At 61.6% G+C, this 40909-nt stretch carries 37 protein-coding genes (1 of these 37 running past the window's edge); 26 read left to right on the top strand and 11 right to left on the bottom strand.

What is annotated here, in order from left to right; translation table 11 throughout:
- Positions 1-350: 350 nt before the first annotated feature.
- The 4 genes from ACFPWW_RS07400 (at position 351) to ACFPWW_RS07385 (ending at position 5842) form a co-directional block, all read left to right on the top strand.
- Positions 351-1298: an ornithine cyclodeaminase family protein gene (locus ACFPWW_RS07400; RefSeq protein ID WP_377311238.1), complete on the top strand. Its 948-nt coding sequence runs from the start codon at positions 351-353 to the stop codon at positions 1296-1298.
- 5 nt (positions 1299-1303) lie between these two features.
- Positions 1304-3760: an ATP-dependent helicase HrpB gene (gene hrpB / locus ACFPWW_RS07395; protein ID WP_377311237.1), complete on the top strand. Its 2457-nt coding sequence runs from the start codon at positions 1304-1306 to the stop codon at positions 3758-3760.
- 125 nt (positions 3761-3885) lie between these two features.
- Entirely contained in the window at positions 3886-5196 is a 1311-nt protein-coding gene (locus tag ACFPWW_RS07390; RefSeq protein WP_377311236.1) for an ActS/PrrB/RegB family redox-sensitive histidine kinase, read from the top strand.
- A gap of 67 nt (positions 5197-5263) precedes the next feature.
- Complete coding sequence (locus ACFPWW_RS07385) at positions 5264-5842, top strand: ActR/PrrA/RegA family redox response regulator transcription factor (protein ID WP_112562675.1); 579 nt, start codon at positions 5264-5266, stop codon at positions 5840-5842.
- On the opposite strand, the gene ACFPWW_RS07380 is transcribed toward ACFPWW_RS07385, so the two are convergent.
- Positions 5843-6337, bottom strand: a complete 495-nt coding sequence (locus ACFPWW_RS07380; protein ID WP_112562673.1) for an MmcB family DNA repair protein — start codon at positions 6335-6337, stop codon at positions 5843-5845.
- Between the two features lie 183 nt (positions 6338-6520).
- On the opposite strand from ACFPWW_RS07380, the gene ACFPWW_RS07375 reads away from it, so the two are divergent.
- Positions 6521-7204, top strand: a complete 684-nt coding sequence (locus ACFPWW_RS07375; protein WP_112562672.1) for a L,D-transpeptidase — start codon at positions 6521-6523, stop codon at positions 7202-7204.
- Positions 7205-7277: 73 nt separating this feature from the next.
- Here the strand turns inward: ACFPWW_RS07375 and ACFPWW_RS07370 are convergent, their stop codons facing one another.
- The 6 genes from ACFPWW_RS07370 to hslV all read right to left on the bottom strand — a co-directional run bounded on the left by ACFPWW_RS07370 (position 7278) and on the right by hslV (position 14463).
- Entirely contained in the window at positions 7278-9449 is a 2172-nt protein-coding gene (locus tag ACFPWW_RS07370; protein WP_377311235.1) for a malate synthase G, read from the bottom strand.
- An 89-nt stretch (positions 9450-9538) separates the two neighbouring features.
- Entirely contained in the window at positions 9539-10951 is a 1413-nt protein-coding gene (locus ACFPWW_RS07365; RefSeq protein ID WP_377311234.1) for a cytochrome P450, read from the bottom strand.
- Positions 10952-10999: 48 nt separating this feature from the next.
- Entirely contained in the window at positions 11000-11947 is a 948-nt protein-coding gene (locus tag ACFPWW_RS07360; RefSeq protein ID WP_112702792.1) for a DUF1402 family protein, read from the bottom strand.
- 187 nt (positions 11948-12134) lie between these two features.
- The gene (hslU, locus tag ACFPWW_RS07355) at positions 12135-13442 is read right to left on the bottom strand and encodes an ATP-dependent protease ATPase subunit HslU (RefSeq protein WP_112562665.1); all 1308 of its coding nucleotides are present in this window, start codon (positions 13440-13442) and stop codon (positions 12135-12137) included.
- Positions 13439-13942 carry a GNAT family N-acetyltransferase gene (locus tag ACFPWW_RS07350; RefSeq protein WP_112756169.1) on the bottom strand — a complete coding sequence of 168 codons (504 nt, stop codon included), beginning with the start codon at positions 13940-13942 and terminating at the stop codon, positions 13439-13441. Before ACFPWW_RS07350 ends, hslU begins: the two co-directional genes overlap by 4 nt.
- Complete coding sequence (gene hslV, locus ACFPWW_RS07345) at positions 13939-14463, bottom strand: ATP-dependent protease subunit HslV (protein WP_112562661.1); 525 nt, start codon at positions 14461-14463, stop codon at positions 13939-13941. The genes ACFPWW_RS07350 and hslV overlap by 4 nt, the downstream gene beginning before the upstream one ends.
- A 177-nt stretch (positions 14464-14640) precedes the next feature.
- On the opposite strand from hslV, the gene hisB reads away from it, so the two are divergent.
- The 9 genes from hisB to coaA all read left to right on the top strand — a co-directional run bounded on the left by hisB (position 14641) and on the right by coaA (position 20064).
- Positions 14641-15249 carry an imidazoleglycerol-phosphate dehydratase HisB gene (gene hisB / locus ACFPWW_RS07340; protein WP_113413149.1) on the top strand — a complete coding sequence of 203 codons (609 nt, stop codon included), beginning with the start codon at positions 14641-14643 and terminating at the stop codon, positions 15247-15249.
- Between the two features lie 20 nt (positions 15250-15269).
- Positions 15270-15740, top strand: a complete 471-nt coding sequence (locus ACFPWW_RS07335) for a DUF2628 domain-containing protein (protein ID WP_377311233.1) — start codon at positions 15270-15272, stop codon at positions 15738-15740.
- Positions 15740-16390: an imidazole glycerol phosphate synthase subunit HisH gene (gene hisH, locus ACFPWW_RS07330; RefSeq protein ID WP_377311232.1), complete on the top strand. Its 651-nt coding sequence runs from the start codon at positions 15740-15742 to the stop codon at positions 16388-16390. The genes ACFPWW_RS07335 and hisH overlap by 1 nt, the downstream gene beginning before the upstream one ends.
- Positions 16391-16455: 65 nt before the next feature.
- Positions 16456-16638, top strand: a complete 183-nt coding sequence (locus tag ACFPWW_RS07325) for a hypothetical protein (RefSeq protein ID WP_112702786.1) — start codon at positions 16456-16458, stop codon at positions 16636-16638.
- Positions 16638-17192, top strand: coding sequence for a hypothetical protein (locus ACFPWW_RS07320; RefSeq protein WP_377311231.1), 555 nt, complete (start codon positions 16638-16640; stop codon positions 17190-17192). The genes ACFPWW_RS07325 and ACFPWW_RS07320 overlap by 1 nt, the downstream gene beginning before the upstream one ends.
- A gap of 5 nt (positions 17193-17197) precedes the next feature.
- Entirely contained in the window at positions 17198-17947 is a 750-nt protein-coding gene (gene hisA / locus ACFPWW_RS07315) for a 1-(5-phosphoribosyl)-5-[(5-phosphoribosylamino)methylideneamino]imidazole-4-carboxamide isomerase (RefSeq protein WP_112562648.1), read from the top strand.
- Positions 17944-18732: an imidazole glycerol phosphate synthase subunit HisF gene (hisF, locus tag ACFPWW_RS07310; RefSeq protein WP_112702785.1), complete on the top strand. Its 789-nt coding sequence runs from the start codon at positions 17944-17946 to the stop codon at positions 18730-18732. The genes hisA and hisF overlap by 4 nt, the downstream gene beginning before the upstream one ends.
- Before the next feature lie 16 nt (positions 18733-18748).
- Positions 18749-19072 (top strand): phosphoribosyl-ATP diphosphatase, encoded by a 324-nt coding sequence (locus tag ACFPWW_RS07305; RefSeq protein ID WP_112562644.1) that lies wholly within the window; start codon positions 18749-18751, stop codon positions 19070-19072.
- A complete protein-coding gene (gene coaA / locus ACFPWW_RS07300; protein ID WP_112562642.1) occupies positions 19069-20064 on the top strand; it encodes a type I pantothenate kinase in 996 nt (331 codons plus the stop codon). The genes ACFPWW_RS07305 and coaA overlap by 4 nt, the downstream gene beginning before the upstream one ends.
- A 10-nt stretch (positions 20065-20074) precedes the next feature.
- On the opposite strand, the gene ACFPWW_RS07295 is transcribed toward coaA, so the two are convergent.
- From ACFPWW_RS07295 to ACFPWW_RS07285, 3 genes are all read right to left on the bottom strand, one after another.
- Positions 20075-20686, bottom strand: a complete 612-nt coding sequence (locus tag ACFPWW_RS07295) for an alpha-ketoglutarate-dependent dioxygenase AlkB family protein (protein WP_377311230.1) — start codon at positions 20684-20686, stop codon at positions 20075-20077.
- Between the two features lies 1 nt (position 20687).
- The gene (arfB, locus tag ACFPWW_RS07290; RefSeq protein ID WP_112562638.1) at positions 20688-21125 is read right to left on the bottom strand and encodes an alternative ribosome rescue aminoacyl-tRNA hydrolase ArfB; all 438 of its coding nucleotides are present in this window, start codon (positions 21123-21125) and stop codon (positions 20688-20690) included.
- Between the two features lie 122 nt (positions 21126-21247).
- Positions 21248-22858 carry a phosphoenolpyruvate carboxykinase gene (locus tag ACFPWW_RS07285; RefSeq protein WP_112562636.1) on the bottom strand — a complete coding sequence of 537 codons (1611 nt, stop codon included), beginning with the start codon at positions 22856-22858 and terminating at the stop codon, positions 21248-21250.
- Between the two features lie 337 nt (positions 22859-23195).
- Here ACFPWW_RS07285 and ACFPWW_RS07280 point away from each other — a divergent pair, with 337 nt between their 5' ends.
- The 12 genes from ACFPWW_RS07280 (at position 23196) to trxA (ending at position 40811) form a co-directional block, all read left to right on the top strand.
- Positions 23196-23933 (top strand): response regulator transcription factor, encoded by a 738-nt coding sequence (locus tag ACFPWW_RS07280; protein ID WP_377311245.1) that lies wholly within the window; start codon positions 23196-23198, stop codon positions 23931-23933.
- 76 nt (positions 23934-24009) lie between these two features.
- On the top strand, positions 24010-25800 hold the full coding sequence (locus ACFPWW_RS07275; RefSeq protein ID WP_112562632.1) for a stimulus-sensing domain-containing protein: 1791 nt from the start codon (positions 24010-24012) through the stop codon (positions 25798-25800).
- On the top strand, positions 25797-26237 hold the full coding sequence (locus ACFPWW_RS07270) for an HPr kinase/phosphorylase (protein WP_377311229.1): 441 nt from the start codon (positions 25797-25799) through the stop codon (positions 26235-26237). Before ACFPWW_RS07275 ends, ACFPWW_RS07270 begins: the two co-directional genes overlap by 4 nt.
- A gap of 153 nt (positions 26238-26390) precedes the next feature.
- Positions 26391-26792 carry a PTS sugar transporter subunit IIA gene (locus ACFPWW_RS07265; RefSeq protein ID WP_007813746.1) on the top strand — a complete coding sequence of 134 codons (402 nt, stop codon included), beginning with the start codon at positions 26391-26393 and terminating at the stop codon, positions 26790-26792.
- Between the two features lie 9 nt (positions 26793-26801).
- Positions 26802-27077, top strand: a complete 276-nt coding sequence (locus ACFPWW_RS07260; protein ID WP_112562628.1) for an HPr family phosphocarrier protein — start codon at positions 26802-26804, stop codon at positions 27075-27077.
- Between the two features lie 167 nt (positions 27078-27244).
- A complete protein-coding gene (ahcY, locus tag ACFPWW_RS07255) occupies positions 27245-28645 on the top strand; it encodes an adenosylhomocysteinase (protein ID WP_112702779.1) in 1401 nt (466 codons plus the stop codon).
- Positions 28646-28847: 202 nt separating this feature from the next.
- A complete protein-coding gene (locus tag ACFPWW_RS07250) occupies positions 28848-31433 on the top strand; it encodes a PAS domain-containing sensor histidine kinase (RefSeq protein ID WP_377311228.1) in 2586 nt (861 codons plus the stop codon).
- Positions 31430-32941 (top strand): tRNA (adenosine(37)-N6)-threonylcarbamoyltransferase complex ATPase subunit type 1 TsaE, encoded by a 1512-nt coding sequence (gene tsaE / locus ACFPWW_RS07245; protein WP_377311227.1) that lies wholly within the window; start codon positions 31430-31432, stop codon positions 32939-32941. Before ACFPWW_RS07250 ends, tsaE begins: the two co-directional genes overlap by 4 nt.
- A 12-nt stretch (positions 32942-32953) precedes the next feature.
- The gene (locus ACFPWW_RS07240) at positions 32954-33685 is read left to right on the top strand and encodes a nucleotidyltransferase family protein (protein WP_377311226.1); all 732 of its coding nucleotides are present in this window, start codon (positions 32954-32956) and stop codon (positions 33683-33685) included.
- 3 nt (positions 33686-33688) lie between these two features.
- The gene (gene addB / locus ACFPWW_RS07235) at positions 33689-36877 is read left to right on the top strand and encodes a double-strand break repair protein AddB (RefSeq protein WP_377311225.1); all 3189 of its coding nucleotides are present in this window, start codon (positions 33689-33691) and stop codon (positions 36875-36877) included.
- Positions 36870-40415, top strand: coding sequence for a double-strand break repair helicase AddA (gene addA, locus ACFPWW_RS07230; RefSeq protein ID WP_377311224.1), 3546 nt, complete (start codon positions 36870-36872; stop codon positions 40413-40415). The genes addB and addA overlap by 8 nt, the downstream gene beginning before the upstream one ends.
- Positions 40416-40490: 75 nt before the next feature.
- A complete protein-coding gene (trxA, locus tag ACFPWW_RS07225) occupies positions 40491-40811 on the top strand; it encodes a thioredoxin (RefSeq protein ID WP_112562614.1) in 321 nt (106 codons plus the stop codon).
- 47 nt (positions 40812-40858) lie between these two features.
- Here trxA and ACFPWW_RS07220 read toward each other — a convergent pair whose 3' ends face one another.
- Positions 40859-40909 carry the 3' portion of a bifunctional folylpolyglutamate synthase/dihydrofolate synthase gene (locus ACFPWW_RS07220; protein WP_112756187.1) on the bottom strand. 1302 nt of this gene lie beyond the right edge of the window, so the window shows 51 of its 1353 coding nt (coding positions 1303-1353); its start codon lies beyond the right edge, outside the window; the stop codon is at positions 40859-40861.

The following is a 40909-nucleotide window of genomic DNA, read 5'->3' as shown; positions in this document are numbered from 1 at the left end:
GATTTTCTGCAGAACGAGAAACTTCGTCGCCAGCAGCGCCGCCGCCCTCGTCAGTGAGTGGGCTTATAATCCCTCATCTTCCCGACAGTCAACACATCACTCCCAACTTTTTTGACATTTTTGTAACAGGTTGATTTTGCTTGCGGTTTTATAGCCTCCCGGCAAAAGGAGGAGTTCTTCGTTCAAAATCACCCCGTCTCGAACCGATTTAGATCGATTCCGGCCATGCGACGTCGGCTTCAGATGCTTTCTTTATATGGGCGGCCACGGGGCAATTTCCAGAGCGCTTGCCTCGACCGTCCCAATCGGTAGTTTGACACGCATATATCCATGCCTCTGGAGAGTTCGGAATGCTTGTCCTCGATGAAGATCAGACCCGGTCGGCGCTGCCTTGGGCGCAGCTTATCGATGCGATCGAGGCGATGTTTCGAAGCGGCTGCGTCATGCCTGTGCGCCACCATCACGATATGGAGGTTCCGGGAGAGGAGAATGCCACCCTGCTGCTGATGCCGGCCTGGCTTCCCGGGCGATATGCGGGCATCAAGACGGTTTCCGTGTTTCCGGGGAATGTCCGCCGCAGCCTGCCTGCGATCTTCGGGACCTATCTGCTTTCTTCTGCGGCGACCGGACAGATGCTGGCCGTCATCGAGGGCGGAGAATTGACGGCGCGGCGGACGGCGGCGACCTCGGCCCTTGCATCGCGCTACCTTTCCCGGCCGGACGCAGAGGAAATGCTGGTCTGCGGCACCGGGCGGCTTTCACTCAACCTTATGCAGGCGCACGGGATCGTCAGGCCGATCCGGCGCTACCGCATCTGGGGACGCAATAGCGAAGCGGCGGCGCGAGCGGCGGCGGAGGCCCGGGCACTCGGCCTGCCGGCCGAACCGGTGCGCGATATCGAAGCGGCGGCGAGAACTGCCGACATCATTTCCTGCGCGACGCTTTCCAGCGAGCCGCTTGTTCGCGGCGAATGGCTAAAGCCGGGCGCCCATCTCGACCTCGTCGGCGCCTTTAAGCCCGGCATGCGCGAGAGCGACGATGCGGCCGTGCTGCGCTGCGCCGTCTATGTCGATACGAGGGCCGGCGCGCTCAGCGAAGGCGGCGACATCGTTCAACCCTTGAAGAGCGGACTGCTGAAAGAGAGCGACATACGCGGCGAGTTGGCGGAACTGGTATCCGGTGCCTGCGACGGACGCAAAGATGCGCAAGAGATGACCCTCTTCAAGTCCGTCGGCGCAGCGCTCGAGGACCTGGCCGCTGCCATCCTTGCCTATGAAATGGTCACAGGCCGAAAGTGAAAACCATGCCTTCTTTGCCGGAGCTTCCGGTTTCGCATGTGCTGCCCGATATCGGCGCAGCGCTGGGCAAGCAAAAGCGCGCCGTGCTTTCGGCCCCTCCGGGTGCCGGCAAGACGACGCTCGTGCCGCTTCATCTGCTTGGCGAGGCCTGGCGCGGCGAGGGGAAGATCATCCTGCTGGAGCCCCGCCGGCTGGCGGCGCGCGCTGCGGCAAGCCGCATGGCGTCCCTGCTCGGGGAGCAGGTGGGCGAAACGGTCGGCTACCGCATGCGCCTGGACAACAGGATATCGGCCAAGACGCGGATCGAGGTCGTCACCGAGGGCGTCTTTGCCCGTATGATCCTTGATGATCCCGAACTCTCAGGTATCTCCACCGTGATCTTCGACGAATTCCACGAGCGGTCGCTGGATGCCGATTTCGGCCTTGCCCTGGCGCTCGACGTTCAATCGGCGCTTCGCGATGACCTGCGTATCCTTGTGATGTCGGCAACCCTCGATGTGGAGCGGGTCGCCGCGCTGCTTGACCACCCGCCTGTTATCGAAAGCATGGGACGCAGCTTTCCGATCGATATCCGCTATCAGGACCGGCCCGGTGGCGAGCGGATCGAAGATGCGATGGTGCGGGCCATCGTCGATTCACACGCCGGCGAATCCGGCTCGATCCTCGCCTTCCTTCCTGGTCAGGCGGAGATCACCCGGACGGCAGAGCGGCTGGAAGGGCGGTTCGGAACCGAGACGCTGATTGCGCCGCTCTACGGCAATCTCAGCCAGAAGGAGCAGGATGCGGCGATCCGCCCTGCGGCAGCCGGCACACGCAAAATCGTACTGGCGACCTCGATTGCCGAAACCTCGATCACCATCGACGGCGTGCGGATCGTGATCGACAGCGGGCTGCAGCGATTGCCGGTCTTCGAGGCATCGACGGGCATCACGCGGCTGGAAACCGTGCGCGTCTCGCGCGCTTCTGCCGACCAGCGAGCCGGCCGCGCGGGACGAACAGAGCCTGGCATCGCCATCCGTCTCTGGCATCCGGGGCAGACGGCGGCACTTCCGGCCTTCACGCCGCCACAGATTCTTTCGAGCGATCTTTCCGGCCTCGTGCTCGATCTTGCCCACTGGGGCGTTCAGGATGCGAAATCGCTCGCCTTTGTCGACCAGCCCCCGGAGACGACGATCAGGGAAGCACGCGCGCTACTGGCGCAACTCGGGGCGCTGGACAAGGACGGTGCGCTGACGGCGCGGGGAAAGCTGATGCGCGACCTCGCCCTGCCGCCGCGGCTCGCTGGGATGGTGGTTTCGGCCGGCGAATCGGGACATGCCAGGGATGCGGCACTGATATCCGTGCTGCTGACCGAGCAGGGGCTCGGCGGCACCAGTGTCGATCTGGAAGAGCGGCTGCGCCGGTTCAAAGGTGAAAGAGGCGAAAGGGCCGAGGCTTCAAGACGGCTGGCGGGAAGGCTCTCCGAAGGCCTCGACAGGGTTTCGAGTACCGAACCCGCGCTTGCAGGAAGGCTTCTGCTGCATGCGTTCCCGGATCGCATCGCCCTTCAGCGCGGCGCGCGCGGGCGGTATGTCATGGCGAACGGCCGGGGTGCCGAGCTTGCGGAAACCGAGCGGCTGGCCGGCAGCCAGATGCTCGTGATTGCCGATCTGACAGGTCGGGCCGCGCAGGGGAGAATTCTGGCGGCAGCGGAAATCTCCCGTGCCGACATCGAGGCCGAACTGCCGGGCGAAATCCGGACGGACGACCAGACCTTTTTCGACAGGCAGAGCCGGCAGGTGCGGGCACGCCGGGCGACAAGACTCGGTGCGATCGTTTTCGAGGAAGCGCCGCTTCCGCGCCCATCGGGCGAGGCGGCGGTGCGGGCGCTGGCGCAAGGATTGCAGGAACTGGGGCTCGATCCGCTTCCCTTTTCCAAGGAGGCTCTGCAGCTTCGCGAGCGAATCGGCTTCCTGCATCGGACGATCGGCGAGCCATGGCCCGATATGAGCGACGAAGCACTGCTCGGCCGCATGGAAGACTGGTTCATTCCGTTCCAGACGGATGCGCGAGGGCTTTCGGATATTTCCGCTTCCGGCCTTTCCAACGGGTTGATGGCACTCGTGCCGCACGATCTGCAGCGCGATCTCGCACGCCTTGCACCGACACATTTCGAGGCGCCGACGGGGCAGCGTCATGCGATCCAGTATGATGGCGAGGAGCCGACGCTGACGATCCGGGTACAAGAGCTCTTCGGCCTCAAGCAGCACCCGGCGGTCGCCGGCGGGCGATTGCCCCTGCTGCTGGAACTTACCTCGCCGGCCCACAGGCCGATCCAGACGACCCGCGACCTGCCGGGCTTCTGGGCAGGCTCGTGGAAGGATGTGCGGGCGGACATGCGGGGGCGCTATCCGAGACATCCCTGGCCGGAAAAACCCGACGAAGCGGCGCCGACGACACGGGCAAAGCCGCGTGGTACATGATCCACCGGCCCGGAGCGTGATGCGTCGATCCGGACGCACAGAGATGCCCGAACCCCTTTGAATCTGCGTATCAGCCTTGCCGAAAATCGATTCCGATTTTCGGGCCGATGCTGTAGGAGTATGGCGTGATCGAGAAGGTTGAAATTCAGACGCAGGAAGACAGGCTGAGCAGCCGCCGGCTGCGCTTGCAGACTTTAGTGCGCTTGCGATGGCTGGCCGTCATCGGCCAGGCGGTGACGGTCTTTATTGTCGCCTTTCTTTTGAAATTTCCCCTGCCGCTGGTTGCGAGCTGCTCGTTGATTGCGGCCCTTGCCTGGGTGAATTTCTATCTGACGATCCGCTATCCGCCGACCCACCGGCTTGAGCCGCCTGCCGCTTTCGCGCTCCTGGGTTTCGACCTTCTGCAGCTTTGTGCGCTGCTTTTCATTACCGGCGGTCTTGCCAATCCCTTTGCGGCACTGGTCTGCGTTCCCGTCATCATTTCCTTCGCATCACAGCCGATCCGCTACAGCACGGCACTGATCGGCTTTGCGATGGTCTGCATTACCGTGCTCGCCTTCTCGCCCTTTCCGCTTCCGTGGTTCGACGGGATGGAGATCAACGTGCACAATATCATGCAGTTCGGCGTCTGGTGTTCGATCGCTTCCACCATGGCCTTTGCCGCCTTCTATGCCTACCGGGTGTCGATGGAAGCGAGCCAGCTTGCCGACGCGCTGGCGGCGACGGAGCTGGTGCTGCAGCGGGAGAAACATCTTTCCCAGCTCGACGGGCTGGCGGCCGCTGCAGCCCATGAACTCGGCACGCCGCTTGCCACGATCAGCGTCGTTGCCAAGGAAATGGAGCGCGAACTCAAGGACGACGACCGGTTCCGCGAGGACGTCCAGCTTCTGCGCAGCCAGAGCGAGCGCTGCCGCGACATCCTTCGCCGGCTGACGACACTCTCCGCGGAGGGCGAGGCGCATATGCGACGGCTGCCTCTCTCCTCGATGATGGAGGAAATCGTCGCGCCGCATCGCGAATTCGGCATCAATCTGGAACTGGTGGAGAAGAGCCCGCGCAAGGGCGAGCCTGTTACCGACCGCAATGCCGGCATCATGTACGGGCTCGGCAATCTGATCGAGAACGCCATCGACTACGCGCGCGAGAAGGTGACGGTCACGGTCGAGCACGATCACGAAAAGGTGCTCATCGTCATCGAAGACGACGGCAATGGTTATGCACCCGACATTCTGACGCGGATCGGCGAACCCTATGTCACCAAACGGCAGAAGGAGGATACGGCCGGAGGCCTGGGATTGGGGCTTTTCATCGCCAAGACGCTGCTGGAACGCTCCGGCGCATCCTTGGTTTTCGAAAACCGCGATCCGGAAAACGCCGGCGCTCGCATTCGAATCGAATGGCCGCGCGTATTGATCGACGCAAATTCGACAAAATGACTTTGTGGGCATAAACAGGATAGAGCGGTTGACGCATTTCGGACATTCAACCGCCGGGACCGTAGCGATGACAGACCAGAACCACGAGATTTCCGCCGGCTCCAATGCGGAGCATATCGGGCCTGACCCGAGCCTGCTGATCGTCGATGACGACGGCCCCTTCCTGCGGCGCCTGGCACGCGCCATGGAGGCACGCGGCTTTCATGTGGAAACGGCCGAATCGGTGGCAGAGGGCGTGGCAAAGTCCAAGGGCCGGCCGCCGAAATATGCCGTGGTCGATCTGAGGCTCGGCGACGGCAACGGCCTCGACGTTATCGAGGCGATCCGCCAGCGGCGCGACGACACGCGAATCATCGTGCTGACCGGCTACGGAAATATCGCCACCGCCGTGACGGCGGTGAAGCTTGGGGCTGTGGACTACCTGGCGAAACCTGCCGATGCCGACGATGTGTTTGCCGCGCTGACGCAGCGGCCGGGGGAAAAGGCGGAACTGCCGGAAAACCCCATGTCGGCCGACCGCGTGCGCTGGGAACATATCCAGCGCGTTTACGAAATGTGCGAGCGCAACGTCTCGGAAACCGCGCGCCGGCTCAATATGCATCGCCGCACGCTGCAGCGCATCCTCGCCAAACGCGCACCGAAATAACTACACGTCGTCGACGTTGAATGGCTTTCCGTTTGCCCATTCGGCCATCATCAGCCGCTGCGCGGCCGTACGCGAGAAGTTGAGCGTCACCGCCTTGCGGGTCGCTGGTGGCAGGCGGTGTTCCGGCGCTTCACGCAGCATATGCGCCCCGTAACCATCCGATAGAAAAAGGCCGCATTCCTGCGGGAAGATATCGAGCGGCACATCCTTGTGCGTCGCGAAGAACAGCCGGTCGCAATGCAGGCGGTAGTCCGGCCATTTGCGATCGACCTTGAAGTCCTCGATCGACGTCTTGATCTCGATGATCCAGACCTCTCCCTTTTCAGAGATCGTAATCAGGTCGGCCCGGCGGCCGCTTGCCAGCGGCAGTTCCGGCAACACCGCGTGACGCATGTCGTGAAGCAGGATCTGCATGCCACGGCGCACCATCATGGCCCTGTCCGATTGCCGGCCATCGATTAACGGATTGTTATTATAAACGCTCAAAATCGTCATGGATAACCATCAAGTGGGGTTGGCCGTTGTTGCAAAAAAGCCATGCGCTTTTAATTTGCGGCGCAGATGGATTTTGTCGCACCGCAGCAGCCTTGCAAAGGCCAAGTTAATCGAAAATAAACCATAAGTAACGATGGTCGAAAGACTGTCCCTTCTTGCCCCAACACCCTTCACGAGTCATCCATGCGCATCCGCAATGCATTCCCTGTATTTGGCCTGCTGGCGACCCTGGCACTGGCCGGCTGCTCCACGACGTCCGAAACCGCGTCCGTCAACGACAAGGGCGCAGGTCCGACCGTTCAGACGGCACAAATCTTCAACGACGCCTATGGCGTAACCTCGGATGCCGGATACTCCCTGCCGGCAATCCCGATCGACCGCGTCAAGCCGGAGTTCCGCCGCCAGATCGTCAGCTACCAGAGCGACGAACGTCCCGGCACGATCATCGTCAACACGCGCGAGCGTCACCTTTATTACATCCTGCCCGGCGGCAAGGCCGTCCGTTACGGCATCGGCGTCGGCAAGCAGGGCTTCGCATGGTCCGGCACGGCCTATGTCGCCTGGAAGCAGGAATGGCCGAACTGGCATCCGCCGAAGGAAATGGCTGCCCGCCGTCCTGAGATCGCCAAGTATGTCGAAGACGGCATGGGTCCCGGCCTCACCAATCCGCTCGGCGCACGCGCCATGTATCTCTTCAACGAGCAGGGCCAGGACACGCTCTTCCGCCTGCATGGCACTCCGGAATGGGCCTCGATCGGCACCGCCGCTTCCTCCGGCTGCATCCGCCTGATGAACCAGGACGTCATCGATCTCTACAACCGCGTCCGCCCGGGCAAGACCACCTCCAAGGTCATCGTTATCCAGTAGGTACAGGCTGAATTCGGTATAAAAAAGGCCGCCGGACTTTCGGGTCCGGCGGCCTTTTTTGCATCCGGCAGGATCAGGCGCTCTGCTTTGCCTTGAGCTCGATGCGGCGGCGATGCAGGACCGGCTCGGTATAGCCGTTCGGCTGTTCCCTGCCCTTCAGGACCAGGTCGAGCGCTGCCTGGAAAGCGATCGAATCATCGAAATTTCCAGCCATCCGGACGTAGGCCGGATCGCCGGCGTTCTGCTGGTCGACGACAGCGGCCATGCGCTTCATCGTTTCGACGATCTGCTCCTTCGTGACGATCTTGTGGTGCAGCCAGTTCGCCATGTGCTGGGCGGAAATGCGCAGCGTCGCGCGGTCTTCCATGAGGCCGACATTGTTGATGTCGGGCACCTTGGAGCAGCCGATGCCCTGATCGACCCAGCGCACGACATAACCGAGAATGCCCTGAGCATTGTTGTCGAGTTCGCGCTGGATTTCTTCCGCCGTCCAGTTCGGACGCACGGCAACGGGCACCGAGAGAATATCGGAGAGCCTGGCGCGGGCGCGATCCTTCAGGCCGGCCTGCACCGTGGCGACATTGACCTGGTGATAATGCGTGGCATGCAGGGTGGCGGCTGTCGGCGACGGCACCCAGGCGGTGTTGGCGCCGGCCTTCGGATGAGCAATCTTCTGCTCCAGCATGGCGGCCATCAGATCGGGCATCGCCCACATGCCCTTGCCGATCTGGGCATGGCCGGACAGGCCGCATTCCAGGCCGATATCGACATTCCAGTTTTCATAGGCGCCGATCCAGTCGGCCTGCTTCATGTCGCCCTTGCGGATCATCGGGCCGGCTTCCATCGAGGTATGGATTTCATCGCCGGTGCGATCGAGGAAGCCGGTATTGATGAAGACGACGCGCTCGCGCGCTGCGCGGATGCATTCCTTGAGGTTGACGGTCGTGCGGCGTTCCTCGTCCATGATGCCCATCTTCATGGTGTTGCGCGCCATGCCGAGTGCATCCTCGACGCGCGAGAAGATCTCCACGGCGAAGGCGACTTCTTCGGGACCATGCATCTTCGGTTTGACGACATACATGGAGCCCGTGCGCGAGTTCTTCCGGCGCCCCGACGGGCCGACATCGTAGAGCGCGATCAGGCCCGTGATCATCGCATCCATGATACCCTCGGGCACCTCGTTGCCGTCGCGATCGACGATCGCCGGATTGGTCATGAGGTGGCCGACATTGCGCACCAGCATCAGGGAGCGACGGTGCAGCTCGAAAGTCTGGCCGCCCGGTGCCGTATAAGCGATATCGGGATTGAGCTTGCGGATGAAGGTGGAGCCGGCCTTGCTCACTTCCTCCTGCAGGTCGCCCTTCATGAGGCCCAGCCAGTTGCGGTAGACGACGACCTTGTCCTCGGCATCGACGGCGGCGACGGAATCCTCGCAGTCCATGATCGTGGTGATGGCCGATTCCAGCCAGACGTCAGAAATATGGGCTGGGTCGCTCTTGCCGATCGGCGTCGAGGCGTCGAGCACGATCTCGATGTGAATGCCGTTGTTCTTCAGGAGAATATGGGTCGGCGCATTGCCATCGCCACGATAGCCGGCAAAGTGTCCGGCATCCTTCAGCCTCACGGCCTTGCCATCGACAGTGGCGATCGCGAGCGCACCGTCCTTGACGGCGAAGGAGCCGACATTCTTCCAGGAGCCGGTGTCGAGGGGGGCGGCGGAATCGAGGAAATCGCGCACCCAGGCAATGACCTTTTCGCCGCGCTTCGGATTATAGCCCCTGCCCTTCTCCGCGCCATCCGTCTCCGGAATTGCGTCAGTGCCGTAGAGCGCATCGTAGAGCGAGCCCCAGCGGGCATTGGCGGCATTCAACGCATAGCGGGCGTTCATGACGGGAACGACAAGCTGCGGGCCGGCGATCGAGGCAATTTCGGCATCGACGTTTTCGGTCGAAACCCGGAACTCGGGGCCTTCCGGCAAGAGATAGCCAATCTCCTTCAGGAAGGACTGGTAGGCGTCCATACCGGTGGGCGCGCCATTCTGGCGGTACCAGTCGTCGATCTTTGCCTGCAGATGATCGCGCTTCGACAGCAGCGCACGGTTCTTCGGCGCCAGATCGCGCACGATCGCCGCAAAATCGGCGAAGAACGTGTCCGCATCGATTGCAAGGCCCGGCAGCGCCTCTTTCACGAGGAAATCATGAAGGACGGCTTCGATGAAGAGACCATTCTTTTCAATGCGGCTCATGCGGTGTCTCCCTTGCAGTGGCAGCTTTTTTCATGCTGCCACTTTGCCCGGCTTTCACTCACAGTCAATTCAGCAACAATTCGAAAGATTTATGCAGGCTTGGAAACAGTTCGGCGGGTCACGCGCATTGGAAGGCCGCCCCGCGGCTGTGTCGTCAGCTTCTGCACCGGCCAGGGATTGGTCTGGTTGGTCGAATCGAAACGATATTTCTGCATCAGTACGGCCAGCGCGATCACCGCCTCCTGAAGCGCGAAAGTGGCGCCGATGCAGACGCGCGGACCGGCCCCGAAAGGCAGGAACTGGAAGCGGCCGATGGAAGCACGGTTCTCCGGCAGGAAGCGCTCCGGCATATAGGCGCGCGGCCGGTCCCAATAAAGTTCATGGCGATGCAATGTCCAGGGCATGACGAGCAGGGTGACGCCGGCCTCGATTTCGACACGCTCGCCCTTGGGACTGGTCCAGGAATCATCTGCAATGGCAGCACGATTGATCGATGGAGCTGGCGGATAAAGGCGGAGCGCCTCCTCGAAGGCGGCGCGGGTTTGCGGCATCAGATCCAGCCATTCGACCGGCTCTGCGCCTGACGCGAGCACCGTGTCGATCTCCTCTTCCATCGCCTCGCGGATATGGGGGCTGTTCGCTACGCAGTAGAGCGTCCAGGCGAGCGCGCGGGCGGTGGTCTCATGACCCGCACCGATGAAAGTGAGGATATTGTCCTCGATCTCCTCCTTCGTCAGACCGTCGGGACCGGCCTGCTCCAGCAGGAGGGTCAGGAAATCGTTCGGCACCCTGCTGCGGTCGGCCTTCATCCGGGCAAGGCGCATATCCATAGTGTTGCGCACGATGGCACGGAATTTTTCCAGCACCTTCTGGCCACCGATGCGTGTCACACGTGGAACCCAGGACGGGGCGCGCAGCAGATCCATCGGATCGACGCGACCCATGCGATGCAGCAGTTCGTTGACATCGTCGGCGAAGTGACCGCTCGATGTGACGATCTCACCGGAAAACAAAGTGTCCGCGAGGATGGCGAAGGTCAGCTCCGTCATGTCGGTGCTGATATCGAAAACCGTCCCCGCCTCGCCGGCACCGGCATATTTGCGCGCGTAGTCCTCCGACTGGCGCAACATCTGGCTGGCAAAACCCTTGGCGTGGCGGGGCGTGAAAACAGGAGCGACGGCTTTTCTCGATCGCTTCCATACGGAGCCTTCCGCGGTCAGAAGTCCGTCGCGCAGGATGGGACGCAGCACAAGCTGGCGAATGTCGGACATGCGGTAATTGTTGGCGTTATCGACCAGCACATGTTTGATCAGGCCGGGATCGTTGACGATCAGCGTGCGCTGGCCGAAGAAACTGGTGCGGATCCAGGGCAAGGTATAGGAAGGCTCGCCCCACAGCTCCAACGGATTGCGCAAAACCGTCCTGATGACTTCGAGCCGTGACGGCGGCACGGTGCGCGGCAACGGTGCCGGCGGAACGAACGGGTCCGGACGCATGTCCATCAGCAGAGCCTTTCCCGGGAAAATATCGTTTCCCGGCAGGCCCGAAGGTTAGAGCAGGCCCTTGAGCTCGTCCAGCTTGTCGTTGACCAGCCAGCCGTAATAGTTCTCTTCCGGCCAGACTGTCGTGCCGGAGGAACGATTGCGGGCGGCAAGGGCTGCGGCGCGCTGGCGCGAATTGCCGACATTATAAAGAGTGGCCGTCAGCCCCGGATTGCCGGAGATGTCCATGCCGGCGATCTCCTTGTAGTCGTCGATCGACCTGCGGATCGAGGCGGCAACGAAGGCGAGCGAAATATCGGGATCCATGATCGCCTTGTAGACCGAGCCGGCATTCTTCTCGTTCAGCTTCGGATAACCGGAAACGCGCGACACCAGATCGGACAGCATCAGCGCCGTCAGCGGATTGACCTGGCCGAGACCGAAGGTCTGACCGGCATAGAAGGGCTGGAAGAAGACGGCGCTGAAGCGGTTGTTCGGGAAGCTCTTGCCATCCACGGTCTTGCCGCGGAAATCGCTTTCCCAGACATCTTCGCGGCAAGTCCAGAGCGTGTAGGAATCGCTCTTGCCGCTGCAGGCGGCAAATTGCGGCCGATCGACGAAATCGTCGACGCTCTCGCCATCATAGGCAAAGCGGAAGCTTTCACCGGCATAGGAAGCGGCCTTCACATAATAGGCCTGCAGGCGGTCATAGGCGTCGACGTTGTAAGTATGCTCGCCGACGATTGCGCCGATCACATGAATCGGATTGATGCCGTAAGCGCTTGAGACCTTCTTGATCTTGCCGAGAAGCTCATGGTCGGTCGACAGAAGGTCATAGACCTTCTCATATTTGAGATCGAAGGTCGTCTTGGTGCCCTTTGTGCGACGGACTGAAGCACCGGGAATATCCGGCTGCTCGGCATGACGGTTGCCGGGCGGAACGACCTGTGCCGCAAGCGCAGGAACCGAGCCCGCAATGGTCATGGCAATCACAAGGCTTGTCAAAAGGCGTCGCACGATCTGCTTTCCCGTCTTTCCCTGTCGTCTTCGTGTCGCGGCTGACTGGACCAGAATCTTGTCCGAATAAAGCCGGTACAAAAAACAAAGCGGGCCTTCCACTAAAAAGTAAAAGGCCCGCTGTCGAGAGTTCAGATCGTCAAAGATTTGGCATCGTCGCGCAAAGACGGGGCGCGATGCTTCCCGATCACAGGATGAAGCGCGACAAGTCGGTATTCTGCGCCAGATCCCCGACATGCTCACGCACGTAGGCGGCATCGATCTTCACATCCGTGCCGGCGCGATCCGGCGCGTTATAGGAAATGTCGTCCAGTACCCGCTCCATGACCGTCTGCAGACGACGCGCACCGATATTCTCGACGGAGGAGTTGAGGTGGACGGCGACGTCGGCCAGCGCATCGATGGCGTCGTCGGTGAAATCGAGGGTCAGGCTTTCGGTTTCCATCAGCGCCTTGTACTGGCGAATGAGGCTTGCCTCGGTTTCCGTCAGGATCCGTCGGAAGTCTTCCTTGTTCAGCGGACGCAGCTCGACGCGGATCGGCAGGCGGCCCTGCAGTTCCGGCAGCAGGTCCGAAGGCTTGGCGACATGGAAGGCGCCCGAGGCGATGAAGAGGATGTGATCCGTCTTTACCGGACCGTATTTGGTCGAGACCGTCGTGCCTTCGACGAGCGGCAGCAGATCGCGCTGGACGCCTTCGCGGGATACGCCGGCACCGACGCCGCCGTCGCGGGCGGCGATCTTGTCGATTTCGTCAAGGAAGACGATGCCGTCGTTCTCGACCGAGCGGACGGCTTCGCGCTGGATGACTTCGTTGTCGATCAGCTTGTCGGATTCGTCGCGGATCAGGTCTGTGTAGGAGGCCTTCACGGTGGTGCGCACCTTCTTGGTGCGGCCGCCCATCGCCTTGCCGAACATTTCCGACAGATTCAGAACGCCGATATTGGCGCCCGGCATGCCGGGAATTTCAAAGCCGCCCATGCCCGAGCCGGTATCGGCCACTTCGATATCGATTTCCTTGTCGTCGAGTTCGCCGTTGCGCAGCTTCTTGCGGAAGCTTTCGCGCGTCGCAGGCGAAGCGGTCGCGCCGACCAGCGCATCGAGGACGCGCTCTTCGGCGCTCATATGGGCCTTGGCCTGAACCTCGGCGCGCTTCTTTTCACGCACGAGGCCGATGCCGACTTCGACGAGATCGCGAATGATCTGCTCGACGTCGCGGCCGACATAACCGACTTCGGTGAATTTCGTCGCTTCGACCTTGATGAAGGGAGCGCCTGCGAGCTTGGCGAGGCGACGGGAGATTTCCGTCTTGCCGACGCCAGTCGGGCCGATCATCAGGATATTCTTCGGCATGACTTCGTCGCGCAGGCTCGGGTCGAGCTGCTGGCGGCGCCAGCGGTTGCGCAGCGCAATCGCCACGGCGCGCTTGGCCTCATGCTGGCCGATAATGTAGCGGTCGAGCTCGGAGACGATCTCGCGGGGAGAAAAAGTGGTCATTGTCTATCATTCTCCTGGCGGTCCAGGGCCATCAGAAGCGCCCGGCCGTAGTTTGTATTTGTTTCGCCAAGTCTTTGAAAGCCCGCCTTGGCATAGGCCCTGATCGCGGAAATATTGTCGGGATGCGGATCGACCAGCACGCGGCTCTTGCCCCTTTCGAAAAGCTGCCGGCAAAAACCTCTCATGAAAGCCGGGCCGTGTCCTTTTCCCAGAAGCGTTTCGACGCCGATGAACTGGTCGATGCCGCAAGTGCCTTCGGGCTGGCCGTCCAGCGCGGCGTCGTCTTCCGCATCGAGATCCGCCATTTGAATATAGGCAAAATCCCCGCCGTCCAGCATCACCATATAGGGTTCGACCTGGGGATCACGCAGATGTTCCTCGATCGAAGCCAGTGCGTCGGCCGGCTCGCCCCACCAGCGGCGGACATGCGCCTTGTCAAGCCATTCGGCGAGAAGCGGCAGGTCGGCCGGTGTGACGGGACGGAAGACGTAGTCCGTCATTCCGCGTCCAGCGTTTCCACGATGACGTTGTGGTTGGTATAAACACAGATGTCGGCTGCGATATCGAGCGCGCGGCGGGCAATCTCCTCGGCGGACTTGTCGGTATCGGACAGCGCAAGCGCGGCGGCGAGCGCGAAATTGCCGCCCGAGCCGATTGCCGCGACGCCATGTTCGGGTTCCAGCACGTCACCGTTGCCGGTGATCGCCAGCGTCACCGATTTGTCGGCAACCAGCATCATGGCCTCGAGATTGCGCAGATAACGGTCGGTACGCCAATCCTTGGCGAGCTCGACGGCGGCGCGCATCAGCTGGCCGGGATATTGCTCCAGTTTCTTTTCAAGCCTTTCCAGAAGGGTGAAGGCATCGGCCGTCGCACCAGCGAAACCGGCGATCACTTCGCCCTTGCCGATGCGGCGAACCTTGCGGGCATTGCCCTTCATGACGGTCTGGCCGAGACTGACCTGGCCATCACCGGCCACCACGACCTTTCCGCCTTTTCGAACTGTAATAATCGTTGTCATCAAGCACCTGTTGCCCTAACACGCGGGCGGTTCCAGCGGGCCGAACACCGGCCCTGTCGAACCCTATGTAAGAGGGCCTGGCGCGATTGCAAATGGCCTTGCTTTTCTGACCCTGCGCTTCTGGATATTTCGGCATGCGCCTGATAAGGAACACCTTGATTTCAAGGAGAAAGCCATATGGCCGAGACCACCGCAAGCCGCACGGGCAGCGTTTCCCGCAAGACCAATGAGACGTCCATTTCCGTTTCCGTCAATCTCGACGGCACCGGCAAGTCGACGATTTCGACGGGCGTCGGCTTCTTCGACCATATGCTGGACCAGCTGTCGCGACATTCGCTGATCGACATGGAAATCGAGTCCAAAGGCGACCTGCATATCGACGACCATCACACGGTCGAGGATACCGGCATTGCCATCGGCCAGGCGATCGCCAAGGCGCTCGGCGACCGGCGCGGCATCACCCGCTACGCTTCGATCGATCTCGCCATGGACGAGACGATGACCAAGGCTGCCGTCGATCTCTCCGGCCGTCCCTTCCTCGTCTGGAACGTCTCTTTCAGCGCCCCGAAGATCGGCACTTTCGACACGGAACTGGTGCGCGAATTCTTCCAGGCGCTTGCCCAGAATGCCGGGATCACCCTGCATATTCTCAACCACTATGGTGCCAACAACCACCATATTGCAGAGACATGCTTCAAGGCCGTCGCCCGCGTCCTGCGCACGGCGACAGAGATCGATCCGAGGCAGGCGGGCCGTGTTCCTTCGACGAAGGGCACGCTTGCCTGAGCCCCAGCGGGGAGCATCAGATGGCATCCAGCTACGTTTTTCTTGTTCCGCCTGACGGTCAGCGTGAGGATATCCGCACGATCCGCGACGGTTTCTCCTGGCTTGCCTTTCTCTTTCCGTGGATCTGGCTGCTCGCCCATCGCCTCTGGCTTCATGCGATTATTGCCTTCGCACTACAGGCAGCCGGCGGCGTATTGACGGAAGAGCCGGGTTTCGGGCCGGCAGGCATGGCGCTCGCCTTCGCGGTCAATCTGTTCGTCGGATTCGAAGGACAGAATTTCCGCATCCGCAATCTCGCCGCGCTCGGCTGGCGCGAGGAGACCGCAATCGGCGCCGCCTCGATCGACCTTGCGGAAGAGATCTATTTTTCCAACATCGAGACCGGCGCGGATACGAAGGCGCCCGAATGGGATCAGGCCTCCGGCCCGCAGGCGCGGCAAGGCCATTCCACTTCGCTCGGTCTCTTCGGTTTTGACGGAGGACGCAAATAATGCGCGTCGCAATTATCGATTACGGCTCTGGCAACCTGCGCTCGGCCACCAAGGCCTTCGAACGCGCGGCCCGCGAAGCCGGCATCGAGGCCGAGATCAACCTGACGGACAAGGCGGACATCGTCGCCGCCGCCGACCGGATCGTGCTGCCGGGCGTCGGTGCCTATGCCGACTGCCGGCGCGGGCTCGACGCCGTGCCCGGCATGACGGAAGCGCTGATTGAAGCGGTTGAGAAGAAAGCCCGCCCCTTCCTCGGCATTTGCGTCGGCATGCAGCTCATGTCTTCGCGCGGTCTCGAAAAGACGATGACTCAGGGTCTTGGCTGGGTGCCGGGCGATGTGGTGGAGATGACGCCCGCCGATCCGGAACTGAAGATTCCGCAGATCGGCTGGAACACGCTCGACCTGAAAGTTGAGCATCCGCTCTTCGCAGGCATTCCAACCGGGCCGGACGGGCTGCACGCCTATTTCGTGCATTCCTACCATCTCGCTGCCCAGAACGCCGGCGATGTAATCGCGACAACCGACTACGGCGGCCCGATGACGGCCTTCGTCGGCCGGGACAATATGGCCGGGTCGCAGTTCCACCCGGAGAAAAGCCAGAAACTCGGGCTGGCGCTGATCGCGAATTTCCTGCACTGGGCGCCGTAAGGGCTGGCTTTTAATACGGGCGCCTTATTTCCCCTGTAAGTGAGGGGCGGAGACAGGAGCGCGCGATGCCGGCTTCGCAGAAATCAGGCAAGATATTCTACCGGGTGCGACCCGCCAGAGAGGGCCAGCCGCCCTTCGTCGATATCCGGCTGCCCGGCGGCGCGATCATCCGCCAGGTCGACGAAGCTCTGCATCGCAAAGCGCTCGCCAATGCGGCGAAGGCTCTGAAAGAGAGGCTCGGTGGCTGATGCAGGACATCTTTCCGGGAAAGGAGAATTCGAGGCTGCGTTCGGACGAGGTCAGTTCGGGCGATCTCGCCGAAGCCGTGCTCGAATTCTATATCGAAGGCGAGGACGACCTGATCGGGCTGCTCGCCTATGCGCTTTATGAACGCCAAAAACGCGATTTCGTCGTCAGCTACCGCAAGCGCAATGCCGGCCGCTCGCCCAACGAGACGGAAATCGCGGCCGTTACCAGCAACTACCTTTCCGCCGATCTGCGCAATACGCTGCGCGACCGCGCCTCGCAGATCCTGTCGAGCTACGCCGAAACCTATGTCGAGGCGATGGAACCGCAGATCCAGCTCGTCGCCACCAACAGCGCGGCGTTGCAACAGGCGCGCGATATCGAAAAGACGGTGCGAAAGAGCACCGGCTTCTGGCGACAGGTGCGGGTAGGCTTCACCATCAGTCTGCTGCTGGTCCTGCTTTTTGCCGCAATCACCATTGCCGCTGTCTTTTTTCGTTCGGATATCGTAGATGCGTGGAATGCACTGAGAGTGCCTACGACGCTACGGACCTGAGACGAATGATCCTTTTTCCCGCGATCGACCTGAAGGGCGGACAATGCGTGCGCCTGAAGCTCGGCGACATGCAACAGGCAACGGTCTACAACACCGATCCGGCCGCCCAGGCGAAATCCTTTGAAGAGCAGGGTTTCGAATGGCTGCACGTGGTCGATCTCGACGGCGCCTTTGCAGGACATTCCGCCAACGGCAATGCGGTCGAGGCGATCCTGAAGTCCACGAAAAACCCGGTTCAGCTCGGCGGCGGCATCCGCACGCTTGATCATATCGAGAGCTGGCTGTCGCGCGGGCTGCGCCGCGTCATCCTCGGCACCGTTGCCGTGCGTGATCCGGCGCTTGTCATCGAGGCCTGCAAAAAGTTTCCGGGCCGGGTCGCCGTCGGCATCGACGCAAAGGGCGGCAAGGTTGCCGTCGAAGGCTGGGCGGAGGCGTCCGAACTCGGCATAATCGAGCTTGCGAAGAAATTCGAGGGCGCGGGCGTCGCCGCGATCATCTATACTGACATCGACCGCGACGGCATCCTGACCGGTATCAACTGGACATCGACGCTGGAACTGGCGGACGCCGTTTCCATTCCGGTCATCGCTTCGGGCGGCCTCGCCTCGATCGACGACATCAGGCGGATGCTGCAGCCGGACGCCCGCAAGCTCGAAGGCGCGATCTCCGGCCGTGCCCTCTATGATGGCCGTATCGATCCCGAGGAGGCGCTCGAGCTTATCCGGGCCGCGCGGGCGAAGGAGAGTGCAGAATGAGCCTGAAAGCCCGCGTGATCCCCTGCCTCGACGTCAAGGACGGCCGTGTCGTCAAGGGCGTCAATTTCCTCAATCTGGTCGATGCCGGCGATCCTGTCGAAGCGGCCAAGGCCTATGATGCGGCCGGAGCCGACGAGCTCTGCTTCCTCGACATCACGGCCTCTTCGGACAATCGCGAGACGATCTTCGACGTCGTGGCACGCACGGCCGAACAGTGCTTCATGCCGCTCACCGTCGGCGGCGGCGTTCGCACCATCGCCGATATCCGCAAGCTTCTGCTTTGCGGAGCCGACAAGGTCTCGATCAATTCGGCGGCGGTCAACAATCCGGATTTCGTCGCTGAGGCGGCCGACAAGTTCGGCGACCAGTGCATCGTCGTGTCGATCGATGCCAAGCGCCGGCGCACGCAGCAGGTCGGCGGCGACAATCTCAGCGCCTGGGAAATCTATACACACGGCGGCCGCAACGCGACCGGCATCGACGCGGTGGAATTTGCCCGGAAGATGGTTGCCCGTGGCGCCGGTGAACTTCTCGTCACCTCCATGGACCGTGACGGCACGAAGATCGGCTACGACCTGGAGCTGACGCGGGCGATTGCCGATTCCGTGCGTGTTCCCGTCATCGCGTCCGGCGGCGTCGGGGATCTCGACGATCTCGTGGCCGGCGTGAAGGACGGCCATGCCAATGCGGTGCTCGCCGCATCGATCTTCCACTTCGGCACCTATTCCGTCGGCGAAGCGAAACACTATATGTCCGAGCGCGGCATCGCGATGCGCCTCGACTGAGTTTGAAAGCAGTATCATGAGCGGATTTTCCCTTTCCGACCTCGAACGGATCGTCGAAGAGCGGGCGAAGGCCTCTCCGGACGAATCCTGGACCGCCAAACTGGTGGCCGGCGGACAGCAGAAAGCAGCCAAGAAACTGGGCGAGGAGGCAATCGAAGCCGTGATGGCGGCCGTCGCCAACGACCGCGAAAACCTCACCTACGAAGCAGCCGACGTTCTCTATCACCTATTGGTCGTATTGAAGATTGCTGAAATACCGCTAGAGAATGTCATGACCGAACTTGCGCGGCGGACCGCGCAATCCGGCCTCAAGGAAAAGGCCAGCCGGCAAAGTTCATGAGCATCGCAACGCAGATTATCGGAGTGGCGGAAAAGGTGGATGACTTCCAGACCGCTTCTTATTCTCCCTACCATTTCTTCAGCTCGGATCAGTGGGCAAAGTTTCGAGCCGATACGCCGCTGACGCTGACTGCGGACGAGGTCAAACGGCTGCGCTCGATGGGCGATCCGATCGACCTCGACGAAGTCCGGCGCATCTATCTGTCGCTGTCGCGCCTGCTTTCGGCCCATGTGGAATCCTCGCAGCTGCTGTTTGAGCAGCGCAACCGATTCCTCAGCCTCTCGAATGTAACGAAGACGCCCTTCGTGATCGGCATTGCCGGCTCGGTGGCCGTCGGCAAATCCACGACGGCGCGTATCCTGAAGGAACTGCTCGGCCGCTGGCCTTCCAGCCCGAAAGTCGATCTCGTCACGACGGACGGTTTTCTCTATCCGAACGCGGTGCTGAAGCGCGAGAACCTGATGCAGCGCAAGGGTTTTCCGGAGAGTTACGACACCGGCGCGATCCTGCGTTTCCTGTCGGCGATCAAGGCCGGCCTGCCGGACGTGAAGGCACCTTCCTACTCGCATCTCGTCTATGACGTGCTGCCGGACGAATACAAGATCGTCGACCGGCCGGATATTCTGATCTTCGAGGGCATCAACGTCCTGCAGTCGCGGGACCTGCCGGCCGACGGCAAGATCGTGCCGATGGTATCCGACTTCTTCGACTTCTCGATCTATATCGACGCCGAGGAGACGCAGATCCACAACTGGTATGTGACACGCTTCATGCGGCTCAGGGAAACGGCCTTCCGGGACCCGAATTCCTACTTTCACCGTTATGCGTCGATCAGCGAGGAAGAAGCGGTTGCGATCGCCGAAGACCTCTGGGCAAATATCAACCTGAAAAACCTGCGCCAGAACATCCTGCCGACGCGCCCGCGCGCCGATCTCATCCTGCGCAAGGGCAAGGATCACCTGATCGAGCAGGTGGCGCTGCGCAAGCTCTGAACGGCGCGAGTTAAGGATTGACGCGGCGGAGCGTCAGGTTGATGCGGCCGCCGTTCTTCAGAAGTGTCGAGGTGGCCGGATAGATGCGGTCGACGCCGTGAAAGCAGAGCCGCCCCTGCCCACCCAATACGACCAGATCGCCGCTGGCGAGCTTGAAAGACACGGTCCTGTCGTTGCGGTTCAGGCCGCCGATGCGAAACAGACAGGCATTGCCGAGGGAGATCGAGACGACCGGCGCTTTCAGGTCCTTCTCGTCCTTGTCCTGATGCAGGCCCATGCGCGCCTCATCGGTATAGAAATTGACAAGGCAAGCTTCCGGCTCCCTGTCGTAGCCTGAAGCATCGTTCCATATCTCAAGCAGTTCGCGGGGGATTGCCGGCCACGGCCTGCCGGTCGCCGGATGTAGCGGCTGGTAGCGGTAGCCTCGTTCCTTGTCCGTTACCCAGCCAAGCGATCCGCAATTTGTCATCCGCACCGACATCGGCTTGCCGGTGCCCGGCATGACCGGTACATAAAGCGGCGCCTCCGCTACAATCGTCCTGATGATGCCGACCAGCGCCTCCTGGCGGGCACGATCGAGATATTCCGGCAGATGGCGGATACCGCTCAGAAGCTCCGGCATATCACTCTCCGCCGCCTGGCCTGCCGCGCATCTTCTTGACTTCCGAACGGCCGGATTTTTCCTTCAGGCGCCGCTCGATCGAGCCTTTTGTCGGCTTGGTCTTCTTGCGCGGCGGCGGCGGCGGCTTGGCGGCCTCGATGATCAGTTCCTTCAGCCGCTCGCGCGCATCTTCGCGATTGCGGTCCTGGCTGCGGAAACGACTTGCCTCGATCATCAACACGCCGTCCTTCGACAGGCGCCTGCCGGCAAGCTTGATCGCATTGGCCTTGACCCGCTCGTTGAGCGAGGGCGAATTCTGGATGTTGAAGAAGAGCTGGACGGCGGTCGATACTTTGTTGACGTTCTGACCGCCAGGACCGCCCGCCAGAACGAACTGTTCCGTCAGCTCCCATCCGGCGATGGTAATCCTGTCATCGATATAGAGCGCGTCGCTGGCCATACCGCCTTCTAGCGCAGATCAGCGGGTATTGGGAAGCGCATGAGACCCGGCACAGGCACGACCGGAAACCCGGTGCTGAAAGAACCGGGTTTCACGTGAATCGCCAAAGGTTTATTGGCGAATTATTCGGCGGCGACCCTGGTGCCCGGAGCCGCGTCGCGCACACCGCCGTCGACATGGTCCTCGAACTTGGCGAAGTTGGCGATGAACATGGAAACCAGCTTTTCGGCCTGTGCGTCGTAAGCCTGCTTGTCGGCCCAGGTCGAGCGCGGATCGAGGATGCCGGTATCGACGCCTTCGACGGCCACCGGAACGGCAAAACCGAAGTTCGGATCGGTGCGAAGCTCGGCCTTGGCGAGTTCGCCCGAAAGGGCTGCCGTCAGCAGGGCGCGGGTAGCCTTGATCGGCATACGCTTGCCGACGCCGTAGGCGCCGCCGGTCCAGCCCGTATTGACGAGCCAGCACTGAACGCCGTGCCGGCCGATGAGCTCCTTCAGGAGATTGCCGTATTCGGCAGGATGGCGCGGCATGAAAGGCGCGCCGAAGCAGGTCGAGAAGGTTGCTTCCGGTTCCACGACACCCTTTTCCGTGCCGGCCACCTTGGCAGTGTAGCCGGAGAGGAAGTGATACATGGCCTGATCGGGCGTCAGCTTGGCGATCGGCGGCATGACGCCGAAGGCATCGGCCGTCAGCATGATGATCGTCTTCGGATGAGGCGCAAGCCCGGTTTCCGATGCGTTCGGGATGAAATGCATCGGATAGGCGCAACGGGTGTTCTCGGTGAGCGACGCATCATCGAAATCCGGTTGGCGATTTTCGTCGAGAACGACGTTTTCAAGCACAGTCCCGAAGCGCTGGGTCGTGGCGTAGATTTCCGGTTCGGCTTCGGCCGAAAGGCGAATGGTCTTGGCATAGCAGCCGCCTTCGAAATTGAAGATGCCGTTTTCGCCCCAGCCGTGCTCGTCATCGCCGATCAGCGTACGGGCCGGATCGGCCGAAAGGGTCGTCTTGCCTGTGCCCGAGAGGCCGAAGAAGACCGCCGCATCGCCAGCCGGGCCGACATTGGCCGAGCAGTGCATCGGCATGACACCCCTTTCGGGCAGCAGATAGTTCAGCACGGTAAAGACCGATTTCTTCATCTCCCCGGCATAGGAGGTGCCGGCGATCAGCACGATGCCGTTCGTCAGATCGCAGGCGATCACCGTTTCGGTGCGGCAGCCGTGACGCTCCGGCTCGGCCTTGAAGCTCGGCAGGTCGATGATCGTCAGCTTCGGCGCGAAGCTCGCGAGCGCGTCAGCCTTCGGACGGATCAACAGGTTGCGGATGAAGAGCGAGTGCCAGGCGAATTCGGTCACAACGCGGGTCGGCAGCGCCTGGCCCGCATCGGCGCCGCCGATGAGATCCTGCACGAAGAGATCCTTGTCGGCGGCATGGGCCAGCATGTCCTTATGGAGCAGAGCAAAATGCTCCGGCGACATCGGCTTGTTGTTGTCCCACCAGATCTGACCATCGGTCTTCTCGTCGCGGACGACGAACTTGTCCTTCGGCGAGCGGCCGGTGTGCTGGCCGGTCACTGCGCGAAGAGCGCCCTGGGCTGTCAGTTCGGCTTCTCCCCGGCGAATCGATTCCTCGTAGAGAAGAGCGGCGGAGAGGTTGTAGCGGACGCTCCGTGCGCCGCCGAAACCGATCGTCGCCAGCTCGATTGCCTGGTTGTGAACTCCGAACGTCTCCATAGCTTTTCCCTTCGCTGAGGCGCCTTGGCCGTTAAAATCAGCGCGAAAGTAAGAGGAGAATTTTTAAATGGCAATAGGCAGAATCTTAGAAAATGCAGCAATATCAAATAATTAATCGATTTAAATTTCTGCATTCTGTTTTAAATCGTTTGAAGACCTCCTGTTGAAACAAGTTGTCGCACCACTTTAGGTTGCGCGCCATACAGGCTGGCAATCTACCCCTTTATCTTTGCCACAATTTGTTCCACCTTTATCCTCCATAAGCGCAACCGGTCACGAAGACCGCCTGGGGATGACCAATCCGGGAGATTGCGCACTGATGACGGAGACGAACACCATGCCGACAATCGCGCTCGTTGACGACGACCGCAACATTCTCACTTCCGTGTCGATTGCACTGGAAGCTGAAGGATATAAGGTCGAAACCTATACGGATGGCGCTTCGGCGCTCGATGGTCTGCTCGCGCGCCCGCCGCAGCTGGCGATCTTCGATATCAAGATGCCGCGTATGGACGGCATGGAGCTGTTGCGCCGTCTTCGCCAGAAGTCGGACATGCCCGTCATCTTCCTCACCTCCAAGGACGAAGAGATAGACGAGCTCTTCGGCCTGAAGATGGGCGCCGACGACTTCATCACCAAGCCCTTCTCGCAGCGTCTGCTGGTCGAGCGCGTTCGCGCCGTGCTGCGTCGTGCGTCGAGCCGCGAGGCGGCTGCCGCCGGCGGCAGTGCCGCAGCCGGCGCGCCGAAAGCCGGAGCGGTTCAGCAGGCCCGGTCGCTCGAGCGCGGCCAGCTGGTCATGGACCAGGAGCGCCACACCTGCACCTGGAAGGGCGAGGCCGTCACCCTGACCGTCACCGAATTCCTGATTCTGCATTCGCTGGCGCAGCGCCCGGGTGTGGTGAAAAGCCGCGACGCCCTGATGGATGCCGCCTACGACGAACAGGTGTATGTTGATGACCGCACCATCGACAGCCACATCAAGCGGCTGCGCAAGAAGTTCAAGATGGTCGATACTGACTTTGATATGATTGAAACGCTTTACGGTGTGGGGTACCGCTTCCGCGAAGCAGCCTGACGCCTCGCAGCGCAGGAAGAGACGAACGAGGGTGGCGGGCCGGGCAGACTGGCCCCGCCCTCCGAAAGGGCCGTGATTGGCACAGTTGGTGCAGGAAAGGGATCTGGATGATGCGGAGGGCGTGAGCACCCGACGCGTCAGGGGCCGGCGTTGGTCGCATCCCTTCACCCTGATCCGCCGCATCTTCGGCAATGCCGTCTTTTCCAGCCTGACGCGCCGCATCGTCTTCTTCAACCTTGCGGCCCTGCTCGTTCTCGTCGGCGGCATTCTCTACCTCAACCAGTTCCGAGAAGGCCTGATCGACGCACGCGTCGAAAGCCTGCTGACGCAAGGCGAAATCATTGCCGGCGCGGTTTCGGCATCGGCCTCCGTCGACACGAACTCGATCACCATCGATCCGCAGAAGCTGCTCGAACTGCAGGCCGGCCAGAGCATTACGCCGGTGCCGAACGACGAGGACCTCGAATTTCCGATCGACCCGGAGAAAGTGGCGCCGGTTCTGCGCCGGCTGATCTCGCCCACCCGCACGCGCGCCCGCATCTTCGACGCCGATGCCAACCTGCTGCTCGATTCCCGCCACCTCTATTCGCGTGGCCAGGTCCTGCGCTTCGACCTGCCGCCGGTGGAAGAGGAAAAACAGACCTGGAGTGAATGGTTCACGGCTCTCTTCAACAAGGCCCTGCAGCCGGGCAATCTTCCTGTCTACAAGGAAGCGCCCGGTGGTGACGGCTCCATCTATCCGGAAGTGATGAATGCGCTGACGGGCGTGCGCGGTGCGGTGGTGCGCACGACCGAAAAGGGCGAACTCATCGTCTCGGTTGCCGTGCCGATCCAGCGCTTCCGCGCCGTGCTCGGCGTATTGCTGCTGTCGACGCAGGCCGGCGATATCGACAATATCGTGCATGCCGAGCGTCTTGCCATCATGCGTGTCTTCGGTGTCGCCACGCTCGTCAACGTACTCCTGTCGCTGGTTCTCTCGTCGACCATCGCCAATCCGCTGCGCCGGCTTTCGGCGGCCGCGATCCGCGTGCGCCGCGGCGCCAAGGAGCGTGAGGAGATTCCTGATTTCTCCGTACGCCAGGATGAAATCGGCAACCTTTCCATCGCGCTGCGCGAGATGACGACCGCCCTCTATGACCGGATCGACGCGATCGAGAGCTTCGCGGCCGATGTCAGCCACGAGCTGAAGAACCCGCTGACCTCGCTGCGCAGCGCCGTCGAAACGCTGCCGCTTGCCAAGTCCGACGATTCCAAGAAGCGGCTGATGGACGTTATCCAGCACGATGTCCGCCGTCTCGACCGCCTGATCAGCGATATTTCGGACGCATCCCGCCTCGATGCCGAGCTTGCGCGCGTCGATGCCGGCTCCGTCGATCTGGAAGTGCTGCTGCGCGACCTGATCGACGTGTCGCGCCAGATCCGCAATACCAAGAAACAGGTCGAAATCGAATATGTCGTGGACCGCAAGCCGAACGTGAAGACGCGTTTCGTCGTCAATGGACACGACCTGCGCATCGGCCAGATCATCACCAACCTGATCGAAAACGCGCGCTCCTTCGTGCCCGAACACAACGGCAAGATCACGGTCCGCCTTGTCCGCACCCGCTCACGCTGCGTCGTCTATATCGAAGACAACGGTCCGGGCATCCAGGCGGAGAATATCGACCGCATCTTCGAACGCTTCTATACCGACCGGCCGGAATCCGAGGGCTTCGGCCAGAATTCCGGCCTCGGACTTTCCATCAGCCGACAGATCGCCGAGGCGCATGGCGGCTCGCTGCGAGCCGAAAACATCGTCGACGACGAGAGCGGCAAACTGCTTGGCGCCCGCTTCATCCTTGCCCTTCCGGCCGATGCCGCAGCATGATCAACATCCACGCCACCGCAATCGTCATTGGAAAGACCGGCCTCCTTTTCACCGGTCCCTCGGGCTGGGGCAAGTCGATGACCGCCTTTACCTGCATGGCGGAGGCGCGCCGGCAGGGTATTTTTTCCGCTCTGGTCGCTGACGATCAGGTGCTTCTTTCGAAGGATGGCGGAGCCGTCACTGCCGCTTGCCCGCTTTCCATTGCCGGGCTTATCGAATTGCGCGGAACAGGGATCGTAAAGCAGGCCCATATCGCCCAGGCGGCGATGCATTTTGCGGTCCTGCCGGCCAGCGCCACAGGCGAAGACCGCCTCCCCGCTGATGGCGAAACCGTCGTTCTTGCCGAGGGTTTCGAACTGCCTGCGCTGCGATTGCTGCCCAATCTTCCGCTGCCTCTTGCCGTACTGATGGCAAAAGCGCCGGAAATCGGAAGTTGAAGCCTTCCGGACGGTCCGAGACGGACTATACGTTTGTATTTTTATCTTGCACTTCGGCTTTTGATCGCCAAGATGTGCCCCCACCGGTGGACGTAATTGCTGCGTTGCGATATTGGGGCCACCGTTTGCGTATGCCATGGGAGCAGTAATATCATGATCGGACTTGTGCTTGTCACTCATGGCAAGCTGGCTGAAGAGTTTCGTCATGCCGTAGAGCACGTCGTCGGTCCTCAGAAATTCATCGAGACGGTCTGCATCGGACCGGAAGACGACATGGACCAGAGACGACAGGACATTCTCGAAGCCGTTTCCGGCGCAGACGACGGCCATGGCGTCGTCATTCTCACCGACATGTTCGGCGGTACACCTTCCAACCTCGCCATCTCGGTGATGAGCAGTGGCCACACCGAAGTGATTGCCGGCGTCAATCTGCCGATGCTGATCAAGCTTGCCGGCGTGCGCGGCGAAAACAATATGGAAAAGGCGCTTGCCGAAGCTTCGGAAGCAGGCCGCAAATATATCAACGTTGCAAGCCGGGTTCTGAGCGGAAAGTAAGAAGCCTCCATGACACCGCTCTCCCGGGAACTCCTCATCATCAACAAACGCGGCCTGCATGCGCGCGCTTCGGCAAAGTTTGTCCAGACGGTCGATGCCTTCGATGCGACGATCACCGTTTCCAAGGACGGCATGACGGTGGGCGGCACGTCCATCATGGGCCTCATGATGCTTGCGGCAAGCCCAGGCTCCAGCGTCATCGTTTCGGCCACCGGCAATCAGGCCGTTGAAGCGCTGGACGCCCTCGACCAGCTGATCCAGAACAAGTTCGGCGAAGAGATCTGACCTTCGCGACATATAAAGATATAAAGACTTCTTTATATCCCCGTTGCCTTCACGGTCGAAGCCTGCTAAACGGCGGGCATGACGTGCATCCCGCACCCGTTCCAACCGTTGCGGTCATCGTCGCGCCTTTGCGATGTGTTTGAGACGTTTTCAGCCTGGAGAGCCTTATGAGCACTGAAAAAGATTATGTCGTCGCCGATATCGGCCTTGCGGATTTCGGCCGCAAAGAAATTTCGATCGCCGAAACCGAAATGCCGGGCCTCATGTCGTGCCGCGCGGAATTTGGCGAAACCAAGCCGCTGAAGGGCGCGCGCATCACCGGTTCGCTGCATATGACGATCCAGACCGCCGTTCTCATCGAGACGCTGGTGGCCCTCGGCGCCGAAGTTCGCTGGGCCTCGTGCAACATCTTCTCGACGCAGGACCATGCCGCGGCAGCCATCGCGGCGGCCGGCATTCCGGTCTTCGCCGTCAAGGGCGAATCCCTCGTCGATTACTGGAACTACACCGACAAGATCTTCCAGTGGACCGATGGCGGCTTCTCCAACATGATCCTCGATGACGGCGGCGACGCCACCATGTACATCCTGCTCGGCGCGCGCGCCGAAGCCGGTGAGGACGTTCTCTCCAAGCCGCATTCCGAGGAAGAGGAAATCCTCTTCGCGCAGATCAAGAAGCGTCTGGCAGCAACGCCCGGCTGGTTCACCAAGCAGCGTGAGGCCATCAAGGGCGTTACCGAAGAGACCACGACGGGCGTCAACCGTCTCTATCAGCTCAGCCAGAAGGGCCTGCTGCCCTTCCCGGCCATCAACGTCAACGATTCCGTCACCAAGTCGAAGTTCGACAACAAGTACGGCTGCAAGGAATCGCTGGTTGACGGTATCCGCCGCGGCACCGACGTGATGATGGCCGGCAAGGTTGCCGTCGTCTGCGGTTACGGCGACGTCGGCAAGGGTTCTGCCGCTTCGCTTTCCGGCGCCGGCGCCCGCGTCAAGGTGACGGAAGCCGATCCGATCTGCGCCCTGCAGGCCGCCATGGACGGTTACGAAGTCGTTCTGCTCGAGGACGTCGTTTCCTCCGCCGATATCTTCATCACCACCACCGGCAACAAGGACGTCATCCGCATCGACCACATGCGTCAGATGAAGGACATGGCGATCGTCGGCAATATCGGCCATTTCGACAACGAAATCGAAGTGGCGGCACTGCGTAACCTGAAGTGGACGAACGTCAAGCCGCAGGTCGACCTGATCGAGTTCCCCAAGGGCAATCGCATCATCCTTCTCTCCGAAGGCCGCCTCCTGAACCTCGGCAACGCGACGGGCCATCCGTCCTTCGTCATGTCGGCTTCGTTCACCAACCAGACGCTGGCGCAGATCGAGCTCTTCACCAAGCCCGGCCAGTACGAGAACAAGGTCTACATCCTGCCGAAGCACCTCGACGAGAAGGTCGCGCGCCTTCACCTCGACAAGCTCGGCGTGAAACTTACCCAGCTCAGCGAAGAGCAGGCTGCCTATATCGGCGTGAAGCCGCAGGGTCCGTTCAAGTCCGACCACTACAGATACTGATTTCATCCTCGATATCCACAAGATGTGGTGGCCCCGGCATTGACAAATGCCGGGGCTTATTTTTTAGGCGCTCTCTTTCCGACGATTCCCTTCCGAAGTATTGTTTTAAGACTTGATTCGTGGCTTCGGAGCTCTCCGTTTTCCACGAAAATGGGATGTCTTGTCGTGATGCGGCACATTAAAGGACGGAGACATACCGCGGATGTCGGAAATGAAACACAGCCTGCCCGGACAGGCGGAGGATAGCGCTTACGCCGCTGACCGCCCGCTTCAGGCAGGCCAAAAACATAGGTTTGCCACGGCCCCTATGGCCGCAAGGCAAAGGCCGTGGTCTTTGGCCCGTATTGCGAAGCTGTGCGCTGCGAGCACCGCTGCCGCCCTACCCGCCTGGCCGGTTCTGGCGCAGGCGCAGCCCGGCATTGGCGCATCGGCACATCTCTTTACCTCTTCGCAGGTTGTCGGCCTTTCCGTCGTCATAGGCGTCATTTCGGCTGCGCTGCTTTCGACGCTCTGGCTGGTGCGCCAGCGCGGCAATCTCGAAAATGAAAGCCGTGAGATCCGCTCGGCACTTTCGGATGCACAGCAGCGCATTTCACAATATCAGGCGCTCATCGCCGACAAGAACCGGCGCATCGTCATCTGGGACGGCGTCGCCCGGCCGGAACTGCTCGGCCAGCTTCCGCCGGAAACCGGCGCGCCGCAGGACAACGAATTCCTCGCCTTCGGCCTCTGGCTGAAAGCGCGATCGGCATCCGAGCTGGAGCGGGCGATCGGCCGCTTGCGCGAGCAGGCCGAGAGCTTCGACATGGTGGTCGAGACCATTCGCGACGAAGTGCTTGAGGCACAGGGCCGGGTTTCCGGCGGGCGTGCCTTCGTCCGCTTCGTGGCACTCAACAATCTGCGCGCCGAACTTGCCGAATTGAAGATCGAGCGGGACCGGCTGATGACGTCGATTTCCGCGTTTCAGAGCATGCTGGACGCCATCGACATGCCTGCCTGGCAGCGCGACACGGCCGGCCGCCTGACCTGGGTCAACCATGCCTACGGCGATGCAGTCGAGGCGCAGTCGCCCCAGCAGGCAATCAACGAGGGCCGCGAGATCCTGACGACGATCGCCCGCGAGCGCATCCGCGCCACGGCGACGCCGGAATCGCCGTTTCACGATACGATCTCAACCGTCGTGCGCGGCAACCGCACCTTTTTCGACGTCGTCGACGTGAAGGTCCCCAGCGGCTCGGCAGGCATTGCGGTCGATGTTTCGGATGTCGAAGCGGTGCGCGCCGAACTGGAACGCACGCTGAAGAGCCATGCCGAGACGCTCGACCATCTGGCAACGCCGGTTGCCATCTTCGACGGCGACCGCCGGCTGCAATTCTACAATCAGGCCTTCGTTTCGCTCTGGGAACTCGACATCTCGTTCCTCGAAAGCAAGCCCGACAACAGCGAACTTCTGGAGCGCCTGCGCGCCGCCAAGAAGCTTCCCGACCAGCTGAACTGGAAATCGTGGAAGGAAGCGGCGCTTTCCGTCTATCGTTCGCTCGATACGCAATCCGACCTCTGGCACCTGCCGAACGGGCAGACGCTGCGTGTCTTTGCCACCGCGCATCCGCAGGGCGGCGCCACCTGGGTTTTCGAGAACCTGACCGAACAGGTCGATCTCGAGACACGCTACAATACGCTGGTAAAGGTGCAGGGCGAGACGATCGACCACCTTTCGGAAGGTGTTGCCGTCTTCGGCCCCGATGGGCGCATTCGTCTTTCCAACCCGGCCTTCCGGGCTCTGTGGGGCATTACGGAGACGGAGGCCAAGCCCGGTACGCATATCCGCGCCATCGGCGAAGTCTGCGCGCCGTCCTATGACCAGCCCGACGGCTGGAAGACCTTTGCCGAGCTGATTACCAGCTTCGACGACGAGCGGCGCTCCAGCCAGGGAACGCTTGAGCTGCTGTCCGGCCTCGTGCTCGACTTCGCCGTGATCCCGCTGCCGAACGCGCAGACCATGCTGACTTTCGTCAACATGACCGACAGCGTCCGGGCCGAACGGGCGCTGACGGAAAAGAACGAGGCGCTGCGCAAGGCGGACGAGCTGAAGAACGATTTCGTGCAGCACGTCTCCTACGAGCTGCGCTCGCCGCTGACGAACATTATCGGCTTTACCGATCTGCTGCGCACGCCGGGCGTCGGGTCACTGAACGAACGGCAGGCCGAATATATCGACCATATCGCCACTTCCTCCTCGGTGCTTCTGACGCTCGTCAACGACATTCTCGATCTTGCGACCGTCGATGCCGGCATCATGCGGCTCAACTATGCGGAAATCGATCTCGCCGACCTGCTCGACGACGTTTCCATGCAGATCGCCGATCGGCTGCAGGAAAGCGGTGTTTCGCTTGAGATCACTGCACCTGCCTATCTCGGCTCGATCGTCGCCGATCCGCAGCGGCTGAAGCAGATCCTGCTGAAGCTTCTCGCCAATGCCGCCAACTTCTCGCCGGAAGGCGCGTCCATTTCGCTGGAATGCCGTCGGGAAGGCACGGATTTCGTCTTCTCCGTCCGCGATCGCGGTCCCGGTATTTCTCCCGAAATGGTCGCCACGGTCTTCGATCGTTTTGCAACCGGTGCGAAGAGCGGCAAACGTGGCGGCGCCGGGCTTGGACTTTCGATTGTGGACAGTTTCGTCAGCCTGCATAATGGCGAAGTCAGCATCGACAGCGAGCCCGGAAAGGGGACGACCGTGACCTGCCGCATCCCTTCCATCAACCTGCCGCATTCCGTCGCCGCCGAATGACGCAAGGCGACGTGATTTCGCTTCTACTGGAAGACGAGGCGGCAACGCTCCGCCTCGGCAACGATCTGGCGCTTGCCTTGAAAGCCGGCGATTGCCTGGCTCTCTCCGGCGATCTTGGGGCGGGAAAATCCTCCCTCGCACGCGCCTTCCTGCGGACGGTGGCCGAAGACGACGGGCTGGAAGTTCCAAGCCCGACCTTCACCCTCGTGCAATCCTACGAGCTGCGGATCCCGGTTTCACATTTCGATCTCTATCGGCTCGGCGACCCCTCGGAATTGACGGAACTCGGTTTCGATGAGGCGCTCGAAAACGGTATCTGCATCGTTGAATGGCCGGAAATGGCGGAAGGCGAACTGCCTGAAGGGCGCATATCGCTGCGGCTTGAACACGAAGGAAGCGGGCGGCGGGCCACGATCACGGCGCCGGAGCAAAGTGCGTCCCGTATCCGGCGCGTGCTCGCGATCCGCAGCTTTCTCGCCGATGCCGGCTATGGTGACGCCGAACGGCGGTTTCTGACGGGCGATGCATCGCTTCGCGCATACGAATATTTCCATCTCGGCGACGGCACGCGGAAAATCCTCATGGACTGGCGGCCACCGCCCGAAGGGCCGCCGATTTATGACGGCAAGCCCTATCCCAAGGTCGCCCACCTGGCGCAGGACGCCTATCCGTTCGTCGCGATCGCCGATGCGCTGCGCGAGCGTGGCTTTGCGACGCCGAAAATCGAGAAGGTCGATTACCAGCAGGGCATCCTGCTGATCGAGGATCTGGGCACCGAGGGCGTGCTGGACGATGAAGGCAGCCCGATCGTCGAGCGCTACCGGGAAAGCGTCGCCTGCCTTGCCCATCTTCACTCGATGCAGATCCCGCAGGATATCCCGGTCACGGCCACGCACACCCATCACATTCCGGAGTTCGATCGCACGGCGATGAAGATGGAAGTGCGTCTTCTGCTCGACTGGCACATTGCCTGGAAACGCGAAGCGCCTCCTTCAGATGCCGAGCGCGAGGAATATCTCGCGATCTGGGATCAGCTGATCGACGAGCTGCGGTCGGCTGAAAAGACCCTGCTTCTGCGTGATTTTCATTCGCCCAACATCATCTGGCGGGAGCATGAGAACGGCGTCCGCAAGATCGGCCTCATCGACTTTCAGGACGCGATGATCGGCCCGACCGCCTATGACCTTGCCTCCATCGTCCAGGACGCACGTGTGACGATCGAGCCCGACCTCTTCCGCCTGCTGATGGCCGATTATCTTTCGCTCCGGCGCGCGCAAGGCGGTTTCGACGAAGCCGGATTCATGAAGGCATGGGCCATCATGTCTGCGCAGCGCAATTGCAAGCTTGCCGGTCTCTGGGTGCGGCTCCTGCAGCGGGACGGCAAGCCCGGTTATCTGCAGCACATGCCGCGCACGCTTGCCTATCTCAAAGTGGCGCTGGAACATGAGACGCTTGCCCCCTTGCGCGAATGGTGCACAAGGGCTGGAATACTGCCAGTCGAATCATAGATCCGGACCAGCATGACCATCAGACAAGCCATGGTACTGGCCGCGGGCCTCGGAACCCGCATGCGCCCGATTACCGACACTATTCCGAAGCCTCTGGTGAAGATCGGCGGAAAGCCGATGATCGACTACGCGCTGGATTCGCTTGCCGAGGCCGGGGTCGAACAGGTTGCCGTCAATGTCCACCATTTTGCGGACCAGATGGAGGATCATCTGAAAAGCTATCGCGGGCTGGATATCCTCATTTCAGACGAGCGCGATGCGCTGATGAATTCCGGCGGAGGACTGGCGAAAGGCCTGAAGCTGCTCCGGCGGGAACCGGTTTTCGTCATGAACGCCGATCTTTTCTGGATCGGGGAGCCGGTCGGGCGGCCGAGCAATCTGCGGCGCTTAGCCGGATTCTTCGATGCCGAACGCATGGATATGGCGCTGCTCTGCGTGCGCATCGAGGACACGACGGGACATAACGGCAAGAACGACTTCAGCCTCGCTGCCGACGGTCGGCTGACGCGCTATCGCGACGATCCGTCCAACCCGGTCGTCTATGCCGGTGCCATCGTCATGAGCCCCGCGCTGCTCGACGATGCGCCCGAAGAGGCCTTCAACCTGAATATCTATTTCGACAAGGCGATCGCCCGCCGCCGGCTCTTCGGCATGATGATGGAAGGCCATTGGCTGACGGTCGGCACGCCTGATGCAATTGACGGTGCAGAGGAGACGATCCGGCGGTTCCGGACGTTTGCTTGATCGATGGCGGAGCGGCACCGGCCACGCATTTTGACGATCCCGTCCGGTCTTCCCTTTCTGAAGACGCTGGCGAGTTCGCTTTGCGACGGGCGGCTGACGCCGCTTTTCCGGCATGATGCCGCCGATCCTCTGTCGCTCGCGAAGGTGACGATCTATCTGCCGACCCGGCGCGCCGTGCGCGTGCTGCGTTCGGAATTCGTCGATCTGCTCGGCGGCCGTTCGGCGATCCTGCCGGTTATCCGGCCGCTCGGAGAGACGGATGACGACAGCGGCTATTTTGACGAGGCGCTGCCCGCGACGATCGATCTTGCCCAGCCATTGTCCAATACCGCGCGCCTTCTGGAACTGGCGCGGCTGATCCTTGCCTGGCGCAACAAGCTGCCCGAGATCGTCCGGCATATCCATTCGGAATCGCCCCTTGTCGCGCCGGCAAGCCCGGCCGATGCCATCTGGCTTGCCCGCAACCTGGCGGAACTGATCGACTCGATCGAGACCGAGGATCTTGCATGGTCCGAACTCGGAAGGCTCGAGACGGGCGACTATGCGGCCTGGTGGCAGCTGACGGCCGAATTCCTGCAGATCGCCAGCGCGTTCTGGCCGGAGCGGCTGGTTGAACTCGGCCGCTCTTCGCCAGCCCGACACCGCAACGCCATTCTGCGCGCTGAAGCCGGCCGGCTTTCGGCGGCAAAACCTCCCGGTCCGATCATCATTGCCGGCTCGACAGGTTCGCTTCCTGCCACGGCTGATCTCATCGGTGCGGTGGCGAACCTTCCGGAAGGCGTGATCGTGTTGCCCGGCCTCGATCTTTCCATGCCGGAGGAGCATTGGCGGCTTGTCGCCCCCGATCTCCTGCCGGGTCAACGGGCCAATCCGGCGAGCCGCACACATCCGCAATATGGTCTTTCCGTCCTGTTGAAGCGCCTGAAGCTTACCCGAGAGGATGTCCAGCCGATCGATGACGCAGAGGCCGACCTGCGTTCACGCGCGGAAGTTCTGTCGCGCGCGCTCACGCCATCGGAGGCCACGAGCAGCTGGGGCGATTGGAAGAAAAACCTGCCGGAAGGAACCATTGCCGCGGCATTCGCCGACGTATCGATGATCGAAGCCGCCAACGAACGCGAGGAAGCGACGGCGATTGCCGTTGCCCTGCGGCTGGCGCTGGAACAGCCGGGGGCAGATGGCGAAAGCCGGGCTGCACTTATTACGCCGGACCGCAATCTCGCCCGCCGCGTCATGGCGGAGCTCTCCCGCTTCGGCATTCTCGCCGACGATTCGGCCGGTACCCCACTTTCGGCAACTGCGCAGGGCACGCTGCTGCAACTGCTTCTCGAAGCGACGCTGCGTCCTGGCGATCCTGTCGCCATCGTCTCCCTGCTCAAACACCCGCTTGCCCAGTTCGGGCTGGAACGCAGCTTTCTGACTGCGGCTGTCGAAGCGCTGGAGTTGCTGGCCCTGCGCGGGGGCACGGCGGAAGTGAATATCGGAGCGCTCGAACGGCTGCTCGACCATCAGCTTTCGGAGCAGGCACTCGACAGACATGCGCCGGTGTGGCGCAAATCGCTGCCATCCGGGGCGACGGACATGGCCCGCACATTGGCGCAGAAAGTGGAACGCGCCGTGGAGCCGCTCGTATCGGCGCTCGCACTCCATCGCAGGAACGGTGATGGCCCGGTCACGGGCATCTCGCTGTCGCAATGGGCCGAACGGACGGGCCGTGCTCTTGAAGCTGTCGCGGCCGGCGAACACGGCAATCTGGCGAGCCTCTGGTCCGGTGAGGCGGGTGATGCCCTGGCGAGCCTGCTTGGCGAAGTGATCGATACCGACGGCCAGATGGATGCGGACGGTCCGCAGTGGATCGATATCATGCAGGCGCTGTCGGCCGGACATGCCGTCAAACCCGGTGCGCTGAGCCACCCCCGCCTCTTCATCTTCGGTACGCTGGAAGCACGCCTGCAGAATGTCGATACGCTGATCCTCGGCAGCCTCAATGAAGGATCGTGGCCGGGTCAGACCGCCAACAATCCCTTCGTCTCCCGTATGATGAAGACGGAAATCGGGCTTGAACCGCCGGAGCGGCGCATCGGCCAGCTGGCGCATGACTTCGAGATGGCGAACGGCACCCGCCACCTGATCTATTCGCGCGCGTTGCGGCAGGGTTCGACCCCAACCGTCGCCTCGCGATGGCTGCAGCGGCTGCTGGCGCTTGGCGGCGAGGATTTTGAAGAACAACTGCGCGAGCGGGGTGCGCGTTTCGTTCACTGGGCGAACCAGATCGACCTCGGAGACCATCAGGCGCCGGCACAAAGACCGTCTCCAAGGCCGCCGCGCGAGTTGCAGCCCAAGTCCTATTCCTTCAGCGAAGTCGGCCGGCTGCGCCGCGATCCCTATGCGATCTATGCGCGGCGCGTTTTGCGGCTCGATCCCGTCGATCCGTTCAACCGGGATCCGGGCGCAGCAGAGCGGGGCACGCTTTACCACAAGATCATCGACCGCTTCGTCCGCGAGGGCCATGTCGCGGGAACGCCCGATGCGGCAGCGGCGATGGAAACCATTCTGACGGAACTCTTCAACATGGAGAAGCTGCCGGCGCATATCGACGCGGTCTGGCGACCGCGTTTCCGCGAGGTTGCGCGGGCCTTCCTCACCTGGGAAGCCGGGCGGCAGACCGACGTGCAGAAGCGGCTGACCGAAGTGAGAGGTGGTGTCGAACTCGACGGGATCGATATCCGGCTCACCGGGGTCGCCGACCGGATCGATATCAAGGGACCTAACAGCGCCGACATTATCGATTATAAGACTGGCTATAACCCTACCGTGAGGCAAGCCCGTACTCTTCTTGATCCGCAGCTGGCACTTGAAGCAGCAGCGCTACACGCAGGAGCTTTCAGTGAGGCAGGTAGCCTCCTACCAAACGATCTCCTTTACGTTCGCCTGCGGCCGGGCAACCGTTTCGATGCCGAGAAAGTCAACAATGAGGGGGCCAATGGCGACAAGGCAAAATCGGCGATGCAGCTTGCCGAGGAATCGATCGACCAGCTGGTGAAATTCGTCAGCCTGCTGCAGTCGGGCGAAAAAGGCTTTACCTCGCGGCTGATCCCTGCTCAGCAATTCGATTTCGGCGGCGATTACGACCATCTCGCACGCGTTGCGGAATGGGCAACCGCAGACCCTGACGGAGGCGGCGATGATTGATCCGACGGCGCTTCCCGAGGGCGACGATCCCGGCACGTGGATCAGCTGGACGACGATCCAGCAGGCGATTGCCTCCGATCCAGCCCGTTCGGCCTGGGTGTCGGCCAATGCCGGTTCCGGCAAGACCCACGTGCTGACGCAGCGGGTGATCCGGCTGCTGCTTGCGGGGGCGCGGCCTTCCGCCATTCTCTGCCTCACCTATACGAAGGCGGCCGCCTCCGAAATGTCGAACCGCGTCTTCGAACGACTGGCGGAATGGGCGATTTTTCCGGATGAGGAACTGGCCAGGCGCATCACCCAGATCGAAGGTCGTGAGCCGGATTCGCTGAAGCTGGCGGAGGCAAGGCGGCTGTTTGCCAAGGCGCTGGAAACGCCGGGCGGGCTGAAGATCCAGACGATCCATGCCTTCTGCGAGGCGCTGCTGCACCAGTTTCCGCTGGAGGCAAATGTCGCCGGTCATTTCTCCGTTCTGGACGATCGGGCAGCCGCGACGCTGCTTGCCGATGCGCGCCGCTCGCTCTTGACGGCGACGACCCCCGACAATGACCGGGATCTCGCCGATGCCTTCGCCTATGTGCTCAATCTCGGTGATGAATCCGGGCTTGAAAATCTGCTCGGCGAGATCGTTGCCAACAGAAATGCCATACGCCGTTTCATGCTGGCCGCCGAGCCGCATGGCGGCGTCGATCGCCTGCTTCGCGCAAAGCTTGGCCTGTCGCCCGACGATACGGAAGAGGGTTTGGCTGAACGGTACTGGCCCTTACCGGGGCTGACGGGTGCGACACTGGAACTTTACCTTTCGCTCGCCGGTTCGAAGGGCGGGGCGAAAGCGCAGGACGTTGCCGACGGCCTGCATCGTGCCGCCCGCGAGCGGGATGCCGCCGCACGTTCGCAGATTCTGGAGAAGGTTTTCCTCACGTCGAAAGGCGAGCCGAAGACGGACGGGCAATTTCTCGTCAAGGCGATGCTTGCCGAGGCGCCGCAGCTTGCCGATGCGATCGCCTCCGCACGTGCGCATGTCGTCAGTTGCCGCGACCGGCTGAAAATGATGCGGATGCATACGGCGACCCATGCCGCCCTCGTGCTGGCCGATCGCCTGAACCGGGACTACGAGGAGCTGAAGAAACAGCGCAGCCATCTCGATTTCGAGGACCTGATCACACGCACGGCCGACCTGCTGACGAAGAGCGGTGTCGGCCCATGGATCCATTACAAGCTCGATCAGGGTATCGACCATATTCTCGTCGATGAGGCACAGGACACCAGCCCCATTCAATGGAGCGTCATCCAGTCTCTGGCGGAGGATTTTTTCTCGGGCGAAAGCGCGCGGCCGGTCGTGCGAACGCTGTTTGCCGTCGGTGACGAGAAACAGTCGATCTACTCTTTCCAGGGCGCGCGGCCGGAACGGTTTTCAGAGGAAAAGGAACGAACGCAGCGTCGCGTGCAGAACAGCGGGCTCGATTTTTCTACAGTTCGCCTACCGCTCTCCTTCCGCTCCACGTCCGATGTGCTGCTGGCAGTCGACCATATCTTTACGCCCCCCGAGAACGCGCGCGGGCTCGGCACCGAACCTGTGGTGCATCGCTCCAGCCGTATCGGCCACCCCGGTGCCGTCGATCTCTGGGACATGGTCGTTCCCGATGTGGTGGTGAAGGACGAGGACTGGACGGCTCCTTTCGACGCCACACCCGAAAGCGCTCCGGCCGCCATTCTGGCGCGGCGCATCGCCCACACGATCGGTACGCTTGTCGGCCGCGAAACGATCATTGAAAAGGGCAGGGAGCGCTTTATCGAGGCCGGCGATATCCTCGTCCTCGTTCGCAAGCGCGACGCCTTCGTCAATGCGCTGACACGCGAACTCAAACGGCGCGGCGACATTCCGGTCGCCGGCGCGGACCGGCTGGTCCTGACCAGCCACATTGCCGTGCAGGACCTGATGGCACTTGGGCGTTTTCTTCTTCTGCCGGAAGACGATCTCTCGCTTGCCGCCGTCCTGAAAAGCCCGCTCTTCGATCTCTCGGAGGAAGATATTTTTGCGATCTCGGCGCGGCGCGGCGACCAGGAAAGCGTCTGGCAGCATCTTCGCAAACATGCGGCCGACGGCCATGAACGATTTTCCGCAGCCGTTGCCAGGCTGGAACTCTTCCTTGCGCAATGCCGAAGCTTTTCGGTCCACGACTTCTATGCGCGGGTGCTCGGCAGCCATGGCGGCCGGCGGCAATTCCTGGCGCGTCTCGGCACTGAGGTCAGCGATATTCTCGACGAGTTCCTGACCTTTGCGCTCGATCACGAAACGTCCGGCCTGCCCGGCCTGCAGTCCTTCATCTCGACGCTGGAGCTTGAAGCGCCCGAAGTGAAGCGCGAGCAGGACAAGGGGCGAAACGAGGTGCGCATCATGACGGTGCATGCGTCCAAGGGGCTGGAAGCGCCAATCGTCTTCCTGGTGGATGGGGGGTCCAAGGCCTTTACCCACACGCATCTGCCGAAACTCCGGTTGATCGACACCCGGCCGGACGAGCCGCCGATGCCCGTCTGGATTCCGGTCAGCGACCTTGGAAATTCGCTAACCGCGAATGACGCGGCGCGCATCCAGTCGCTTGCCGAGGAAGAATACCGGCGCCTGCTCTACGTCGCGATGACACGCGCCGCCGATCGGCTGATCGTTTGCGGTTATCGCGGGGTGCGCCTGAACAACGACACCTGGCATATGATGATTTCTGCCGCGCTCGATGCGGAACATCCGCATGTCGAGAAGACGACCTTCTCAAGCCCGGACGGAGAATGGGACGGCGTCCGCTGGCGCGTGCCGCAGGTCGAGCGCAGCTTCGAACGGATGGATCAGGCGCCCAAACCGGAGACCATCGAAACGGTCCCGCCGGACCTCTTCCGCCCTCTGCCGCCGCAGAAACAATTGCCGCGGCCGCTCAGCCCTTCCGGTGCGGGAACCATTATCGATGAGGAGGCCGACGATCTGCTGGTGACATCACCGCTCTTCGGCGACCCTGAGAGCAGCGATCGGTCGCTGGAAAAAGGCCGGCTCATTCACCGGATGCTGCAAGCCCTGCCCGATATTGCCGCGGAGGAGCGGGCCGAGGCGGCAAAACGCTATGCTGAGCGCGCAGCGCGATTCTGGCCGCCGGCTGAACGGCAAGCTCTGATCGATTCGGTTGTGAAGCTTCTGGAAGACGGGAGGCTTCAGACTGTGTTCAACGTTCATGCACAGGCGGAAGTCTCGATCATGGGGACATTGACGCTGGAGGGCCGGGACTATGCGGTTTCCGGCCGCATTGACCGGCTTGCGGTCCTGTCCGACAGCGTCGCTATCATGGATTACAAGACAAACCGCGTCCCGCCGGCGAGCGAAGAGGCCATTCCCTTTGCGCACAAGGCCCAGCTTGCGATCTATCGGGAAATCCTGAAACCGCTCTATCCGGCCAAACGGATTGATTGCATGCTGATCTATACGGAAAATGCGAGCATTCACTCGCTCAGCGAACAGGCCCTGGCTTCCGCACTTGCAGGACTCAACACAAAGTGAAATATCGGACATTGAAATTCCGGCACCGCACCCTCACATCTTGTCCAACAGCAAATTCCGGTAAAGGAGCAGCCTATGGCTACCGTTAAGGTCGATATCAACAATTTCCAGTCGGAAGTTCTGGAATCCGCAGAACCCGTCGTCGTCGATTTCTGGGCCGAATGGTGCGGTCCGTGCAAAATGATTGCTCCGAGCCTCGAAGAAATCGCGACGGAAATGGCTGGCAAGGTCAAGGTTGCCAAGCTCAATATCGACGAAAACCCGGAACTGGCAGCCCAGTTCGGCGTTCGCTCGATCCCGACGCTTGCGATCTTCAAGGGCGGTGAAGTTGCCGACATCTCTATCGGCGCAAAGCCGAAGACGGCGCTTTCCAACTGGATTTCCAGCGCATCCTGAGGATATCGACAGTCCAATACGAAAAGCCCGGTACGCGCCGGGCTTTTTCATTTGGGGGGCGTGCCGTTTTCCGCCAGCACGTCGCCGACGAGATAAAG

Source organism: Rhizobium sp. GCM10022189 (assembly GCF_042656325.1).
Taxonomy (GTDB): Bacteria; Pseudomonadota; Alphaproteobacteria; order Rhizobiales; family Rhizobiaceae; genus Rhizobium.
Note: the sequence above shows the minus strand (reverse complement) of the source record. Positions and strands in the feature narration are given on the sequence as shown.

Bases quoted from the DNA above. Each gene is read 5' to 3' on its own strand.
- hrpB (WP_377311237.1), top strand. From the start codon at position 1,304: ATGCCTTCTTTGCCGGAGCTTCCGGTTTCGCATGTGCTGCCCGATATC.
- ACFPWW_RS07270 (WP_377311229.1), top strand. From the start codon at position 25,797: ATGATCAACATCCACGCCACCGCAATCGTCATTGGAAAGACCGGCCTC.
- hslV (WP_112562661.1), bottom strand. From the start codon at position 14,463: ATGACAACGATTATTACAGTTCGAAAAGGCGGAAAGGTCGTGGTGGCC.
- ACFPWW_RS07280 (WP_377311245.1), top strand. From the start codon at position 23,196: ATGCCGACAATCGCGCTCGTTGACGACGACCGCAACATTCTCACTTCC.
- ACFPWW_RS07295 (WP_377311230.1), bottom strand. From the start codon at position 20,686: ATGCCGGAGCTTCTGAGCGGTATCCGCCATCTGCCGGAATATCTCGAT.
- ACFPWW_RS07385 (WP_112562675.1), top strand. From the start codon at position 5,264: ATGACAGACCAGAACCACGAGATTTCCGCCGGCTCCAATGCGGAGCAT.
- ACFPWW_RS07375 (WP_112562672.1), top strand. From the start codon at position 6,521: ATGCGCATCCGCAATGCATTCCCTGTATTTGGCCTGCTGGCGACCCTG.
- ACFPWW_RS07260 (WP_112562628.1), top strand. From the start codon at position 26,802: ATGACACCGCTCTCCCGGGAACTCCTCATCATCAACAAACGCGGCCTG.
- ACFPWW_RS07265 (WP_007813746.1), top strand. From the start codon at position 26,391: ATGATCGGACTTGTGCTTGTCACTCATGGCAAGCTGGCTGAAGAGTTT.
- hisB (WP_113413149.1), top strand. From the start codon at position 14,641: ATGGCCGAGACCACCGCAAGCCGCACGGGCAGCGTTTCCCGCAAGACC.
- hslU (WP_112562665.1), bottom strand. From the start codon at position 13,442: ATGACCACTTTTTCTCCCCGCGAGATCGTCTCCGAGCTCGACCGCTAC.
- ACFPWW_RS07325 (WP_112702786.1), top strand. From the start codon at position 16,456: ATGCCGGCTTCGCAGAAATCAGGCAAGATATTCTACCGGGTGCGACCC.
- ACFPWW_RS07285 (WP_112562636.1), bottom strand. From the start codon at position 22,858: ATGGAGACGTTCGGAGTTCACAACCAGGCAATCGAGCTGGCGACGATC.
- ACFPWW_RS07380 (WP_112562673.1), bottom strand. From the start codon at position 6,337: ATGACGATTTTGAGCGTTTATAATAACAATCCGTTAATCGATGGCCGG.
- ACFPWW_RS07250 (WP_377311228.1), top strand. From the start codon at position 28,848: ATGTCGGAAATGAAACACAGCCTGCCCGGACAGGCGGAGGATAGCGCT.
- hisH (WP_377311232.1), top strand. From the start codon at position 15,740: ATGCGCGTCGCAATTATCGATTACGGCTCTGGCAACCTGCGCTCGGCC.
- ACFPWW_RS07305 (WP_112562644.1), top strand. From the start codon at position 18,749: ATGAGCGGATTTTCCCTTTCCGACCTCGAACGGATCGTCGAAGAGCGG.
- ahcY (WP_112702779.1), top strand. From the start codon at position 27,245: ATGAGCACTGAAAAAGATTATGTCGTCGCCGATATCGGCCTTGCGGAT.
- ACFPWW_RS07400 (WP_377311238.1), top strand. From the start codon at position 351: ATGCTTGTCCTCGATGAAGATCAGACCCGGTCGGCGCTGCCTTGGGCG.
- addB (WP_377311225.1), top strand. From the start codon at position 33,689: ATGGCGGAGCGGCACCGGCCACGCATTTTGACGATCCCGTCCGGTCTT.
- hisA (WP_112562648.1), top strand. From the start codon at position 17,198: ATGATCCTTTTTCCCGCGATCGACCTGAAGGGCGGACAATGCGTGCGC.
- hisF (WP_112702785.1), top strand. From the start codon at position 17,944: ATGAGCCTGAAAGCCCGCGTGATCCCCTGCCTCGACGTCAAGGACGGC.
- tsaE (WP_377311227.1), top strand. From the start codon at position 31,430: ATGACGCAAGGCGACGTGATTTCGCTTCTACTGGAAGACGAGGCGGCA.
- trxA (WP_112562614.1), top strand. From the start codon at position 40,491: ATGGCTACCGTTAAGGTCGATATCAACAATTTCCAGTCGGAAGTTCTG.
- ACFPWW_RS07370 (WP_377311235.1), bottom strand. From the start codon at position 9,449: ATGAGCCGCATTGAAAAGAATGGTCTCTTCATCGAAGCCGTCCTTCAT.
- ACFPWW_RS07335 (WP_377311233.1), top strand. From the start codon at position 15,270: ATGGCATCCAGCTACGTTTTTCTTGTTCCGCCTGACGGTCAGCGTGAG.
- coaA (WP_112562642.1), top strand. From the start codon at position 19,069: ATGAGCATCGCAACGCAGATTATCGGAGTGGCGGAAAAGGTGGATGAC.
- ACFPWW_RS07240 (WP_377311226.1), top strand. From the start codon at position 32,954: ATGACCATCAGACAAGCCATGGTACTGGCCGCGGGCCTCGGAACCCGC.
- addA (WP_377311224.1), top strand. From the start codon at position 36,870: ATGATTGATCCGACGGCGCTTCCCGAGGGCGACGATCCCGGCACGTGG.
- ACFPWW_RS07350 (WP_112756169.1), bottom strand. From the start codon at position 13,942: ATGACGGACTACGTCTTCCGTCCCGTCACACCGGCCGACCTGCCGCTT.
- arfB (WP_112562638.1), bottom strand. From the start codon at position 21,125: ATGGCCAGCGACGCGCTCTATATCGATGACAGGATTACCATCGCCGGA.
- ACFPWW_RS07320 (WP_377311231.1), top strand. From the start codon at position 16,638: ATGCAGGACATCTTTCCGGGAAAGGAGAATTCGAGGCTGCGTTCGGAC.
- ACFPWW_RS07365 (WP_377311234.1), bottom strand. From the start codon at position 10,951: ATGGACATGCGTCCGGACCCGTTCGTTCCGCCGGCACCGTTGCCGCGC.